Source organism: Streptomyces sp. NPDC058812 (assembly GCF_042744565.1).
Taxonomy (GTDB): domain Bacteria; phylum Actinomycetota; class Actinomycetes; order Streptomycetales; family Streptomycetaceae; genus Streptomyces; species Streptomyces thinghirensis.
Map to the genome: position 1 here is coordinate 1 of NZ_JBHYOB010000017.1, position 57,671 is coordinate 57,671.

At 70.9% G+C, this 57,671-nt stretch carries 39 protein-coding genes, 1 pseudogene and 1 riboswitch (1 of these 41 running past the window's edge); of the genes and pseudogenes, 27 read left to right on the top strand and 13 right to left on the bottom strand.

Features of this window, described 5'->3' with window-relative positions; translation table 11 throughout:
* Together ACFW48_RS28780 and ACFW48_RS28785 are read right to left on the bottom strand one after the other, a co-directional pair.
* A partial coding sequence (locus tag ACFW48_RS28780) for a LacI family DNA-binding transcriptional regulator (protein ID WP_386319442.1) occupies positions 1 to 566 on the bottom strand: 566 nt, incomplete at its 3' end.
* 87 nt (positions 567 to 653) lie between these two features.
* Entirely contained in the window at positions 654 to 1,610 is a 957-nt protein-coding gene (locus ACFW48_RS28785) for an endonuclease/exonuclease/phosphatase family protein (RefSeq protein WP_386319444.1), read from the bottom strand.
* A gap of 299 nt (positions 1,611 to 1,909) precedes the next feature.
* On the opposite strand from ACFW48_RS28785, the gene ACFW48_RS28790 reads away from it, so the two are divergent.
* The 9 genes from ACFW48_RS28790 to ACFW48_RS28830 all read left to right on the top strand — a co-directional run bounded on the left by ACFW48_RS28790 (position 1,910) and on the right by ACFW48_RS28830 (position 12,926).
* Positions 1,910 to 3,625, top strand: a complete 1,716-nt coding sequence (locus tag ACFW48_RS28790; RefSeq protein WP_386319447.1) for a carbohydrate-binding module family 20 domain-containing protein — start codon at positions 1,910 to 1,912, stop codon at positions 3,623 to 3,625.
* Between the two features lie 110 nt (positions 3,626 to 3,735).
* Positions 3,736 to 3,888, top strand: a riboswitch (cobalamin riboswitch).
* A gap of 100 nt (positions 3,889 to 3,988) precedes the next feature.
* Positions 3,989 to 5,092: a FecCD family ABC transporter permease gene (locus tag ACFW48_RS28795; RefSeq protein WP_386319449.1), complete on the top strand. Its 1,104-nt coding sequence runs from the start codon at positions 3,989 to 3,991 to the stop codon at positions 5,090 to 5,092.
* Entirely contained in the window at positions 5,092 to 5,865 is a 774-nt protein-coding gene (locus ACFW48_RS28800) for an ABC transporter ATP-binding protein (RefSeq protein ID WP_386319452.1), read from the top strand. Before ACFW48_RS28795 ends, ACFW48_RS28800 begins: the two co-directional genes overlap by 1 nt.
* A 40-nt stretch (positions 5,866 to 5,905) precedes the next feature.
* The gene (locus ACFW48_RS28805) at positions 5,906 to 6,931 is read left to right on the top strand and encodes an ABC transporter substrate-binding protein (protein ID WP_386319453.1); all 1,026 of its coding nucleotides are present in this window, start codon (positions 5,906 to 5,908) and stop codon (positions 6,929 to 6,931) included.
* A 118-nt stretch (positions 6,932 to 7,049) separates the two neighbouring features.
* Entirely contained in the window at positions 7,050 to 7,835 is a 786-nt protein-coding gene (locus ACFW48_RS28810; RefSeq protein ID WP_386319456.1) for a DJ-1/PfpI family protein, read from the top strand.
* Between the two features lie 331 nt (positions 7,836 to 8,166).
* Positions 8,167 to 11,223: an amidohydrolase family protein gene (locus tag ACFW48_RS28815; RefSeq protein WP_386319780.1), complete on the top strand. Its 3,057-nt coding sequence runs from the start codon at positions 8,167 to 8,169 to the stop codon at positions 11,221 to 11,223.
* Positions 11,224 to 11,354: 131 nt separating this feature from the next.
* The gene (gene panD / locus ACFW48_RS28820) at positions 11,355 to 11,774 is read left to right on the top strand and encodes an aspartate 1-decarboxylase (protein ID WP_386319459.1); all 420 of its coding nucleotides are present in this window, start codon (positions 11,355 to 11,357) and stop codon (positions 11,772 to 11,774) included.
* A 33-nt stretch (positions 11,775 to 11,807) separates the two neighbouring features.
* Positions 11,808 to 12,152 (top strand): GNAT family N-acetyltransferase, encoded by a 345-nt coding sequence (locus tag ACFW48_RS28825; RefSeq protein WP_386319461.1) that lies wholly within the window; start codon positions 11,808 to 11,810, stop codon positions 12,150 to 12,152.
* A gap of 66 nt (positions 12,153 to 12,218) precedes the next feature.
* Complete coding sequence (locus ACFW48_RS28830) at positions 12,219 to 12,926, top strand: aspartate/glutamate racemase family protein (protein WP_386319464.1); 708 nt, start codon at positions 12,219 to 12,221, stop codon at positions 12,924 to 12,926.
* Between the two features lie 551 nt (positions 12,927 to 13,477).
* Here the strand turns inward: ACFW48_RS28830 and gndA are convergent.
* Positions 13,478 to 14,917, bottom strand: coding sequence for an NADP-dependent phosphogluconate dehydrogenase (gndA, locus tag ACFW48_RS28835; RefSeq protein ID WP_386319467.1), 1,440 nt, complete (start codon positions 14,915 to 14,917; stop codon positions 13,478 to 13,480).
* A 338-nt stretch (positions 14,918 to 15,255) separates the two neighbouring features.
* Between gndA and ACFW48_RS28840 the strand changes: the two genes are divergently transcribed.
* Positions 15,256 to 16,515 carry a transglycosylase family protein gene (locus ACFW48_RS28840; RefSeq protein WP_386319469.1) on the top strand — a complete coding sequence of 420 codons (1,260 nt, stop codon included), beginning with the start codon at positions 15,256 to 15,258 and terminating at the stop codon, positions 16,513 to 16,515.
* On the opposite strand, the gene ACFW48_RS28845 is transcribed toward ACFW48_RS28840, so the two are convergent.
* Positions 16,505 to 17,686, bottom strand: coding sequence for a DMT family transporter (locus tag ACFW48_RS28845; protein ID WP_386319472.1), 1,182 nt, complete (start codon positions 17,684 to 17,686; stop codon positions 16,505 to 16,507). The genes ACFW48_RS28840 and ACFW48_RS28845 overlap by 11 nt on opposite strands.
* 228 nt (positions 17,687 to 17,914) lie before the next feature.
* On the opposite strand from ACFW48_RS28845, the gene ACFW48_RS28850 reads away from it, so the two are divergent.
* The 7 genes from ACFW48_RS28850 (at position 17,915) to ACFW48_RS28880 (ending at position 29,563) form a co-directional block, all read left to right on the top strand.
* The gene (locus ACFW48_RS28850; RefSeq protein WP_386319475.1) at positions 17,915 to 18,697 is read left to right on the top strand and encodes a (2Fe-2S)-binding protein; all 783 of its coding nucleotides are present in this window, start codon (positions 17,915 to 17,917) and stop codon (positions 18,695 to 18,697) included.
* Between the two features lie 38 nt (positions 18,698 to 18,735).
* On the top strand, positions 18,736 to 19,935 hold the full coding sequence (gene glgA / locus ACFW48_RS28855; protein ID WP_386319783.1) for a glycogen synthase: 1,200 nt from the start codon (positions 18,736 to 18,738) through the stop codon (positions 19,933 to 19,935).
* A gap of 93 nt (positions 19,936 to 20,028) precedes the next feature.
* On the top strand, positions 20,029 to 21,249 hold the full coding sequence (gene glgC / locus ACFW48_RS28860; protein ID WP_386319477.1) for a glucose-1-phosphate adenylyltransferase: 1,221 nt from the start codon (positions 20,029 to 20,031) through the stop codon (positions 21,247 to 21,249).
* 177 nt (positions 21,250 to 21,426) lie between these two features.
* Positions 21,427 to 24,039, top strand: a complete 2,613-nt coding sequence (locus ACFW48_RS28865) for a PA14 domain-containing protein (RefSeq protein ID WP_386319479.1) — start codon at positions 21,427 to 21,429, stop codon at positions 24,037 to 24,039.
* A gap of 60 nt (positions 24,040 to 24,099) precedes the next feature.
* Positions 24,100 to 26,418 (top strand): GH92 family glycosyl hydrolase, encoded by a 2,319-nt coding sequence (locus ACFW48_RS28870; RefSeq protein WP_386319482.1) that lies wholly within the window; start codon positions 24,100 to 24,102, stop codon positions 26,416 to 26,418.
* Positions 26,419 to 26,573: 155 nt separating this feature from the next.
* Complete coding sequence (locus tag ACFW48_RS28875; protein WP_386319485.1) at positions 26,574 to 27,914, top strand: wax ester/triacylglycerol synthase family O-acyltransferase; 1,341 nt, start codon at positions 26,574 to 26,576, stop codon at positions 27,912 to 27,914.
* A 104-nt stretch (positions 27,915 to 28,018) separates the two neighbouring features.
* Positions 28,019 to 29,563 (top strand): SDR family NAD(P)-dependent oxidoreductase, encoded by a 1,545-nt coding sequence (locus tag ACFW48_RS28880; RefSeq protein WP_386319487.1) that lies wholly within the window; start codon positions 28,019 to 28,021, stop codon positions 29,561 to 29,563.
* Between the two features lie 108 nt (positions 29,564 to 29,671).
* Here ACFW48_RS28880 and ACFW48_RS28885 read toward each other — a convergent pair whose 3' ends face one another.
* The 3 genes from ACFW48_RS28885 to ACFW48_RS28895 all read right to left on the bottom strand — a co-directional run bounded on the left by ACFW48_RS28885 (position 29,672) and on the right by ACFW48_RS28895 (position 39,831).
* A complete protein-coding gene (locus tag ACFW48_RS28885) occupies positions 29,672 to 29,827 on the bottom strand; it encodes a hypothetical protein (RefSeq protein WP_386319490.1) in 156 nt (51 codons plus the stop codon).
* Between the two features lie 285 nt (positions 29,828 to 30,112).
* A complete protein-coding gene (locus ACFW48_RS28890; protein WP_386319493.1) occupies positions 30,113 to 30,700 on the bottom strand; it encodes an SUKH-4 family immunity protein in 588 nt (195 codons plus the stop codon).
* A 29-nt stretch (positions 30,701 to 30,729) separates the two neighbouring features.
* On the bottom strand, positions 30,730 to 39,831 hold the full coding sequence (locus ACFW48_RS28895; protein WP_386319496.1) for a DNRLRE domain-containing protein: 9,102 nt from the start codon (positions 39,829 to 39,831) through the stop codon (positions 30,730 to 30,732).
* A 275-nt stretch (positions 39,832 to 40,106) separates the two neighbouring features.
* Between ACFW48_RS28895 and ACFW48_RS28900 the strand changes: the two genes are divergently transcribed.
* Entirely contained in the window at positions 40,107 to 40,631 is a 525-nt protein-coding gene (locus tag ACFW48_RS28900; protein WP_386319499.1) for a hypothetical protein, read from the top strand.
* Between the two features lie 67 nt (positions 40,632 to 40,698).
* On the opposite strand, the gene ACFW48_RS28905 is transcribed toward ACFW48_RS28900, so the two are convergent.
* The 3 genes from ACFW48_RS28905 to ACFW48_RS28915 all read right to left on the bottom strand — a co-directional run bounded on the left by ACFW48_RS28905 (position 40,699) and on the right by ACFW48_RS28915 (position 41,965).
* On the bottom strand, positions 40,699 to 40,845 hold the full coding sequence (locus tag ACFW48_RS28905) for a hypothetical protein (protein ID WP_386319502.1): 147 nt from the start codon (positions 40,843 to 40,845) through the stop codon (positions 40,699 to 40,701).
* Between the two features lie 273 nt (positions 40,846 to 41,118).
* Complete coding sequence (locus tag ACFW48_RS28910) at positions 41,119 to 41,433, bottom strand: helix-turn-helix domain-containing protein (protein ID WP_386319505.1); 315 nt, start codon at positions 41,431 to 41,433, stop codon at positions 41,119 to 41,121.
* A gap of 88 nt (positions 41,434 to 41,521) precedes the next feature.
* Entirely contained in the window at positions 41,522 to 41,965 is a 444-nt protein-coding gene (locus ACFW48_RS28915) for a hypothetical protein (RefSeq protein WP_386319508.1), read from the bottom strand.
* Positions 41,966 to 42,438: 473 nt separating this feature from the next.
* On the opposite strand from ACFW48_RS28915, the gene ACFW48_RS28920 reads away from it, so the two are divergent.
* Both ACFW48_RS28920 and ACFW48_RS28925 read left to right on the top strand, forming a co-directional pair.
* Positions 42,439 to 42,615 carry a hypothetical protein gene (locus ACFW48_RS28920; RefSeq protein ID WP_121745644.1) on the top strand — a complete coding sequence of 59 codons (177 nt, stop codon included), beginning with the start codon at positions 42,439 to 42,441 and terminating at the stop codon, positions 42,613 to 42,615.
* A gap of 44 nt (positions 42,616 to 42,659) precedes the next feature.
* Positions 42,660 to 43,142, top strand: coding sequence for a GNAT family N-acetyltransferase (locus ACFW48_RS28925; protein ID WP_386319510.1), 483 nt, complete (start codon positions 42,660 to 42,662; stop codon positions 43,140 to 43,142).
* Between the two features lie 8 nt (positions 43,143 to 43,150).
* Here the strand turns inward: ACFW48_RS28925 and ACFW48_RS28930 are convergent.
* Positions 43,151 to 43,971, bottom strand: a pseudogene (locus tag ACFW48_RS28930) (amidase family protein).
* A gap of 181 nt (positions 43,972 to 44,152) precedes the next feature.
* Entirely contained in the window at positions 44,153 to 45,217 is a 1,065-nt protein-coding gene (locus ACFW48_RS28935; RefSeq protein WP_386319513.1) for a LacI family DNA-binding transcriptional regulator, read from the bottom strand.
* A 230-nt stretch (positions 45,218 to 45,447) separates the two neighbouring features.
* Here ACFW48_RS28935 and ACFW48_RS28940 point away from each other — a divergent pair, with 230 nt between their 5' ends.
* Genes ACFW48_RS28940 through ACFW48_RS28965 form a run of 6 tightly spaced genes read left to right on the top strand, consistent with a single transcriptional unit; the run spans position 45,448 to position 54,984 of the window.
* Positions 45,448 to 46,737, top strand: a complete 1,290-nt coding sequence (locus tag ACFW48_RS28940) for an extracellular solute-binding protein (RefSeq protein ID WP_386319516.1) — start codon at positions 45,448 to 45,450, stop codon at positions 46,735 to 46,737.
* A gap of 5 nt (positions 46,738 to 46,742) precedes the next feature.
* A complete protein-coding gene (locus ACFW48_RS28945) occupies positions 46,743 to 47,648 on the top strand; it encodes a carbohydrate ABC transporter permease (RefSeq protein ID WP_386319518.1) in 906 nt (301 codons plus the stop codon).
* Positions 47,649 to 47,653: 5 nt separating this feature from the next.
* On the top strand, positions 47,654 to 48,559 hold the full coding sequence (locus tag ACFW48_RS28950) for a carbohydrate ABC transporter permease (protein ID WP_386319785.1): 906 nt from the start codon (positions 47,654 to 47,656) through the stop codon (positions 48,557 to 48,559).
* 32 nt (positions 48,560 to 48,591) lie between these two features.
* Complete coding sequence (locus ACFW48_RS28955; RefSeq protein ID WP_386319520.1) at positions 48,592 to 49,878, top strand: glycosyl hydrolase; 1,287 nt, start codon at positions 48,592 to 48,594, stop codon at positions 49,876 to 49,878.
* The gene (locus ACFW48_RS28960; RefSeq protein WP_386319523.1) at positions 49,875 to 51,929 is read left to right on the top strand and encodes an endo-beta-N-acetylglucosaminidase; all 2,055 of its coding nucleotides are present in this window, start codon (positions 49,875 to 49,877) and stop codon (positions 51,927 to 51,929) included. The genes ACFW48_RS28955 and ACFW48_RS28960 overlap by 4 nt, the downstream gene beginning before the upstream one ends.
* Positions 51,930 to 51,960: 31 nt before the next feature.
* On the top strand, positions 51,961 to 54,984 hold the full coding sequence (locus tag ACFW48_RS28965; protein ID WP_386319526.1) for an alpha-mannosidase: 3,024 nt from the start codon (positions 51,961 to 51,963) through the stop codon (positions 54,982 to 54,984).
* A 54-nt stretch (positions 54,985 to 55,038) separates the two neighbouring features.
* Here the strand turns inward: ACFW48_RS28965 and ACFW48_RS28970 are convergent, their stop codons facing one another.
* A complete protein-coding gene (locus ACFW48_RS28970) occupies positions 55,039 to 56,454 on the bottom strand; it encodes a lipase maturation factor family protein (RefSeq protein ID WP_386319787.1) in 1,416 nt (471 codons plus the stop codon).
* Between the two features lie 150 nt (positions 56,455 to 56,604).
* On the opposite strand from ACFW48_RS28970, the gene ACFW48_RS28975 reads away from it, so the two are divergent.
* Positions 56,605 to 57,671: the 5' portion of a DUF6777 domain-containing protein gene (locus ACFW48_RS28975; RefSeq protein ID WP_386319529.1), read on the top strand. It continues 55 nt past the right edge of the window; 1,067 of the gene's 1,122 nt are visible here — the first part of the coding sequence; the start codon lies at positions 56,605 to 56,607; the stop codon falls past the right edge of the window.

The following is a 57,671-nucleotide window of genomic DNA, read 5'->3' on the forward strand; positions in this document are numbered from 1 at the left end:
GAGGGGCCGAGCACCAGGCCGATGCGCTCGTGCCCGAGCGAGACCAGGTGACGCCACGACTGCTCCACGGCCACGGCGTCGTCGCAGGCGATGCACGGGAACTGGAGATTCTCGATGGAGGCGTTGATCAGCACCACCGGGATGTTGCGCTCGGCGAGCAGCCGGTAGTGGTCGTGCGGGGCGTCGGCCTGAGCGAACAACCCGCCCGCGAAGACGACCCCCGACACCTGCTGCTGCAACAGCAGCTCGACGTAGTCGGCCTCGGAGACGCCGCCCTTGGTCTGGGTGCACAGCACCGGCGTCAGCCCCTGCTGGGCCAGGGCGCCACCGATGACCTCGGCGAACGCGGGAAAGATCGGGTTCTGCAACTCCGGCAACACCAGCCCCACCAGCCGCGCACGCTCACCCCGCAACTGCGTCGGCCGCTCATATCCCAGGACGTCCAACGCGCTCAGCACGGACTGCCGGGTCGCCTCGGAAACACCCGGCTTGCCATTGAGTACCCGGCTGACCGTGGCCTCGCTGACCCCAACCTTCTTTGCCACCTGAGCAAGTCGTCGCGTCACAGCGAAAGGCTAACGCAAGCTCCGTAAGCGGCTTGCTCTCCAAGGCGTATTGGGGTGTTTGCGCGGACTGCGAAGCATGTGCCTCTTTCAGTCCATCCTGACCCGGGCGACGACCGGAAGGTGATCGCTTCCGGTGGCGGGGAGGGCGCGGATGTGGCCGACGGTCGCGGAGCGGGCCATGACCTGGTCGATCCGGGCCACCGGGAAGGCGGCGGGGAAGCTGAGGGCGACGCCCCGCTCGGCCACGTTCAGGTGTGTCGTCAGCGGATCCAGCGCGCGGTCGTCGACCGTGCCGTTGAGGTCGCCCAGCAGGACGACCCGGCTCAGTCGCTCGGCCGCGACGGCGTCTCCCAGCAGGCCGGCGCTCTCGTCCCGCCAGGACGACGCGAGGCCGCTCGCCCCGACGCGGACCGAGGGCAGGTGCGCGACGTACACGGCGATCTCGCCGTGCGGCGTGTGCACCGAGGACCGCAGGCCGCGGTTCCACTCCTCCGTGATGCCCCGGGGCTTGATGTCGAGCGGCCGGGCACCGGTGAGCGGATGCTTCGACCAGAGTCCGACCGTGCCCTGAACCGTCCGGTACGGGTAGTCCGGGGCGAGGGTCTTCTCGTACACGTCGAGTGCCGGCGGCACCAGCTCCTGGAGTGCGATGAGGTCGGGCCCGGCATCGGTCAGCGCACGGGCCGTGCCCGCGGGGTCGGTGTTCTCGTCGCTGACGTTGTGCTGCACCACGACCAGGTCGGCGGCGTCGGGCTCCGGCGCGGGCAGGAGCAGCCCGCCGAAGAGATACGTCCAGGCCGCCAGCGGCAGGAGCAGCGCCACCAGCGCGACGGCCGAACGGCGCAGCAGCGCGAGCGGGAGCAGCACCACGATCACCAGGCCGAGCCACGGCAGGAACGATTCCAGCAGACTGCCCAGCCCGCCCACCGCGTTGGGGACCACCCCGTGGAGCATCAGCAGGGCGGCCGTCAGCACCGCCGCCCCGGCGAGCACTCGCCCCCGCGCCCAGGCCGACCTGCCGCGCGCTTCCGTTCGTTCGACCATCGTTCCCGTCCACTCGTCCTTGCTCGTCAGGACGCCGCACCAGGTGGATCGGGTTCCGGTGAGGCAAGCGCGAACGTTCCCGTGCTGCAAGAAGAAGCAGAAAGTTGCAGAAATGACGCCACGTCACATCCTGGAGTCGGCCTCGTCCGAAGGCTTGACCAGTACCGAACAGTGCCTTTACGGTCACGACCGCAACACCTTGCAGTCATCTTGCAGCAATGTATTGCAAGAGCGTGCCGACTCCCCAGTCAGCCATCGATCGGCATCCAGGACACCCGCATCCTCACACGGGAGACTCCATGCACGGGAGCACCAGCAGAGCGCGAAGAGGCACCGCCGCGGCACTCGCACTCACCGCCGGCGTGGCCGGCGGCCTCCTCACCACCGCGGTACCGGCGCAGGCTTCCCCGCCCGGCGACAGGGACGTCACCGCGGTGATGTTCGAATGGAAGTTCAGCTCGGTCGCCAAGGCGTGCACCGACACCCTCGGCCCGGCCGGCTACGGCTTCGTCCAGGTCTCCCCGCCGCAGGAGCACATCCAGGGCGGACAGTGGTGGACCTCCTACCAGCCGGTCAGCTACAGGATCGCGGGCCGCCTCGGTGACCGCGGACAGTTCAAGAGCATGGTCGACACGTGTCACGCGGCGGGTGTGAAGGTCGTCGCCGACTCGGTCATCAACCACATGTCGGCCGGGAACGGCACCGGAACCGGCGGCTCGTCGTACACCAAGTACAACTATCCGGGCAGCTACTCGGCGCCCGACTTCGACAACTGCACCGCGCAGATCAACGACTACCGCGACCGCTTCAACGTCCAGGAGTGCGAGCTGGTCGGGCTCGCGGACCTGGACACCGGCGAGGACTACGTCCGGGGCAGGATCGCCGGCTACCTCAACGACCTGCTGTCACTCGGCGTCGACGGCTTCCGGATCGACGCGGCCAAGCACATGGCCGCCGGTGACCTGGCCGACATCAAGTCCCGCCTCAGCGACCCGAACGTGTACTGGAAGCACGAGGCCATCCACGGCGCCGGCGAGGCCGTCTCCCCGACCGAGTACCTCGGCAGCGGGGACGTGCAGGAGTTCCGCTACGGGCGCGACCTCAAGCGCGTCTTCAACAGCGAGAACCTCGCGTACCTGAAGAACTTCGGCGAAGCCTGGGGCCACATGCCCTCGGACAAGTCCAACGTCTTCGTCGCCAACCACGACACCGAACGCAACGGCGAGACCCTCAGCCACAAGGACGGTGCCGACTACACGCTGGCACACGTCTTCATGCTGGCCTGGCCGTACGGCAGCCCCGACGTCCACTCCGGCTACGAGTTCACCGACCGCGACGCGGGCCCGCCGAACGGCGGCCAGGTGAACGCCTGCCACAGCGACGGCTGGAAGTGCCAGCACGCCTGGCGTGAGATCTCCTCCATGGTCGGCTTCCGCAACGCCGCCCGCGGCCAGTCGGTGACCGACTGGTGGGACAACGGCGGCGACCAGATCGCCTTCGGGCGCGGCTCCAAGGCGTACGTCGCCATCAACCACGAGGGCTCCTCGCTGACCCGCACGTTCCAGACGTCGCTGCCCGCCGGTGACTACTGCGACGTCCAGGCCGGCAAGGGTGTCACCGTCGACGGATCCGGCCGGTTCACCGCCACCCTCGGCGCCCACACGGCCGTGGCCCTGCACGTCAACGCCCGGAACTGCGACGGTGGCACCGCTCCCGACCCGGTGACCTCCGGCGTGTCCTTCGCCGTCAACGCCTCCACCGACCTGGGCCAGAACATCTACGTGACCGGCAACAGGCCGGAACTGGGCGACTGGAACCCGGGCAGCGCCCTCAAGCTCGACCCGGCCGCCTATCCGGTGTGGAAACTGGACGTGGAACTCCCCGAGGGCACGTCCTTCGAGTACAAGTACATCCGCAAGGACGAGGCAGGAAACGTGACCTGGGAAAGCGGCGCCAACCGCACCGCGACCGTCACCTCCACCAGGGTCACCCTCAACGACACCTGGCGCGGCTGACCCCGCCTGCGTGCCGTGTGGCCGCCCCCCGCCTCCTTCGCGGGGCGGCCACGCCCGCAGGACCCAGCCCTCCGCGCGATGTTCGAACCGGGCGGCACGCGCCCTGTACCTTCCCCATGGAGAGCAGGCGTGGGCGAGGCGCTAAGCTGCAAGCGCCTCGCGGGGGAAGTCCGGTCGAAGTCCGGCGCTGACCCGCAACGGTAGGCGGAGTCCCGCACAGGGTTCCGCAAGCCCGATTACCCGCGGTGGTGAAGCTCCTGTCAATCGCCGTGGACTGCGAGAGGTGCTGCGCACGGCGCCCAGCGCCCGGGCCCGCTCCTTCGAACACGCAGGTGCACGGCCCGAGGCGAAAGCGATCCGCCTGTGGCCACGCTCCGCGACCGAACACCCGTCGTACCGCACCACCGTACGAGCGGCGGGCCCCCGCGACCTCAGCGTGTGTCGTTGCCCCTGCTCGTGACCGGCCTGTGCGTCGCGCTCCCCGTCTCCCTGGCCTGCGGGGCTGGCATCGGGGCGTCGGGGCTCTCGTGGAGCGAGGCGCTGCACTACCTCTGGGCGGGCCTGACCGGTGGGGCCATAGCACCGGACGAGGTCTCCTCCTACACCATCGTGTGGGAACTCCGCTTCCCCCGCGCCGTGCTCGCCGCGGTCGTCGGCGCCGGTCTGGCATCCGTGGGCGTCGCCGTGCAGGCCATGGTCCGCAACGCGCTCGCGGACCCGTTCGTCCTCGGGATCTCCTCCGGCGCGGCCGTCGGAGCCAACGCCGTGCTCATCTTCGGCGCCTTCGGCGCACTCGGTGTCTGGGCGCTGTCCACGGCGGCGTTCGTCTCCGCGCTCGCCGCCATGACGCTGGTGTACGCGATCGCCCGGACCCCGCGGGGGCTGACGCCGCTCCGGCTGGTGCTGACCGGCACCGCGTTGTACTACGGGTTCTCGGCCGTGACGACGTTCATGGTGTTCGCCGCCGAGCACGGTGAAGCGGCCCGGTCCGCGATGATGTGGCTGCTCGGCAGCCTGGGCGGCGCGAGCTGGTCCTCCGTACCGATCGCCGCGGGAGCGGTGCTCGGCGGCCTCGTCCACCTCGGCTGGTCGGCCCGGCGCCTGAACGCCCTCGCCATGGGCGACGAGACGGCTGCCGCGCTGGGTGTGGACCCCGGGCGGCTGCGCAAGGAACTCTTCCTCACCGCCGCCGCCGTCACCGGGGCCGTGGTCGCGGTCAGCGGTGCGATCGGCTTCGTGGGCCTGATGGTGCCGCACGCCGCCCGGATGCTGGTCGGGGCGGACCACCGCCGGCTGCTGGCCGTGGCGCCGCCGGCCGGCGCCGTGCTGCTGATCTGGGTGGACATCCTGTCACGCGTGGTGCTCGCCCCGGCCGAGCTGCCCCTGGGCGTACTGACCGCCGCGATCGGCGTGCCTTGCTTCGTCCTGCTCATGCGCCGCCGTACCTACACCTTCGGAGGCGTGTGATGCGGGTCGACATCGACACCGTCACAGTGGAGATCTCCGGGGCGCGCGTGGTGGAGGACGTCTCACTGCGGGCGGGCAGTGGGCAGGTCGTGGGACTCGTCGGGCCCAACGGCAGCGGCAAGTCGACCCTGTTGCGATGCGTCTACCGGGCCCTGCGTCCCACGGCCGGCGCGGTACGTCTCGGCGGTGACGACCTGGCGGCCATGAGCACGCGCGAAAGCGCGCGCCGGCTCGCCGCCCTTCCGCAGGAAGCGGTCGCGGAGTTCGACTTCACGGTGGCCGAGGTCGTGGCCATGGGCAGACTGCCGCACCAGGGGGCGGTGGCCCGGGAGACCGACGAGGACCGGCGGACGTGTGCCGCCGCGCTGGAAGGAGTCGGCGCCGGCCATCTGGCCCACCGAGGCTTCCTCACGCTCTCCGGCGGTGAGAAGCAACGGGTCCTGATCGCCCGCGCACTCGCTCAGCGGCCGCAGGTACTGGTGCTGGACGAGCCCACCAACCACCTGGACATCGCCCAGCAGTTGGAGGTTCTGTCCCTGGTACGGGCCAGCGGGCTGACCGTGCTCACGGCACTGCACGACCTCAACCTCGCCGCCCTCCACTGCGATCTCCTCCACGTCATCGACGGCGGGCGGATCGTCGCTTCCGGCGATCCCCACGACGTTCTCACGCCCGTCCTGCTGGCCGACGTCTTCGGTGTTCGGGCGCACCGTGTCCCCCACCCGGAGACAGGCGCGGTTCAGCTGCTCTTCGACCGTCTCCCCTCCCAGTAGTCCGCCTTCCCCGGTCCGTCCTCGAAGGAGTCACGCCTCCATGCCCCATCTCGCACGCCCCGCCGCCCTCGCTCTCGCCCTGGTCTTCGCCGTCACCGGCTGCGGGGCTGACGTCTCGCGGGAGGAGGGGAAGGGAGACGGCGCCACCGCGTCGTCCGGCAGCCACTACCCGGTCACGGTCGAGAACTGCGGCGAGAAGAAGACGTTCGACAGGGCTCCGCGGCGCGTGGTCACCAACGACGTGGGAATCACCGAGATCATGTTCGCCCTCGGCCTCGAGGACCACATGGCCGGATACGTCATGCCCGACGACAAGGGCGACCTCACGACGGTGCCGTGGAAGGACGGCTACCAGAAGGCCAAGTGGCTCTCCAAGGAGCGGATCAACAAGGAACTGGTGCTTGCCGCCCGTGCCGACCTGGTCTTCGCGGGCTGGAACTACGGCTTCAACGAAGGCGAGGGTTTCACGCCTGCCGCGCTGCGACGCGTGGGCATCGACTCGTACCTGCTCAGCGAGTCGTGCCGCAACGGACAGGGCAAGGCCCGCGGCGTGATGGCGCCGCTCGACGCGCTGTACACGGACCTGCGGAACCTGGGCAAGGTGTTCGACGTCGAGGACAGGGCCGAAACCCTCATCACCAAGTTCCGCGAGCAGGTGGCCGGAGCACAGGCGAAGGCTCCGAAGGGCGCCGACCGGCCGCGAGTGTTCCTCTACGACAGCGGCGAGGACAAACCGTTCACGTCCGGCGCCTACGCGGGGCCCCACGACATCATCACCAAGGCCGGCGGCGACCACATCATGAAGGACCTCAAGGACAGCTGGACCACCGTGGGCTGGGAGACGGTCGTCGACCGCGACCCCGAGGTCATCGTGATCAACGACTACGGGGACGTCACCGCGGAACAGAAGCGGAAGTTCCTCAAGTCCTACAAGCCGCTCGCGAACGTGTCCGCCATCAAGAACGACCGGATCGTCGTTCTCGACTACGTCGACCTCGTCGAGAGCCCGCGCAACCCCATGGCCATCAGCTCACTCGCGGCGGACCTGAGCAGCCTCGGCTCCTGAACGGGACGGCTCCCGGAGAATGAGCGTGCGCGTTGTCGGGAACTCAGTGGCGGCGCGTGGCGACTGCTTGTTCGTCGGTGCCCCGCCGGGGGGCACGTCTCGGGACAGGGAGTCGGACATGGCAGGGACAGACCGTGATCGGCGCCGGTTACTGCGGACAGTGGTGGCGGGTGGTCTTGGCGCGGGGCTGGTGACGGCCGGTGGGGCGTCGTCGGCGCGGGCCGAACCCGCGGCGCGGGAGGGCGCGGCGGGGGAGGGGGCGGTGCGGGTCGCCGTACTGCTGTACGACGGCTTGACCGCGCTCGACGCGGTCGGACCGTACGAGGTGCTGTGCCGGGTGCCGGGAGTGACGGTGACGACCGTGGCCGAGAGGGCGGGACGAGTCCGTACCGACACCGGCGAGCTGAGCTTGGTGGCCGAGCGTTCCCTGGAGAGCGTGACGCGCGCGGAGATCCTGCTGGTGCCGGGCGGGGGACAGCGCGGCACCACGGCGACGATGGCCAATCCCGTGGTCCTCGACTGGATACGTCGCATTCACCGTAGGACGGTATGGACCACTTCGGTGTGCACCGGATCGTTGATCCTCGGTGCGGCCGGTCTGCTGGACGGCCTGCCCGCCACCACCTACTGGGCCTCCCGCCCCTATCTGGCGGAGGTGGGCGCGGTCTACACCCCGGGGCGCTTCGTGGAAGCCGGGAAGATCGTGACCGCCGCCGGGGTCTCCGCCGGCATCGACATGGGACTGCACCTTGCCGCGCGACTGGCGGGCGACCAGGTGGGCCAGGCCATGCAACTCGCCGTGGAATACGATCCCGACCCGCCGTTCGACACCGGCAGCCCCGAGAACGCGAGTCCCGAACTGCAGCGGTTGGCGCTGCGCCTGCTCGCGGACGCGGCAACGTAGGTCACCGGCACGGTGTCCACCAGACCGTTGCCGAACGAGGCCGAGCGAACCACGTGGGGCACGCGGTTCGAAGCCGCGTGCCCCGGTGCTGGACTTCCATGCCAACGCCGCAGGGTCCCGTGAACCCCTCGACCGGGCATAGCAACTCATGAAGGAGGCGCCCGGTGGCGGGCGCCTCGTACGGCTGGAGGGGTGTGCTGTGAACGAAACGGATTCTGCGACATCACCGGACGAAGCCGAAGCCGAAGCCGAAGCCGGGGCCGGCCGACGGGCGAAGACGTCACCGGTGTCCCGCCGCGGGTTCCTGGCAGGAGCCGGCGCCGCGGTGGCGATGACGTCGTTGGCCGGGCCGGGAGCCGTCGCGGCCGGCCACCGCACCAGTCGCACAGGCAACCTGCGGCTGGGCGCGGGTACCACGTTCGGGGCACGGGTCTCGCCCGACGGCCGGTGGATCGCCCTCGACCTGCTGGGGGTCCTGTGGGTGATGCCGGCGTCGGGCGGACGCGCGCGGCGGCTGACCAGCGACCTGTTCGACATCGCGCAGCCCGACTGGTCGCCGGACAGCGGCAGGCTGGTCTTTCAGTCCTACCGTGACGGGGTCTTCAACCTCTGGACCGTACGGCCCGACGGCAGCGGGCTGCGCCAGTTGACCGAGGGCCCCTTCGACCACCGGGAACCTCGCTGGTCGCCGGACGGGCGCACGATCGTCTTCTCGGGCGACGCGTCGGGCAGTTACGCGATCCAGACGTACGACATCGGCAGCGGACGGGTCGGCGTACTCGCCGACGGCCCCGGTGACGAGTACGAGCCGTCCTGGTCGCCGGACGGCGACCGGGTGGCCTTCGTGGTGGACAACACCCGAATCGAGGTCGTGGACCGCACCACCGGCCGACGCGGCACCCGTGTCACCGTGCCCGCCGGACAGGTGATCCACCAGCCGGAATGGAAGCCGGACGGTACCGGCCTGGTCCACCACCTGACCTACGACGGGCGCTGCGATCTCATGATCGGTGACACGCCCCTGGTGGATGACCAGGAGACGTTCCCGTTCAGGGTGTCGTGGCTCGATCGTGAGCGCTTCCTCTACACCGCGAACGGCCGGATCCAGGTGCGGTCACTCCACGGCTCAGGCACCCGGACCATCGGCTTTTCCGCCGCCGTCACCACCCGGAGGCCGAGGTACACCAGGCGCCGGACCGACTTCGAGAGCACCGGTCCGCGGCCCGTGCGCGGAATCGGGAGCCCGGTGCTGTCCCCTGACGGAGAGCACGTCGCCTTCCGCGCGCTCAATGACATCTACGTCATGAAGCTCGGCCGTGCGCCGCAGCCGTTGACCCGCGACCACTGGTGGAAGTGCGGCCCCGCCTGGTCGCCCGACGGGAAGCGACTGGCGTACTCGACGGACCGGGGCGGGACGCTCGACATCTGGATCAGGGATCTCGACACGGGCCGGGACCGGCAACTGACCGGACTCGGTACCGGGGCGGCGGTGTCGGCGGCGTGGTCGCCCAGCGGACAGGAGATCGCCTTCCTGGACCAGGACGGCGCGCTGTGGACCGCCGACGTGGCGAGCGGCGACGTGCGCCGCGTCTTCACCGCGACGTTCGAGCCCGGAAGACCCACCTGGTCCCCCGACGGCAGAACGATCGCCCTGGCAGCCGTGAAACCGTACTCGGCCAGGTTCCGTGAAGGGCTGAGCGAGATCCTGCTCGTCAACCGGACCACCGGGCAGGGCAGATACGTCGAGGCCGTGGCCGGCCGCTCGATCCAGACCCGGGGAGACGACGGACCGGTCTGGTCCCCCGACGGCAGGCGCATGGCGTTCGCGGTCGCGAGCGTCCTGTACACCGTAGACGTCGCCGCGGACGGAACGCCGGTCGGTGAACCCCGGCAGATCACCGGCGAAGTGACCGACGCGCCCTCATGGAGCGGCGACTCGAAGCACCTCCTGTACCTGAACAACGGCAGGCTCCGCCTCCTACCGGCGGACGGCGGGCGTCCGCGCACCGTCGCCGTGCCGCTGACGTGGACCGCCGTCCGGCCGCCGGCGCGCACCGTGGTCCACGCGGGCCGGATGTGGGACGGCCGCCGCCAGGAGATCCGGCGCGATGTCGACATCGTCATCGAAGGACACCGGATCAGGGCCGTGGAGCCGCACTCCGACGGCCGGGCGGGCGAACACATCGACGCGCGCGACCGGCTGGTGATGCCCGGACTCATCGACATGCACCACCACCGGGAGATGCAGGGCTACGCCTACGGCGACCGGCAGGGACGGCTCTGGCTCTCCCTGGGCGTGACCACCACGAGGTCTCCGGGGAGCCCCGCCTACCACATGGTCGAGGAGCGCGAGGCCACCCGGTCCGGCGCCCGGATCGCGCCCAGGTACTTCGCGACGGGCGAGGCGGTCGACGGGCCGCGCATCTACTACAACTTCATGCGCCCCACCTTCACCGACGCGCAGCTCAAGCTCGAACTGGAGCGCGCGAGGAGCCTGGAGTACGACCTCATGAAGTGCTACGTCCGCCTGCCGGTCGTGTGGCACAAGCGCGTGGTCGCCTTCGCGCACGGCGTCGGCATCCCCGTCACGTCGCACTACCACTACCCGGCCATGGCGTTCGGCGGTGACGGGATGGAACACACGGGGGCGACGAACCGCTTCGGCTACTCGCGAACCGTGACACCGCTCGGCACGGGCTACTCCGACGTCACCGCGCTCTTCGTGGCGTCGGACATGGCCCGAACACCGACCCTGTTCGGTTCGACCACCCTGTACCGGGAGGACAAGTCCCTGGTCGAGGACCGCCGGGTGCGGACACTGAATCCGCCGTGGCGGATGGCCGCCCTCCGGGAGAGCGCCGACGCGGCGAGCCGGACCGACCAGACCGCGCGGCGTGCGAACCTCCAGGCGCAGGTCCGGCAGGCCCTCGACATCTTCCGCGGCGGAGGCCGGATCGTCCTCGGCACCGACGCCCCGATCGACCACGCGGCAGTCAGCCTGCACATGAACCTGCGTGCCATGGTCACCTACGGGTTCACCCCGTACGAGGCACTGATGACCGCGACGAGCCTGGCGGGCGAGACATTGCACGAAGACGTCGGCCGGATCGCACCCGGCATGTACGCCGACCTCGCCGTCGTCGACGGTGATCCGCTCACCGACATCAAGGACGCCGCCAACGTCGGACAGGTGCTCGTGTCGGGTGTCGCGCACACCGTCGATTCCCTGATGCAGCCGTTCTCCGGCGCCCCGGTGGCCGGCTACCGGAAGCCGGACGGGGGCGGCACCGTGCTGCCTCCCGTGCCCGAGCACCCGGCCAACGGCAAGTTCTGGTGGCACGGGCACCAGTACGTGGAAGAGGCACGGCACGCCTGCTGCAGCGGGTGAGGAGGGCCGCGCGTGCGTCGGGCCGAAGCGATGTTCCTTCGGACCTTCGAGTCCCAGGCGTCCCAGTGTAGAGTGAAGAACGCCCTTGACCTGCACAAAGCAGGCAGGGAGCCGTCTTCCAGGAGTCCAAAATGCTGCGCACTCTGCTCAAGTCCAAGATCCATCGCGCCACCGTCACCCAGGCCGACCTGCACTACGTCGGCTCGGTGACCGTCGACGCCGATCTGCTCGACGCCGCCGATCTGCTGCCCGGTGAGCTCGTGCACATCGTCGACATCACCAACGGTGCGCGGCTGGAGACGTACGTCATCGAGGGTGAGCGGGGTTCCGGCGTGATCGGGATCAACGGGGCCGCGGCGCACCTCGTCCACCCCGGCGACCTGGTGATCCTCATCAGCTACGCCCAGGTCACCGACGCCGAGGCGCGGTCGCTGCGGCCGCGGGTCGTGCATGTGGACGGCGACAACCGTATCGTCGCCCTGGGCGCCGACGCGTCCGAGCCGGCGCCGGGCTCCGACCAGGAGCGCAGCCCGCAGGCCGTGTCGGGCTGACGTATCGAACCCGCGCGGACGAGGAGCGTGGCCGTGAGCGACATCGAGATCCGTGAAGACCGGGCGGCGGGCCGTCTGGAGGCGGTCGCGGGCGGCGAGGTGGTCGGACGTATCGAGTACTTCGTCCTGGACGCCCCCGAGCGCGCCCTCGTCCCCGTGCACACCGTCGTCGAGCCGGCCCACGAGGGCCAGGGCGTCGCGGGCTCGCTCGCGCGTGAGCTGTACGCCGTCGCGCGGGGCGAGGGCGTCGCCGTCGCCCCGCTGTGTCCGTACGTCGTGAAGTGGGCCGAGCGCCACCCGGACGAGGCGCCCGCGGCCGATCCCGAGCTGCTGCGCGCGGCGAAGGAGTGGCTCGTGGCGCATCCCGGGCGGTTCTGAACCGAGGATTTCCGAAGATCACGAGGGCCTGCGGCGAACACGAGGGCCTACGACGAAGGGGCGTCCGTGCTGGCGCTGTTGCACACCTCGCCCGTGCACGTCCCCGTCTTCGACGCCCTGCGTGACGAGGCGCACCCCGGGCTGGAGCTGCGCCATCACGTTGACGCCGAGCTGCTGGAACGGGCGCGCCGCGAGGGGCCGGAGGCCGTGGCGGACGCCGTGCGGGCCGTGCTGCGGCAGGCCGTCGCCGAGGGGGCGCGGGCCGTTCTGTGCACCTGCTCGACCATCGGCGGTGTCGCCGAGGCGGCCGCCGACGGGGCCGGGGTGCCGGTGCTGCGGGTCGACCGGCCGATGGCCGCCGCCGCGGTGGCCGCGGGTCCGCGCGTCGTCGTCCTCGCCGCCCTGGAAAGCACGTTCGCGCCGACCGCGGCACTGATCGGGGAGGAGGCCCGGCGCTCCGGCCGCCCCGTGGAGGTGCGGACCCTCCTGGTCGACGGTGCCTGGCCGCGGTTCGAGGGCGGCGACACCGAGGGCTACCTGCGACTGGTGGCGGAAGCGGCCGACGTTGTCTCGGATGCCGACGCGATCGTCCTGGCCCAGGCGTCCATGGCGCCGGCCCGGGAACTGACGAAGGCCACTGTCCCGGTGCTGGCCAGCCCCGCGCCGGGACTGGCCGCCGGGGCGGCGGCGGCGCGTCTCGGACAGCACTCGCCGCCGCCCCCGTCACCCGGCACGGTGGGCCACCCGGGTCCGGCCGTTCACGCGGGGGAGTGAGTGGGGAGGCGGCCGTCGGGTAGGCGGGGGACAAGTCCAGAGCCGATGTCGACCGACTGGCCGGAGGACAGCGCCATGACGAACCCGTATCCGGATCCCGTCCCGCCCGGGCCCACCCCGGGACCCACTCCCGGCCCGGACCCGGAGCCACAGCCGCACCCCGACCCGGTGCCGTCCCCGGACCCCGCCCCGGCGCCCCCGCAGCCCGGCCCCGGCCCCGAGCCGACACCCCCGCCACCGCCCCCGGGCCCCGGCCCCGAGCCGACACCTCAGCCTCCGGGCCCAGGCCCGCAGCCGACGCCACCGCCCCCGGGCCCGCCCGAGCCCTCTCCGTCGCCGATCCCGCCGGGACCGGAGCCGGTGCCCAACCCGGAGCCGGGCCCACCGCTCACCTGAGCCACCGGCAACGCCCGCAGACACGGAGGGCGCTGCGGTCGGTGGGTGGCGGGCGGTGAAGGCGGCGGTGGCGGCGGAGGTGCCGGGTGGCGACCGCACCGGCGGTCGCCCGCCGCCCCCGCCCCCTCCCACTACGCGCTACGCACTACGTACGACTACGCGGTGACCTCCGACCGGTCCCCGCCCCACAGCGTGTGGAACGCACCGTCCCGGTCGGTCCGCCGGTACGTGTGCGCCCCGAAGAAGTCCCGCTGCCCCTGCGTCAGCGCGGCCGGCAGTCGTTCCGCGCGCAGGGCGTCGTAGTAGGCGAGGGCCGCGGCGAAGCCGGGCGTCGGCACGCCCTGCCGGGTCGCGGCGACCAGGACCTCGCGCCAGTCGTCCTGCGCGTCGGCGATCTCCTGCGCGAACGTCTCGTCCGACAGCAGGCTCGGCAGATCCGCCCGGGCGTCGTAGGCGGCGCGAATGCGGTCCAGGAAGGCCGCGCGGATGATGCAGCCGCCGCGCCAGATCGCGGAGACCGCGCCCAGGTCGATGTCCCAGCCGTACTCCTCGCTGCCCGCCGCGATCTCGTGGAAGCCCTGCGTGTACGACACGATCTTCGACGCGTACAGCGCCTGCTCCACCCGGTCGGCGAAGGCAGCCGCCTCCGCCTCGCCCAGCGGCGACGCCTCGGGGCCGGCCAGGTCGCGCGACGCGTCCCGCAGCCCCGCGTGCCCGGACAGGGAACGGGCGAAGACGGCCTCCGCGATGCCGGACACCGGCACGCCCAGGTCCAGCGCGATCTGCACCGTCCAGCGGCCCGTGCCCTTCTGCTCCGCCTGGTCGACCACCACGTCGACGAACGGCTTGCCCGTCGCCGCGTCCACGTGCGACAGCACCTCGGCGGTGATCTCGATGAGGTACGAGTCCAGGCGACCGGTGTTCCAGGTGCGGAAGATGTCGGCGATCTGCGCGGGGGAGTACCCGGCGACATCGCGCAGCAGCTGGTACGCCTCGCCGATCAGCTGCATGTCGGCGTACTCGATGCCGTTGTGGACCATCTTCACGAAGTGCCCGGCGCCGTCGGGGCCGACGTGCGTCACGCAGGGCGCCCCGTCCGCCGCCTTCGCGGAGATCTTCTCCAGCATCGGGCCGAGCGAGTCGTACGACTCCTTCGAGCCGCCCGGCATGATGCTCGGGCCGTTCAGTGCTCCCTCCTCGCCGCCCGAGATGCCGGTGCCGACGAAGTGGATGCCCCGCTCGCGCAGTTCGCGTTCCCGGCGCCTGCTGTCCGCGAAGTGGGCGTTGCCCCCGTCGATGATCATGTCGCCGGGCTCCAGCAGCGGGGCGAACTCCTGGATCACCGCATCGGTCGGGTCACCGGCCTTCACCATGATCACCAGGCGCCGGGGCCGCTCCAGCGCCGCCACGAACTCCTTGGCGGTCTCGGTCGCGACGAAGTCGCCCTCGCTCCCGAACTCCTCCACCAGCGCGTGCGTGCGGGACGCGGTCCGGTTGTGCACCGCGACCGTGTAGCCGTTGCGGGCGAAGTTGCGGGCGAGGTTGCGGCCCATGACCGCGAGACCCGTGACGCCGATCTGCGCTGTAGTGCTCATTGGGTTGGCTCCTAGTGATGTCTGTCTGCGGTGCCCAGTGTCCGTCGTGCCGTCGTGCCGTCGTGCCGTCGTGCCGTGGTGCTGTCGTGCCCGCCAGTATTGCCGGTCCGTCCGCTCGACCATCCTGACGTGCCGGTACTCGGGTCGCACTTTCTGGTCCGGCGGACTCCAGTACGGACGGGATGGGCCCGCTGCCTCAGCGGGCGGACGTCGCATCCGGCCAACGGCAGCCCGTTCTCGGCCACTTGGCGTGACCAACCGGCCGATTGCCGTCTTGTCATGGCCTGTTAGCGGCGCTTACTTTTGCCACTCCTGACGCAATGTCGAGGGGGACCTCCATGGCCGTACGCGGCCGGCACCGCCGGTATCAGCCGAACAGGATCAACCGCGCCTCACTGACCGTGACCGCGGGTGGCGCGGGACTGGCGCTCCCGCTCATCGGTACCGGCACTGCGCAGGCGGCCGACGTGGAGACCTGGGACAAGGTCGCCGCCTGCGAGTCCACCAACGACTGGGACATCAACACCGGCAACGGCTACTACGGCGGGTTGCAGTTCACCCAGTCCACCTGGGAGGCGTTCGGCGGCACCGAGTACGCCCCGCGTGCGGATCTGGCCACCAAGGACCAGCAGATCGCCATCGCCGAGAAGGTGCTCGACGGGCAGGGCCCCGGCGCCTGGCCGGTGTGCTCGCAGCGCGCGGGACTGGCCCGGGACGGCGACGCCCCGGACATCCGCCCGGCCGGGGCCGCGGGGACCGGGAAGAGTCCGGAACGGACCGCCAAGAAGTCCACTGAGAGGTCCGCCGGGAAGTCCGACTCGGTGAAGGACGTCCAGCCCCAGACCACCCCGCAGTCCCGGGCCGGCAAGGCCAGGATGTACACGGTGGTCACCGGCGACACCCTGTCCGGCATCGCCGACACCCAGCAGGTCCGGGGCGGCTGGCGGGGGCTGTACGACGCCAACCGCGACGCGATCGGAACGGACCCCGACCTGATCCTGCCGGGCCAGCGCCTGGCAGTGCGCGGCGAGGCGACGGCGACCAAGCCGCAGCAGGAGCAGAAGCAGAAGCAGAAGCAGCCGAAGAAGTCGGCCCCGGACGGTGGCAAGGAGAAGCAGGGCGGGCAGGGCAAGAAGGAGAAGGCGGACCGGCCGGGCAAGGCGGCTAGCAAGGCCGACAAGGCCACCACCCGCCAAGGCGTCGTCGCGCCCGTCGACGCCTCCACCGGCACGCCGTACCACCAGGCGGGCTCTTCCTGGTCGAAGGGCTATCACACCGGCGTCGACTTCCCCGTCCCCACCGGCACCTCGGTCAAGTCGGTCGCGGAGGGCCGGGTCGTCAGCGCGGGCTGGGGTGGCTCCTACGGGTACGAGGTGGTCGTACGGCACAGCGACGGCCGGTACTCCCAGTACGCGCACCTCTCGGCGATCTCGGTGAAGGACGGTCAGCCGGTGGGCGCCGGCCAGCGCATCGGCCGGTCGGGCTCCACCGGCAACAGCACGGGCCCGCATCTGCACTTCGAGGTGCGGACGGGGCCCGGCTTCGGTTCCGACGTCGACCCGGTGGCGTATCTGCGGGCCGGCGGCGTCAGGATCTGATCCGCACCCGTTTCCGGCTGAGACCGGGCGGCGGGACGAACGGACCGCCGTAGAAGGGGCCGTAGGAGAGCGGCGTGTCGTCGCTCTCCGCCGGTTCCCGGTCCCTGTACCCGTCCTCGTACCTCTCCTCGGCGGGGACGGTGTCGGGGGCCGCCGGTGACACCGGGGAGGGCAGGAAGACCTTGTCGGGCAGCGGGACGACCCGCGTCTCGCATCCGTCCCGGGCCTCCGGGGCCTCCGGGGTCTCCGGGGTCTCCGGAATCGGCGTGCCCTCGACCGGCACCGCCGCGGACCCGGCGGACTCGGTCGCCGCCGGAACGGCCACGACCTCCTCGGCTGACTCCCGCGCGATCCGCTCCGTCGTCAGCAGGATCAGTCCGCCCGCGGCCACCACACCGCAGCTCAGGGCCAGCACGGTGCCCGTCGTCCCGTAGCGGAAGGTTTCGCCGAACATCGTGATGCCGACCACCGCGGCCACCACCGGGTTCACGACCGTCAGCGTGGCCAGCGGGGCCGCGAGACCGGCGCCCCGGTAGGAGGCCTGCGACAGCAGCATGCCCGCCGTGGCGAGCACACCGATCACGGTGAGGGACGGCAGGTCGGCCGCCGACATCCCGCCGGCCCAGTCGACCGCCACCGTCTTGGTGAAGACCGAGGACATACCGAAGGCTATGCCGGACGCGGTCGCCAGCAGGATGCTGCGGACCGCCGGGTGCCGGTGCGCGGCGCGGCCGGCGATCATCAGCGCCACGACCACACCGCCGGTGACGACGGCCGCCCCGACCCGCTGCCCCGTGTCCAGCGACTGCGCGTCGGACGCGCCGACCAGGGACAGCAGGCCCGCGAGACCGACCGTCGCCATCAGCGCGCCCCGCCATGCCGTCGCGCCGGCCTTGCGGCCCACGAACAGCGCCGCCATGGGCAGGGCGAACACGATGGTGAGCGCACCCAGCGGCTGCACCAGGCTCAGCGGGCCGAGGGCGAGTGCCACGACGTGCAGCAGGCCGCCGAGGCCGTTGAGACCGACCGCCGCCCACCAGCCGGGCCGGCGCAGTGGAGCGTACTGAGCACCCGGAGAGGACGCCGCCACCCGCTCCTGCACGATCGCTCCGCCCGCGTACGCGACGGCGGAGACGAGCGACAGCAGCACGGACAACGCGAGGGCGCTCATCGGCTGCTCCTCTGCGTGGGGCGGGGGCCCTGGGCCCGGCGCGGCGAACGGTCGTCATCCATGGACAACACGATGCCGTCTCAGGGTCTTCCCGTCGTCGTCCCTGAGCACTCATTGGGTCCTACTGCCGATGGAGTATGACGGCGGTGCCGTCCTCCCCAGGGTGGGCGACTCGAGGACCGGACCCCTGACTCAGGCCCCTTAAGGGCCTTGATACTACTGCTCTCCGTGGACCTCGACCCCGGCCTCGACGCACTCCGTCCGCTCGGCGGCTTCTTCGTCCTGCGCGCCTGCCGGCCGTCGCCGCCCCGGCCGCTCCCCACCCTCGCACACGCCTACGCACCGGTATACGGAGGTGCGACGCCGGACGTTCACGTACCGGCTCGGGAGGACCCGCTCGCCTTCCGCGTCCGGAAGGTCGCCGCCGCACTCCGCGCCCCCGAGATCCGCGTCGCCGCATCCGTGGCCCACCAGGGGCTGGCCGCCCGCCTGTGGTCGGTGACGCTCGGATGCGCCGTCCTCTACGGCGGCGTCCCCGACCTCGCTCCGCGGCTGCTGCGCTGGGACCCCGGCGCCACCGCCCCCGACGACCTGTGGCTCCCCGGGGTGGAGCCTCTGGCCGGCGACGCCGGCACGATCGCGGAGGTCGTGCTCGACGGCCACCTGGTACCACTGACGGCGGCCCTGCACGCGCGGTACCGCGTCGCGACCGGTCTGCTGTGGGGCAACGCGGCCTCCGCGCTGGCGGGCGCCGCCCGGGAACTGGACCGCTGGTCCCGGCGCCACGGCCGGGCCGACGACGCCGCCCACGCCCGCTCGCTCACCGCCGCCCTGATGGCCCACCCCCTGCTGGCCGGGACCGGCACCCTCACCGGTAACGGCTTCCGGCGGCGCAGTTGCTGTCTGTACTACCGGGTGCCCGGCGCGGGTGTCTGCGGCGACTGCTGCTTCTCCCACCCTCCTCGTTCCCCACAGCCCCGGCGCTCTTCCCCAGGCGCCCCGTCTGGGTGACCATGAGGGGACCAGCCGCCGAGCACGGGAGGTTCCGGGTGCGTGTGGGACTGCTGACCCGGGAGTACCCGCCGGACGTGTACGGCGGCGCGGGCGTCCACGTCGAGTTCCTCGCCCGGGAACTCGCCCGCCTCGTCGACCTGGACGTGCACTGCTGGGGCGAGGGCCGCGCCGACGGCGTGCTGCGCCACCGGCCCTGGCCCGCGCTCGACGGCGCCAACGACGCGCTGCGCACCTTCTCCGTGGACCTCGCCATGGCCGCCGCCCTCGAAGGGCGCGAACTGGTCCACTCCCACACCTGGTACGCGGGTCTCGGCGGCCACCTCGCCAAGCTGCTGCACGGCGTCCCGCACGTGGTGACCGCCCACTCCCTGGAGCCCCTGCGCCCCTGGAAGGCCGAGCAACTCGGTGGCGGTTACGCCCTGTCCGGCTGGGCCGAGCGCACCGCGGTCGAGGCCGCCGACGCGGTGATAGCCGTGTCCGGCGCCATGCGCGAGGACATCCTCGGCTGCTACCCGGCGCTGGACCCCTCCAGGGTCCACGTCGTGCACAACGGCATCGACACCACCCTCTACCGGCCCGACCCCGGCACCGACGCGCTGGACCGGATCGGCCTGGACCGCTCCCGCCCGTACGTCCTGTTCGTCGGCCGCATCACCCGCCAGAAGGGCGTGCCCCACCTGCTGCGCGCCGTACGGGACATCGACCCCGCCGCGCAGGTCGTGCTGTGCGCCGGCGCCCCGGACACCTCCGAGATCGACCAGGAGTTCCGCGACCTCTTCGCCGAGCTGAGCCGCGCCCGCGAGGGCGTGCACTGGATCCCGCGCATGCTGCCGCGCCCGGAAGTGATCCAGTTGCTGACCCACGCCGCGGTCTTCGTCTGCCCCTCGGTGTACGAGCCCCTCGGCATCGTCAACCTGGAGGCGATGGCCTGCGGTACGCCCGTGGTCGCCTCCCGGGTCGGCGGCATCCCCGAGGTCGTGGCGCACGGCGCGACGGGGGTACTCGTCCCCAAGGGCGACAACGGGGGCGACAACGGTGACGGCACCGGTGACGGCCGGCGGGACGACGACTTCGAGGCGGGGCTCGCCCAGGCACTGGACTCCGTCCTCGGCGATCCGGAGACCGCCCGGCGGATGGGCGAGGCGGGCCGGAAGCGCGCGGTGGAGGAGTTCGGCTGGGACGCGGTCGCCCGCCGCACCGTCCGGCTCTACGAGGAGATCCTCAAGCAGGCGTAGTACGAGGAGCCCCTCGAGCAGACTTGGGCCAAGCAGACTTAGGCCGCCCCGCCCCGGGACGGCCGAGGGTGAGCGAGGGTGAGGGGAGCGGCCATGCGTCGTGGAGGTCCTTCGGTGCTCGGGATCGTGCTGGCGGGCGGAGAGGGCAAACGCCTGATGCCCCTGACCGCGGACCGCGCCAAACCCGCGGTCACCTTCGGCGGCACGTACCGGCTGGTCGACTTCGTGCTGTCCAACCTGGTCAACGGCGACATCCTGCGGATCTGCGTCCTCACCCAGTACAAGTCGCACTCCCTGGACCGCCACATCACCACCACCTGGCGGATGTCCAGCCTGCTCGGCAACTACGTCACCCCCGTCCCCGCCCAGCAGCGCCTGGGCCCGCGCTGGTACCTGGGCAGCGCCGACGCGATCCTCCAGTCCCTGAACCTCGTGCACGACGAACGGCCCGAGTACGTCGCGGTCTTCGGCGCCGACCACGTGTACCGGATGGACCCGCGCCAGATGCTCACCCAGCACATCGAGTCCGGCGCGGGCGTGACCGTGGCGGGGATACGGGTCCCGCGCGCCGAGTCGCCGTCCTTCGGTGTGATCACCCCGGGCTCCGACGGCCAGGCCGTCACCGGCTTCCTGGAGAAGCCCGCCGACCCGCCCGGACTGGCCGACGACCCCGAGTGCGTCTTCGCCTCGATGGGCAACTACGTCTTCACCACCAAGGCCCTTATCGAGGCCCTGCACCGCGACGCCGAGGACGAGAACTCCGTGCACGACATGGGCGGCTCGATCCTGCCCCGGCTCACCGACCGGGGCGAGGCCGCGCTGTACGACTTCAGCGCCAACCACGTGCCGGGGGAGACCACCCGGGACCAGGGCTACTGGCGGGACGTCGGCACCCTCGACGCCTACTACGACGCCCACATGGACCTGATCGCCGAGCGGCCCGCGTTCAACCTCTACAACCGGGACTGGCCGATCTACACCCACTCCACCCAGCTCTCGCCCGCCCGTTTCAACGCCGGGGGCATAGCCAGCGAGTCGATCATCAGCGCGGGCTGCCTGATCCGCGGGCAGGTCACCCGGTCGGTGCTCTCGCCGGGCGTGGTGGTCGACCCGGGAGCGGTGGTGCAGGGCTCGGTGCTGCACGACAACGTGCACATCGGCCGGGGCGCGGTCGTGCGCGGGGCGGTGCTGGACAAGAACGTCGACGTGCCGCCGGGCGCGACGATCGGCGTCAACCCGGAGCGGGACGCCGAGCTGTACAGCGTCTCCAAGGGCGGCGTGATCGCCCTGGGCAAGGGGCAGCGGGTGCCGTGACGGGCGGGTGACGGCCCCGGGGCGAGGGATGCGCCCGGGGCCGTTGTCATGTCCCTGGACGCCAAGCGGAATCCGTGTTGTCATGCCTCTGCAGCTCTGCTGTACATCGATGTATGACATCGATGTCCTGAGCCATCAGGCACCACCCGTTTCCACCCGTTCTCGAGGAGAGGGTCAGTGCGCACCAAACGACTCAGAGACCGACTGGCATTACTGCTCGCCGCCGCGCTCGGCGTCGCCACACTCGCCGCCGTGCCGAACGCGAGCGCGGCCGACGAAGACGCCGCGGAGATCCACGGTCTGAAGGGCGAGTACTACACCCAGTCCGCCCCCGGCGCCTTCGACTTCCACGAACTCAAGGCCACCGGCTTCGATCCGCAGGTCGACTTCAACACCCTGGAGCCGCGGCTGAACTTCGCCACCGGACAGTCGGACGACGTCAGCGTCCGCTGGACCGGCAAGCTGGTGCCGGAGAAGACCGGCGCCCACACCTTCTCGATCACTGGCGACAACGGCTTCCGCCTCTGGATCGGCGGAGAACTGGCCATCGACCACTGGGTCGACGACTGGGACCGCGAACAGACCTCCCAGCCGTTGGAACTGACGGCTGGTCAGGCCTACGACGTCAAGCTCGAGTACTTCGAGCACTACGGAGGCTCCAACCTCCACCTGCGCTGGACCGAGCCCGGCGGCAGCAAGGAGCCGGTGCCGCAGTCGGCGTTCCGCCTGCCCGACGGCTTCGACTACGACGGCGCGACGGCGACCACCGTCCAGGCCACCGGCCGCACCCTCAAGCTCGACTTCCCGAGCCCTCTCGCCGCGGCCCCCGCCGGCCTCACCGACCACCTCGAAGCGGTGATCGGCGGCGCCAAGTGGCCCCTGGGCGAGGCCAAGGTCGACCCCGCCGACCCCACCGCCCTCCTCGTCGCCCTCGACCAGCCCGTCGTCGGCAACAAGAACGGCGACGCACCCGGCACCGCCGACGTCCGTTACGACGGGGACGGCGGCCTCGCCGACACCGAAGGCAACGTTGTCAAGTCCTTCTGGAGCAGCGGCGGCAACGAGTCCACATACGAGCTGCGCACCGACTGGGCCGAAGAGGTCGGCCCGGACAACGCCCACCCGGAGTACCCGCGCCCGCAGTTGACGCGGGACGCCTGGCGCAACCTCAACGGCCGCTGGCAGTTCGCCGCCGCCGAGGCGGGCGAGCAGCCGCCGGTCGGCAAGAACCTCAAGGAGCGCATCCTCGTCCCGTACCCGGTGGAGTCCCAGCTCTCCGGCATCCAGCGGCACGAGGACCGCATGTGGTACCGCCGGACCTTCACCGTGCCCCGCGACTGGCACATCGGCTCGGGCCGGCGGCTGAAGCTCAACTTCGGCGCCGTCGACTGGCAGTCCGAGGTGTACGTCAACGGCACCAAGGTCGCCGACCACAAGGGCGGGTACGACAAGTTCAGCGCCGACGTCACCGACGCGCTGAAGCCGGGCCGCACCCAGGAGCTGATCGTCGGGGTCTACGACCCGACCGACGCGCGGGGCGGCGAGAACCCACCGGTCGGCAAGCAGAGCCTGGACCCGAGCGGCATCTGGTACACGCCCAGCTCCGGCATCTGGCAGACGGTCTGGATGGAGCCGGTCGCCCGGGACCACGTCGACTCGCTGAAGCTGACCCCGAACGTCCGGGCGGGCACGCTGACCGTCGAGCCGAAGGGCGTGCGCGACGGCGTACGGATCAGGGCGACTGCCTACGAGGGCCACCGCAGGGTCGCCACGGTGAGCGGCCGCACCGGCGAACCGCTGACCCTGAAGATCCACGACCCGCGCCTGTGGTCGCCCGACGACCCCTTCCTCTACGACCTGAAGGTCACCGTCGGGCACGACCGCGTCGAGAGCTACTTCGGGATGCGCTCGATCGCCGTCGAGAAGGTGAACGGCGTTCCGCGCACCGTCCTCAACGGCGAACCGGTCTTCATGATGGCCACCCTCGACCAGGGCTTCTGGCCGGACGGCCTGCACACCGCGCCCACCGACGAGGCCCTCGCGCACGACCTGAAGCTGCACAAGCAGCTCGGCTTCAACTCCGTGCGCAAACACATCAAGGTCGAGCCGGACCGCTGGTTCTACTGGGCCGACAAGCTGGGCCTGATGGTGTGGCAGGACATGCCCTCCATGACCCCGGGGGTGAATCCGAACGCCGCGTCCCGGGCCGAGTTCGAGCGCGAGATGAAGGAGATGATCGACGAACACGTCAGCCACCCGTCGATCATCATGTGGGTCACCTTCAACGAGGGCTGGGGCCAGTACGACATCAAGCGCGTCGCCGAGCAGGCCAAGGCCTGGGACCCGACCCGCCTCGTCAACAACCAGTCGGGCCTGAACCTCGGGGCCGACGGCGGCGCCGGCGACATCATGGACGAGCACGGCTACCCGAGTCCCGCCCTGCCGCCCTCCCCGGACGGCGAACGCGCCCTGGTCACCGGCGAGTACGGCGGCCTCGGTCTCGCGGTGCCCGGACACGCCTGGTCGGTGCAGCAGTCGTACGTCGACGTCGACCCGCAGACGTACACCGACGACTACCTCACCAAGCTCGACGAGGTGCGTGCCCTGGTCTGCCGGGGCAGCAACGGCGCGGTCTACACCCAGATCTCGGACGTCGAGGGCGAGCTGAACGGCCTGACGACCTACGACCGCAAGGTCCTCAAGCCGGACGTCGAGCGGGTGAAGGCCGCCCACGAGGCCCTGATCCACGACGCGTCCCAGCCCACCCCCGCGGGATGCCCGACCGCCTGACACCGGGCGAGCGGCACAGCACACCACGGAGAACCGCAGCCCTTCCGGAGGTCACCGCACATGAGAGGCACCCGGCGTCTGCGCCTGTGCGTGGCCGGGGTGGTGGCAGCGTCCGCGCTGTTCACCGCCCCGGCGGCGCAGGCCGCACAGCCGACCGACCAGCACCTCACCGACCTGGTGAACCCGTTCATCGGGACGGAGAACGAGGGCAACACCTACCCTGGCGCGGCCGTGCCCTTCGGCATGGTGCAGTTCTCGCCGGACACCGGGCACAACACCGGCTACGACCACTCCGACACCCGCGTCCGCGGCTTCTCCCTGGTCCATCTCTCCGGCGTCGGCTGCGGCCTCGGCGGCGACCTGCCGGTGCTGCCGACCACCGGCGACGTCACGGAGACCGACTACGCGAAGTACGCCGCCTCCTTCGGCCACGACGACGAGGAGGCGAGCCCCGGCTACTACCGGGTCGGTCTCGACTCCGGCATCGACGCGGAACTGACCGCCACCGAGCGCACCGGAGTGCAGCGCTACACCTTCCCGGCCACCGGCAAGGCCAACGTCCTGCTCAACGCGGGTCAGTCGCTGCACCGGAACGTCTCGGCCGAGGTCGAGGTGCTGGACAGCCGCACCGTGCGCACCACCATCACCGGCCGCGGCTTCTGCCAGGACACCGAGCCCTACACCGTCCACACGATCACCCGCTTCGACCGGCCCTTCGCCTCGCACGGCACCTGGGACGGCGGCACGGTGACCGCGGGCGCGAAGACGGGCGGCGGCGGCGCCTACGTCCGCTTCGACACGTCGAAGGACCGCACCGTCGAGGCGACCACCGCCCTGTCCTACGTGGACGCGCGCGGCGCCGCGCTCAACCTCCGCGCGGAGGGCGGCCGTTCCTTCGACGCCGTGCGCCACGAGGCGCGGCGCACATGGGAGAACCGGCTCGACGACGTCCGCGTCCGGGGCGGCGACGACACCCTGCGCCGCACCTTCTACTCGTCCCTGTACCGGTCCTTCCTCGCGCCCAACATCGGCAGCGACGTCGACGGCCGCTACACGGGCTGGGACCGCAGGATCCACCGGGCCAAGGGCTTCACGTACTACCAGAACTGGTCCCTGTGGGACACCTACCGGACCCAGTCCCAGCTGCTCTCCCTGCTCGCGCCCCGTGAGGCGCGGGACATGGCGATCTCCGTCATCAAGATCGACGAGGAGAGCGGCTGGCTGCCCAAGTGGGGCTACGGCACGGTCGAGACCAACATCATGACCGGCGACCCGGTCACCCCCTTCCTCACCAACGCCTACCAGCAGGGCCTGCTGCACGGCTGGGAGGAGCGGGCCTACCGGGCACTGAAGAAGAACGCCGACGGCGTCCCGCCCGCCGACTCGCCGGCCGTCGGCCGGGAGGCCAACCGCGAGTACCTCGCCGACGGCTTCGCCCCGTACGTCGAGGGCCGCCCGCACGCCAAGCCCGGTGACTCCGACTACGACCACGGGGCCTCCGCCACCCTGGAGTACGCCCTGTCCGACGCCATGCTCTCCCGCATGGCGCGCGACCTCGGCCACGACGCCGACGCCGATCGGTACGCCGAGCGGGCCCAGAGCTACCGGAACGTCTTCGACCACTCGACCGGCTTCTTCCGTGCCCGCGACGCCTCCGGCGCCTTCACGGGTCCGGCCGATCCGGCGCAGAGCGAGGGCTTCCACGAGGGCACGTCGTGGCAGTACCAGTGGCTGGTGCCGCAGGACCTGCCCGGCATGATCGACCTCATCGGCGGCACGCGGGCCGCGAACGACCGGCTCGACTCCTTCTTCGCCTACGACCAGCTGCTCGGGGACCCGGCGAAGACGGCCCGCGAGGTGTGGGTCAACGGGCCGTACGACTACTACAACGCCGACAAGTACAACCCGCAGAACGAACCCGACCTCATCGCCCCGTACACCTACCTGTCGACCGGGCAGCCCTGGAAGACGACCGACGTCGTGCACGCGGCGCTCACCCTGTTCACGGACACGCCGACCGGCATGACCGGCAACGACGACCTCGAGACCATGTCCGCCTGGAACGTGCTGTCCTCGATCGGGATCTTCCCGATCCAGCCCGGCCACGACACCTGGGGCCTGTCCACCCCGGTCTTCGACCGCGTCGACCTCACCCTGGACCGCCGGTACCACCCGCGTGGCGCCCTGACCATCACGGCGCCCGGCACCTCGGACACCGACCGCTACGTCCAGTCCGCCCGCACGGACGGCACGGCGTACGACCGGACCCACCTGACGACCGACGCCCTGCGCTCCATCCGGTCGCTCCGGTTCACGGTCGGCCCGCACCCGTCCGGGTGGGGGACGTCACCGCAGGCGGCGCCACCTCCGCTGACCTGAGCACAGACGCCCCATGAGTCCCTGGAGTCCTGCCCCTGCCGCCGGGGGCGGGACTTTAATCTGCTGTTAACTGTGCGTAGCTTGATCGTACTTGACCGTAATCGGCGGAGGACGATTGACTGCTTGTCCACCCGTCGTCCTTGCGAGGCAAGCCCTTGACTTCCGATCCGCTCGCTCCTCTCGACCTGGCGTTCTGGAACATCGAGTCCGCCGAGCACCCCATGCACCTCGGCGCACTCGGGGTCTTCACGGCCCACTCGCCCACCGCGGGCGCCCACGCGGCGGACCTGCTCGCCGCCCGCGCCCCCGCGGTGCCCGGACTGCGGATGCGGATCCGGGACACCTGGCAGCCGCCGCTCGCCCTGCGCCGGCCGTTCTCGTTCGGCGGCGCGACCCGTGAGCCCGACCCCGCCTTCGACCCGCTCGACCACGTCCGGCTGCACGCCCCGACGGCGGACTTCCACGCCCGGGCGGGCCGCCTCATGGGCCGCCCGCTGGTGCGCGGCAGGCCGCCGTGGGAGGCCCATGTGCTGCCGGGCGCGGACGGCGGCTCCTTCGCCGTGCTGTTCAAGTTCCACCACGCCCTCGCCGACGGCCTGCGGGCCCTGGCCCTCGCCGCGGGGATCCTCGACCCGATGGACCTCCCCGCACCCCGGCGCCGGCCCGAGGGGCCCCCGCGAGGGCTTCTCCCGGACGTGCGCGAACTGCCGGGGAAGCTGCGCGGGGCCCTGTCCGACGCGGGCCGCGCCCTCGACATCGGTGCCGCCGCGGCCCTGTCCACCCTCGACGTGCGTTCCTCGGCCGCGCTCACCGCCGAATCCTCCGGCACCCGCCGCACCGCGGGCGTGGCCGTCGACCTCGACGACGTGCACCGCGTGCGCAAGACCGTCGGCGGCACCGTCAACGACGTGCTGATCGCGGTCGTCGCCGGCGCCCTGCGCCGGTGGCTGGACGAGCGCGGCGACGGCAGCGAGGGTGTCGCCCCCCGCGCCCTGATCCCCGTCTCCAAGCGCCGTCCGCGCACCGCCCACCCGCAGGGCAACCGGCTCTCCGGTTACCTGATACGGCTTCCGGTCGGCGACCCCGACCCGCTGTCCCGTCTCGGCACGGTCCGCGCCGCCATGGACCGCAACAAGGACGCGGGGCCCGGCCGGGGCGCCGGTGCCGTCGCGCTGCTCGCCGACCACGTGCCCGCGCTCGGCCACCGGCTCGGCGGGCCGCTGGTCGGGCAGGCCGCCCGGCTCTGGTTCGACATCCTGGTCACCAGCGTGCCCCTGCCCAGCCTCGGCCTGCGGCTCGGCGGCCACCCGCTCACCGAGGTCTACCCGCTGGCGCCGCTGGCCCGCGGCCACTCCCTGGCGGTGGCCGTCTCGACGTACCGCGGACAGGTCCACTACGGCCTGGTCGCCGACGCGAAGGCGGTGCCGGACCTCGACCGGTTCGCCCTGGCCCTGGCGGAGGAGGTGGAGACATTGCTCACCGCCTGCGGTCCCTGAGACGAACGGGTTTGGCGCCGTGCCCCGGCGCTGAATAAAATCCGCTGTTCGAAAGCGGACGCGTCTCGGAGCGCCGCGACGGTGACCAGGGAACGGCAGCGGCGATGACGGTGACACAGGACGGTTCGGCGACCACGGACGAGGTGGTGCACGAGTCCGGAGACGAGGCGGCGGCGTACCCGTCCGGTGACGAGGCGGCGTACGGCCCCGGTATCGACCCGGAGCGGCTCGCCGTCTGCCTGAGCGTGCTGGAGGAACTCGACGGGATCGACCTCGACCACCCGGACGCGATCCGGGTCCGCCGGGCCACCTCGCACATCTACCGCATGGTCAAGCAGCGCCGCCGCCAGGAGCGCCGGGCCGCCAAGACCGCCCACGACAAGGCGGTGACCGAGGCCACCGCCACCGGTTCCGCCGAGCGCATCGACGACGAGACCGAAGGCATCCTGCCCTCCTCCCGCACCGAGGAGGGCAGCATCGCGGGAATACTCCAGCGCCCCCGCTCCTGCTACATCTGCAAGCAGCGGTACGTCGAGGTCGACTACTTCTACCACCAGCTCTGCCAGAGCTGCGCCGCCGAGAACCGGGCCCGCCGCGACGCCCGCGCCGACCTCACCGGCAAGCGGGCGCTGCTCACCGGCGGCCGCGCCAAGATCGGCATGTACATCGCGCTCAGGCTGCTGCGGGACGGCGCGCACACCACGATCACGACCCGCTTCCCCAAGGACGCCATCCGCCGCTTCAAGGCCATGGACGACTCCGCGGACTGGATCCACCGCCTGGAGGTCGTCGGCATCGACCTGCGCGACCCCGCCCAGGCCGTGGCCCTGGCCGACCAGGTCACCGAGCGGGGCCCGCTCGACATCCTGATCAACAACGCCACCCAGACCGTGCGCCGCCTGCCCTCCGCGTACGCCGCGCTCGTCGAGGGCGAGAGCGCCCCGTTGCCCGCCGGTGAACTGCCGCCCCACCACGTCATCGGCGCCTTCAACTCCGGCGCGGTGGACGGCCTGGCCGCGCTGCCCGTCGGTGCCACGGGGCTCGACGCGCAGAAGGTGGCCGACCTCGCGCTGGTCGCCGGCAACGCCAGTGTGGTCCGGCACCGCGAGGGCACCGCCATCGACGCGGGCGGCCTGGTCCCCGACGTCGTCGACACCAACACCTGGGTCCAGACCATCGAACAGATCTCCCCGGTGGAACTGCTCGAGACCCAGCTGTGCAACTACACGTCGCCGTTCATCCTCATCAGCGCGCTGCGGCCGGCGATGGCCGAGGCCGCGCGCAAGGCGCCCGCGGGGCGCGCCTACGTCGTCAACGTCTCGGCGATGGAGGGCGTGTTCGCCCGCGGCTACAAGGGCGCGGGCCACCCCAACACCAACGCGGCCAAGGCCGCGATGAACATGGTGACGCGGACCAGTGCCCAGGAGATGTTCGACACCGACGGCATCCTGATGACCTCGGTCGACACCGGCTGGATCACCGACGAGCGGCCCCACTACGACAAGCTGCGGCTGGCCGAGGCCGGATTCCACGCCCCGCTCGACCTGGTCGACGGCGCCGCCCGCGTCTACGACCCGATCGTGCGCGGCGAGGCGGGCGAGGACCTGTACGGCGTCTTCCTCAAGGACTACGCACCCGGCAAGTGGTGACCGGCCCCGCCGGGCGGACGGCGGCAGGACGCGTCGAGTGTCAACGGTGGTAATTACTGACTTCGGCTCGGCAGGGTGATTTTCCGCGAAGGTCGGGCTGCGCGTGGGTCACGGGGTGTATCTCATGGTCTTGTTGGCGGCCGTCGTAGGCTGCGACGCGGTGCCGTTGTCGGATGCTCCGCGCACCCGCACGTCACCCTCCGCCGACAGCGTGGTGCCGACCGCGTCCATCGCCCCGGACGAGCCGGCGGCGGGCGCCTGCACGGACCAACTCCTCATCGAGAAGGTGACGGTGAAACTGGAACGACCGCTCGGCGACCGGGGTCCTGCTCGACGCCTTTACGGGGCGGCCGGTGCCGTTCGGGGCACCGTTCGAGAGGCCCCGGGCTGGAGCTGAACCGATTCCCGATGCCAAGGCGCGGCCGGATCGCCTACCGCGTGCCGGTCCCGGGCAGCCCGCGCCCGGCTCACGCCGTACGGAAAAGGGGGCCCTGCCCGGACAGTCCCGGGCAGGGCCCCCTCATCACTCACCGACGCCGGTCGGACGGATCAGATGGCGTCGAGTTCCACCTCCTCGTAGACCCGGTCCCACCAGGTGTCCATGACGAACGCCGGCGGATCGAGTGCCTTGAGGCGGTCCCTGATCTCCAGACCGAAGGCGACTCGGGCTGCCTCCGCCGGATCCTCGTCGGACTCCGGATCGTCGTCTTCGAGGTCGTCGAAGTCGTCGACGTGTTCACACCGGTGATCCCACGCGGCGAGCGCGTCCAGGAACGCGATCAGCGAGGAGTTCACGAACCGGGGCTCCGGCAGCGAAGGATCGAGCAGCAGCACCCGCCCCTCCTCGTCCAGCGCGTACTCCGGCACGTGGAACCCGGGTGTCACCTGGGCATCGTGCTGGCCCAGGCGCCAGTACCGCTTGCCGGTCTTGTCGAGGACGTCCGTGAAGGGCGCCCCACGCGTGCTCGGGTAGAACATCGCGGCTTCCCGCGGCAGCCCGAACTCCTCGGCGACGGCCAGCGCTTGACGCACGGGCTCCGGCCAGTCGGCCGCTGCCGCGAGGGCACCGGCGTCGAGTTCGAGCACACCCTCCTCCTGCCACGAGGAGGTGTTCAGCCACTGAGGTGTGTACCCCACCAGACGATCCCTTCGAGACGGTTGCCCGCTCACATCTGCCCCCGCCGGATCTTCGTCAACATGCGCTTGAGCTCGTTGATTCCGGCGCTGCGACCGGCCTTCGGGCCGGTCCCCTGACCGTGCGGGTAGTCGATGCTCCAAGATACCTTGTTGCCTCCGAAGGTGGACCTGAGCCAGTTGTCGCACCCGTTGTAGTCGCAGGGCGCGAGTTCGGTGTAGACCCGGCTCACGTTCTCCGGCTGGATGCCCGGGTGCTTCTTCTGGAGCTCCGCCCACGCGCGCTGCTCGGCATGGCCGGCGCCGTTCGACTTCTTGCCGCCCTTGCTGATGGCGGCGATGGTGTCGACCTTGTCGCCGATCTTGTACTCGATCACGGCGACGTTGCGGCCGCCCTTGGTGTACTTGTTGTTCTTGCGGTACTCGATCGCCTTCTTGCTGAGGTCGTCCTCGCCGTACTTGACCTTGGTGCCGCACTGGTTGTGGACGAGAAGGTCGATCGAGCCGGCCGACACGAAGTACGAGTGGACGCCTTCGACCGTGAGGTTGTAGACGCGCTCCGTACGGTGCGCCGTGTCGACCGCGGTGACCTGGACCCATGTGCCTGCGGAAGTCTGCAGCCACATACCGGACTTGAGGTCCGAGGCCGGCACCCACTTGCCGAAGTCCGGCAGCCAGAACAGGTGCGCGTCCGTGGACGTGACCTTGCCCGGCTTCGCCTTGCCGTTCTTCCCGTCGGGGTCGACGGTCAGGGTGACCAGGTGCTTGTCGCCCTTGTTGTCACGGGTGTCCGTGACGAAGCGGACGCCGGTCTCACCGGTCTCCACGTCGGTCGCGAGCACCCGGTCACCGAGCTCCAGGTCCTCGATGTCACGCGTCGACCCGTCCGCCATCACGACCTCGGTACCGGCGACGAAGCTCTGCGGCTTCGCCGACGGGACCGGGCAGCTGCCCGGGCTGTTGTCCGCGTTGTCGGCCTTGTTCGCCGTCTTGCCCGCGTCGCCGGCGGTGTCCGCCGCCTCCGCGCCCTTCTTGACGTCGTTCGCGGAGTCGGCGGCGTCGATCCCCTTCTTCGCGTACTTGCCCGCCTTGACCGCGCTCGCGGCGTAGCCGGCCAGCGGGATGGCCGAGGCCATCGACAGTGCGGCGTCGGCGTAGTTGCCCTCGGCCGCGTACCAGATGCCGTTGGCGACGTCGGCGACCTCGCCAACCACCGGGACCATGCCGACCACGTCGAGCGCGGCGTGTCCGATGTCGGACAGCGACATGCCGAACAGGTGCCCGTCGAGCTCGACGAAGCTGATCGGGTTGCCGCCCGCGAAGGCGTAGCGGTTGCCGGTGAACGGGTCGGTGGCCAGGGCCATGTCGCTCAGGGCGCCGCCGTACGAGTCCCGGGTGAGGAAGCGGTTGAGCCCCGGGTCGTAGTTGCGGAAGCCCATGTCGTACGTGCCCGAAGCGCCGTCCCAGCGCGAGGAGTTGAAGCGGAAGGAGTTGTAGTCGTCCTTCTGCTCGCCCCCGGCGGCCGGCTTGTCCTCACCGGTCATCTGGGACTCGTCGTTGGAACCGTAGGCCGTGTAGCCGTACGTGGAGCGGGTCTTGCCGTCCTCCTTCGTGATCGCCTCGACGTCGCCGCGCGGGCTCGTGACGTACTGCGAGACCTCCTTGGCGCCGTCGTCCTTGTGCTTGATCTGCGTGGCGCGCTGACCGCCGGCCAGGTACTGGTAGTCCTTGTCCGTCTTGCCGTCGGCCGTCTCCCTCAGGAGGGTGTTGTCGAGGCCGAGATAGGTGAACGCCGTCGTCTTGCCGTGCTCGCCGGAGGTGGTCTGGGAGACCGTCCGGTCGAACGGGTCGAAGACGAAGCTGGTGGTCACCGCGGACGCGCCGACGCCCGAGCGGGTCTTCACCGTCCGGTCGAAGCCGTCGTAGTAGTGCTTCTCGACGGTGTTGCCGGCGGTGCTGACGGTGTCGAGCCGTCCGAGCGGGTCGTAGTTGTAGGTGGACGTGACCCCGCCGGACGAGGCGGAGAGCAGCCGGTTGCGGTCGTAGCGCTGTGTGGTGGTCTGGCCGCCGACGGTCTGCTCGACGATGTTGCTGTTGCGGTCGTACGCGTAGGTCTCCGTGGCCGGCTTGTCGCCGGTCTTGTCGACCTTGGTGAGGCGGTCCTGCGGGTCGTAGCCGAAGGTGTACGTGTTGTTGATGTAGGCCGCGTTGTCGTCGGCGTTCATCAGCTTCAGCACGTCCTTGGAGCGGTGCCCGTTGAGGGAGTACTCCAGGTCGTGCTGCGCCACCACGGCACCGCTCGACGTCTTCTCGAGCGACTGCTCGACCGAGCCGTCGAGGTAGTACCGCAGGTCGAGGGTGTTGCCGTTGGGCTTGGTCTGCTTGAGCAGCTGACCGCGCCCGGTGTAGGTCATCGTGGTGATCTGCTGATTGCCCGCGGTGGCGGAATCGGCGTTGGTCACCTTCTTGACCAGGTCGCGCTCGTCGTACTCGATCTTCGACCAGGTGAGGTCGTGCGTCGACGTGAGCGGGTTGCCGTTCTCGTCGTAGGTCAGCGCGGTGGTGTTCTTCACCGCGGTGCCCGCGAGCTCCTCGACCTTGGTGATCTGGTCGAGACCGTCGTACGCGATCTTGTACGTGTCGATCTTCGCGCCCGGCGAGAGGTCCTTGACCTCGACCTTGTTGCCGTTGGCGTTGTACTTGTAGGTGAAGGACTTCTTCTCGTTGTCCGTGTCGCCGGCCGTGGAGCGGACCAGCTTCACGGAGTCCGCGAGGACCGTGCCGTTGGCCGCGTCGGTGACGGTGACCTTCTGCGGGCCGTCCTCGACGAACGCGTAACTGCCGAGCGAGATCCATTCACCGGCGCGCTGTGTCTGGTCGACGGTCTTGGTGACGCTGCCACCGTCGTGGTCGACCTTGAACTGCGTGTTGGTGGCCGCGCCGGTCATCTTCGGATGCCGGACGAAGACCTCGTAGCTGCCGTTCTGCGGGATGTTCAGCTGCCAGGAGAACGATGCGCTTCCGTCACCCGCCGGGTGCGAGAAGGTGTCGTATCCGGACTGCTGCTCGGCCTGGGTGCGGGCCCAGGTCCCCTGCTGAGCGGTGTTGTTGAAGTCCGAGCTGTCCACCAGGACGACGTGCTGTCCGACCGGGACGCCGTCGTCCGAGCGGGACTTCTCGTTGCCCGACGGGTAGAAGTCCCAGAGCATGGTGCGCTTCTGGGAACCGCCCGCGGACGTCAGCACGTTCTTGGTCTGCTGACCCAGCTCGTTGTAGTCGTAGGACGTGGAGATGTCCCACGGGTCCGTGCTGGACTCCGTCCACCCGTTGTCGAAGTACGTGTACGAGGTGACGTTGCGGACCGACTGCCCCTGCGAGGGCGGAGCGGAGACCGAGGAGAGGTTTCCGATCTCGTCGTAGGAGTAGAACGTCGAGTCGGGTGTCGCATAGCGCGCGTCGTCCTTGTCGAACGGCGAGCGCTCCTCCTTGACCCGGTTCAGCTCGTCGTAGACGGTCTCCGCGGTGAAGTCGGTGGCGTCGTCCGAGGTGGCGACACCGCGCGGCGTGATCGTCTTCGTCTTGTTGCCGACCTGGTCGTACTCGTACCGGGTCGTGCGGTGGCTGATGGTGCCGGAACCGTCCTTCTTGAACGGCACCTTGGACTCGACCAGGGCGCCGCGCTCGTCGTACGTGGCGAGCGACTCGTTGCCCTCCGCGTCCGTCTGCGAGATCTGCAGACCGTCCTTGTCGTAACGGACGGACGTCGCCCACTCCAGCGCGTCGGTCGTGCGGGTCACGCGGTGGTTGAGGTCGTAGGCGTAGCGGGTGGTGTAGTCGTCGGGGTCGGCGGTCGCGTTCTTGCGCGCGTCGACGACCTCTACCATGTTGCCGACGTTGTCGTACTCGACCGTGGCCTTGTTGCCCTCGGCGTCCGCCATCTCGACGGCCTGGTAGATCGAGTCGTACGTGGTCGTCGTGGTGTGGTCGCCGACGGTCGCGGTCAGGTTGCCCTGCGGCGCCGTCTCGGTGAGGACGTTGCCGACCTTGTCGTACGTGGTGGTCGTGCGCCGCGGCGGGTCGCCCGCCTCGTCACTCGGCACGACGGCCTCGACGACCTGGTCGGCCTTGTCGTAGACGGAGCTCGTGACCGAACCGTTGGGCGCGATGACCTTGGTCAGGTTGTCGTTGGCGTCGTATTCCGGCGCCTTCGTGACCACGAACCGGCCCTGGGACTGCTTGACCGGTTCCTTCTTCTCGAGCGGCCGGCCGAAGGCGTCGTAGGTCTGGGTGACCTCGGCGCCCTTGGCGTTGGTGGCCTTGGTGACCTTGCCTCGGGCGTCGTACACGTAGTACGAGGGGTGGTCCTGGGCGTCGAGGATCGTCTCCGGGTAACCGACCGGGGCGTACGCCTTGTACTCGGTGTCGTGCCCGTTGGCGTCGATCTCCTTGATGACCTGGCCGTACGCGTCGTACTCGGTGCGCGCGGTGTAGTCGCCGACGGCCGCCGAGGCCACACCCTTCGGGTCGGTGACCGAGGTCAGGTTGCCCTTGGTGTCGTAGCCGAAGCGGTGGGTGCGGCCCTCGGCCGACTTCTTCTCGAAGAGGTCGGCGATATGGCCGTCCAGACCGTACGCGTAGGTGAAGGTCCGGGCGGCGGTGCCGTTCTTGTTGGCCTCGGCGTCCTTCTCCGACAGCGGATAGCCGGTCTTGTGGTCGTACTCCCAGGTGGTGACGGCGCCATTGGCCTCTTCGAGGCGCGTGACGTTGTTGTCCGTGTCCCAGCCGAGCTTCGTCGTCTCCGACTTGGCGTTGGTGATGACGTTGGGCCGGCCGTATCCGTCGATCTGCTGGACCGTGGCGTTGCCCTCGGCGTCCGTCACCTTCGTGTGGATGAAGGAGCCGGAGGTGCCGTCCGGATCGGTGTACGCGTACCCGGTCGTTCCGCCGAGGCGGTCCGTCAGCGTCTGCGTGTTCCAGTGGAACTTCGGGTCGTCACCCTCGCTCGGGTAGTAGTAGTCGAGCGAGGTGCTGTTGCCGCGCGGGTCGGTGACCTTGACCAGCTTGGCGTTCTTGTTGCCCTGCTCCATGTCGTACGTGAAGCCGAACACCTTCGGCTGGGACGAGCCCGCGCCGTCGGTGAGCTTGGTGAGCAGGCCCTGGTCGGAGTACTCGAAGGCGACCTTGCGCCCGGAGATGTCCGTCATCGACTTGACGTGATCGATGATCTTGGGGCTGTTGGTGTCGGCCTTCGTGTAGTACTCGACCGAGAGCGACTGCCGCCGCGCCGGGTCCTCGATGTACGTGAGGAACTTGACGGGCTTGTTGTTCGACTTGCGCTCGGCGTACGTATACGTCTGCGTGTTGCCGTTCTTGTCGACGATCGACGTCAGATAGCCGTCGCAGTCGAAGAAGAACTGGGTACGGTCGGGCCTGGTCAGCGACCAGGCACGCGGGTCACCGTCCGAGCTCGGCTTGCAGTCCACGCCCGCGCCCTGCCGCAGCAGGTAGTGCACGCCCGCGGGCGCACGCCAACTGCCGTCGTCCTGCTTGCGGAAGACGTGCGCGGTGCCGTCGCCGTCGGGGAGGGTGACCTCCGTCGGGTTCGGGTTCGGGTGGAAGTCCATCGCCGCGCCGAGCCTGAGCGGCATCGCGAGCTGCGCCGACCAGCCGTGGCCGAGCACCGTGTCGGAGGTGTCCTGCGAGTTGTACGCGAACCGGGCGAAGGTGGCGATGCCGCGGCCCGGGTTGGAGAACGCGTTGTACTGCCAGACCGTGTTGCCCGCGTACAGGTTCGTCATCAGCGACGAGCCCGCGCCGGTGTTCTTGCCCGCGTACGAGTAGAACTTCTCCAGACCCAGCTGGTTGGAGGTCGGGTCCTCGGTGCGCACGTTCTGGGCGAGCGGCGGGATGCTCTCGGTCGCTGACAGCCACGTGTTGTTCGCGGTGTTCTTCAGGTCCCACTTCAGGACGTACTCGAGGCGCTTGTTGCCCGAGTCCGAGTTGATCGGTGCCTTCAGCTTGGCCGGGACGGTGATCGAGTCGCCGGGAAGAACCTCGGTGGCGAGCTGGGTCGCCAGCTGGTTGCCGCCGGTGGTGGCGTCCGTGCCGTCGGGCAGCGACCAGGTGTACGACAGGGAGTGCTGCCCCGCCGGCCAGGTGCTTGTCGTGGTGTTGGTGAGGGTGACGTCGACCGTGTACTCGTCGCCGGGGATCATCCGCGCCGGGGTGTACGGCGAGAAGTACGTGTTCTCCGTCGACTTGGACAGGTAGGTCACCACCAGCTGCGGCCGCAACTGGGGCTCCTCGGCCTCCGAGGACAGGAACATGGTGCGTTCCTGCGGCCCGGCGGCCGACTCGTCCTTGAGGCGGACGGCGACTCCGTGGTTGCTCGCCGGGTCCGCGACCCACTTCTGGGCCAGGGAGGTCAGCGACCAGCTCTGGCGCGCCGGGTCGTTGGTGACGGTGGAGACCGTGTCGGAGACGGCGGCGTCCATGTCACCGCCCGCCGCGCTCCAGTCGGTGGTGGCGTTCGCCTTGGTCCAGCTGGCGGCGGCCTCGTCGAAGTCGCGGGTCAGGCCGCGTGCTTCGTAGATCGCGCCGTTCGTCCCGGTGGTGGTCGTGAACCCCCACAGGTCGAGCTGCGCGTCGAGTACCCGCGCGCCCGCCGGGATGGCTTCGGTGCCGGGGAAGTCGAGCAGGGCCCGAGTGGTCCCGTAGGTACCGGAGTTGTTGCCGACCGAGAGCCACGACCGCTGCTGACCGGACTCGGAGATCGTGTCGTGTCCGGTGGCGGGCTGCGCGGAGGACAGCGTGGTGTCGCTCTGGCCGCTCTGCAGGATCACCGTGGTCCGGCCGGCCTTGGGGAGCCGTACGAGCTGGGTGGTGGACGGCAGCACGCGGCCGTCCCTCAGCTTGACCGCGACCATGTAGTAGTAGGCGTTGCCGAACGGGTCGGCGGAGTCCGCCGGTGTCGGTGTGGCCGTGGTGTCCGTGAAGGTCCGCAGGTCCTTGGCGACCGGCGAGACCATCGTCTGCCAGGACGGCGTGAAGCGCTGGAAGACGCTGCGGTGGACCTGGTACTCGACGATGTCGTCGCCGGTGTCGACGGCCGACGGGTCGGCGTACTCGGGCCAGGTCAGCTCGGCGCCCGTGGAGTGCACGGTGCGCGGCGGGTTCACGTCCACGCCTTGCGTGCCGTACGTGAGCACGAGCTTGGGGTAGTTGGCGATCTCGCCCTTGTACGCGTACTCGGCGGCCTCGTAGCGCGGGCCGCCCTTGGGCGCGGTGGCGGACTCATCGCCGGCCTTCACCACGAAGCCGTTGTTGGTGTACGTGCCGTCCAGCCACTGCTGGACGGTCTTGGTGACCGCGAAGCTGTGCCAGGTGTTGGTCACGTCCGGCCGCTTGGTGACCACACCGCCCTTGGTGAAGCGGACGGCGTCCGCAAGCACCGTGGTCGACGTGGAGGCGGGACCGTCACCGAGGACGACCTTGCCGGCCGTGCCCGCCTTGAACGGGTGCGAGCCGAGCGTCTTCCACTCGCCTTCGCTGCCCGCCTGCTGGTTGACGGTGTATGCCTTGCTGCCGCCGCTGTAGTTCACCGTGTACGGGGCGTTGGCGGCGCGGTCGAAGGCCGGGACGTAGTGCACGTCGACCTGGTAATTGCCGTCCTCGGGGAGGTTCGGCTGCCAGGAGTACGTGTCGCCCGCGGTGGCGTCCTTGTTGTACCGGTAGTCCTGACCCTTGGCGTACTGCGTGTACGCGGTGTTGGTCGAGGCGGGCCAGGCGCCCTGCGCGGCCGTGGTCCCCGCGTCCCCGTCGTCGACGAGGACGGAGGTGCCGGACAGTTCGCCGGTCAGGTCCTTGGCGTTGTTCCAGGTCGCACCAGACTCGGTCCACGGGCCGGTGGCGCGGTGCGCCTCCAGGGCCACTTCCTCGGCGCCGGTGGTGTGCGTCTGGTCGTAGTAGAGCTTGAGCTCGGCGTTGTCGACCTTGGTCCCCGCCGGGATCCCGGCCAGGCCGAAGCGCAGCAGGGCGCGGCTCGATCCGGTGGTGGTGTTGCCGACCGAAAGCCGCCAGCTGCCGTCGTAGTTGTCGGCCGGACCGTCCGAGGAGATCATGACGTCCTCGGACTGCGACGGGGTCGGCGCGATGGTGATGGTCGGATCGACCGTCACCGGGTACTGGCGCGCGTCGGCCGACAGCCACTTGGCGTCGGGCCGCAGGCTCACCTCGTACGAGCCGTCCTTGCCGGTCAGCTTCTGCTGTACGGCGTCGGAGGACTTCGTCCCGTACGGGGAGGAGGCGTCCTTCTTCGAGTCGGTCATGAACGGCGCGGGGATGACCAGTTCGGGCCGGCCGGGTCCGGCGCTCTCGCTGTAGAGCGCGATGCTGCCGTTGTCCTGCGCCTTGGCCTTGAGGCCGTGGGTGTCGAGCGTGAACTCGTAGACCGGAGCGGTGGCGGGCGGCTCGCGCAGGACGATGCCCTCCTTCACGCTGCCGTTGCCGACGGTGTACTGGAGGTCGGCGCCTTCACCGAAGGCGTTTTTGTACGTGACGGTGTTGCCGTCGGTGACCGGGGTCAGTTTCTTGGCGGCCGGGTCCTTGAGCCCCAGGGACACCCAGTGGCCCTCGTCGAGCTCGAAGCGCACCAGCTCACCGGGGCGTGAACTGAAGTACGTATGGGCCAGGTTGGTGGTGTTGGCCTTGTCGAAGCCCTTGCGGCCGGTGTCGGTGACCTCGCTGTCGATCGGCTTCCAGGCGCGCTCCTTGCCCTGACCCGTGGGGTATGCGTCGGGCACGGAGGAGACCTCGGACTGGATCCGTCCGTCGGACAGCTGCCAATAGCGGGCGTGCGGTGTACGCCGCTCCTTGAGCTCCTTGACGCGCTTGGGCTCGGCCGCGGCCTTGCCCTTGGGGAGGCGCTCGTTGGCGGCGACGTCGGTGTCGGGGAGGCTTGGCGGGTCCACCGGCTCCGCTTCGTCGTCGCCGACGCCGAGGAAGTTCTTGACGCCGGAGGCGAGCCGCTCGGTGTCCGGCGGCTGCGCGAACGCGGGTGTCGTGGGCGCGAGGGCGGAAGCAACCGCCAGCACCACTGTCGTGGCCAGGAGCCGTCTGGCTCTCGGTCTGTGCATCGGTTTCCCTTCGCGAAGGAACCAAGTACCAACTGCCGGTCGACAGTTGGCGGCGAGACCTTCTACACCAACGCGTGATGCACATGTCAAATGAACGGCGATAAGGCGCAGGTCGCGTCAAAGTCCGTAAAAATAGGGCGGGTTGGGGACGAAATCCAGCCACCGCCGCAGAATGCCCCATTTGGCCGTCAGCTTGACATGCACCGGTCCAGGCCCCTTGGATCTGGCGTCGTCGCACAGGCACAGGGCCGTGCCGCCCCAGATGGAGAGACGCCATGACCAGGGGAACCGAGGAACAGGTGGAGCCGCAGGGCGAGTCGGCGCACGGCGAGGCCGGCGGTCCGGCGGACTCCGCCGGACCGCCGAAGAGCGGCAGGCTGCGGTGCCTCACGGACCGGCCCGTTCCGGTGGCGGCCGCGGCCGCCTTCGCCCTGTGCGCCGGGCTTGTCGCCTACGGCGTACTGCGGGGCGAGGAGAGTGATCCGCCGCGCAAGGTGCCGACCGCCGCCGTGACGTACGAGGTGACCGGTGAGGGCCGCGTCGACATCACCTACCAGGGCGCGAGCGAGAAGGGCACGGCGGAGACCGTCACGCGGGCGCGGCTGCCCTGGCGCATGGAGACCAAAGTTCCGCTCGGTCGCACGCCGGTCGTCTCCGTCGTCATCGGCTCGGAGGGCGGCAACGCCAAGTGCGCCCTCGCGATCAAGGGCCGCCATGTGCAGAGCGCGACGGCGGACGGGGCGTACGGACGGACGGGGTGCACGGGCGTACTTCCCTCGCCGTCACCCAGCGGGGACTGACCGGCTCACCCGGCGCCCCGGAACGGACCTGCCGGCCCGCGGGGTCCGGCGCGGGCCGGCCGGATGCTCACCGCGGCCGCAGCTCGAAGACGTCGTCCGCGGCACTGGTGTCCCCGGGCACGAAGTCCGCGGCCGCGGAGCTGAACACGACGCCGCCGTCCCTCGTGAACGAGGCGTATCCGATGTCCCCGTCCTCGGAACCCTGCGTACTCACGGGGATCAACAGGCTCGACGGAGCACCTCCGCCCACTTCCCGCACGCGGATGCCGCCGTCGCGCCAGGTCCGGTACGCGACGTATCGGCCGTCGGGGCTGATCGCGGCCGGGGCTCCGGGGGTAGAAGTCGGCCTCGCCGCCGTGTTCGCTGTGCACGCGCGTCGAGGTACTGCCGCGCAGGTCGCGCACGAAGACGTGCCAGCTCGTGTCCTCGTCGCCGGGCACGATGTGGTCGTCGGCCGACTCGAAGGCCACATACTGACTTCGCCTCGTTAGGGTGAGGTTGGTGGCTCGAGGAACCCCGCCAGCTTCTCCAGACATCGTGGCGACAGCCGACACCGCGACCCGCTCGCACCCCGCGAGACGAGGGCATCAGGCCCACCATCCCGCCACGACCGGTGCCACTGGTAAACGGATTTCCGGCTCACCCGCAACCGCTCGGCCACCTCTGGCGGACGGACCCTCCGCTCGAACAACTCGCGATGCTGGCGCCCCCCGGCCGTCAGCCCGCCCCCATCCGCATAGCTCACACACCATGAGAGACACCCCCGTGACCCACGCGCAGCCCGCCCTTCGCGGAAAATCACCCTGACGAGCCGAAGTCAGTAGCTGGTCCGCCGGCGGTGCGCCGCCCCACCCCGGGGCGAGCGCCGGGTGCCCGGTGCGCCGGACGCCTCAGTCGACGGCGCCGAGCCGCGAGTTCCGCGCCGCCGTCAGCTCCAGCACCGTGCGCCAGTCCTCGAGGACCCCGGCGTCGAAGACGGCGGTGCGGGCCTCCTCGTCCGCCTGGCGCAGGCTGACCAGGTCGTCGTCGTGGGCCCAGGCGTCCGGGTGGGCGTGCCGGCGCAGCAGGCGGGCGACGCGCGCGCCGAGCAGCGGCCGCACCGCGTCGGCGGTCCGGCCGGCCGGATTGCCGGGCCACAGCAGCCGGCCCACGGGCGACACCAGACCGGCGACCTGAAGCTCCTTGTCGGCGGGGCGGCGCCGGCGCAGCAGCGCGGCGGTCCGCAGCGCGTGCCCGTGCAGGTCCACGGGCCCGCTGCCGTGCTCGGCGGCGGACCGTTCGCCCCGGCAGGCGTACAGCAGGTCCATCAGCTCCTCGACGCTGCGCAGTTCCATGCCTCGGTCCTCCCACGAGACAGCCGTTGCCGACCGGCAGCAGACCATGGCGAGCTTGCGCCGCAGCCAACGGCAACTTAACTGCGCGACCCGTCGCCGCCGGCAATCGAAGGTACGGTCGGCGATGTGGGCCGAATGGGTGAGTTGCACACGGTGCAGAGATGGGCGAACCAGGGCAGACTTGGCTCAACTGTGCGCGGAACGAAGGGCAATGGTTCCCCCATGTTTTGAGCCCCATAGAGCGCACCCCCGCTCATTTGGTTAATCTGGAGCGGACGGACGGCAGCACGGGGCACTACCCACACCCAAGGTCCGTCATGGGACAAGCCGGTCCACAACGGCCTGCTCTCGCACGAGTGACCGGCGCCACCGCGTCCGAACTGCATTCGACTCACACCCGAGCGGGCGCCGGGCGCCGGACAGGAGACCGGCCGACAGGCCCCGAGGGTGACCCGACACATAAGGAGTGCGCGGTGACACCGGAGACGACGACGAATCCAGAACAACGCCCCAAGGAACGCACCGAGCGTGCGGGCCGCCGACCCGGAGAGATCGGCAGCCTCGACGTGTGGGCCCGGTCCGCCCCCATCCGTCTCGCGGGCTACGAGGACGACCTCGCCGAGCCCCACATCCTGCCCAGCGTGGACTGACCCGCCGAAGCCGCCGCGAGCATGGGCGTGCGAGACTCACGCCCATGCTGATCAGGGAAGCGACGGCCGAGGACTGGCCGCAGATCTGGCCCTTCTGGCACCGCATCGTCGCCGCCGGCGAGACCTACGCCTGGGACCCGGACACGTCCGAGGAGGACGCCCGGGCCCTGTGGATGAACCCCGCCAAACGCGTCTACGTCACCGAGGACGACACGGGCACCGTCGTCGCCTCCGCCTACGTCACCCCCAACTACGGCGGCCCCGCCGCCCGTATCGCCAACGCCGGCTTCATGGTCGATCCCGACCGGGCCGGCCGCGGCACCGGCCGGGCCCTCGCCGAACACGTCCTGGCCGCCGCCAGGGCCGACGGATACCGCGGCATGGTCTTCAACGCCGTCGTCGAGACCAACCCGGCCGTGAGGCTCTGGACCTCCCTCGGCTTCACGATCCTGGGCACGGTGCCGGACGCCTTCGAGCATCCGCGGCACGGGCGGGTCGGCCTGCACATCATGTACCGGGCGCTGTAGAAGGCCGTTCAGTCCACAGGCGCCGTCCGCCGCCGGGGGCGCAGCGCCTCGATCGGCCCCGCCGGCTCCAGCAGGGCCGTCTCCGCCCCCGGGCGCCCCACCAGCTGTACGGCGCAGGGGGCGCCCGAGGGCAGGGCGCCGACCGGCACCGTCATCGCGGGCCGGCCGGTCAGGTCCCACGGCGGTGTGAAGGGCGAGTACGCCGAGTTGGCCAGGATGTCGCGCAGCCGGCCCCGCTCGTGCCAGGGCCCGGCATCGGGGGAGCGGCGGGCCGGCGCGGGGGTGAGCAGGACGTCGTGCTCGGCGAAGGGCCGTCGTTGCCGAGCACGATCGGCACCATCCCGGCGGCGACCGCGGCAGCGCTCCCGCCCGACGAACCGCCCGCCGAGCGAGCCGGGTCCCACGGGTCGCGGGCGGCGCCGTGCACGCCCTCGCCGGTGCCGAACACGCACAGCTCGGGCACGTTCGTCAGCACCACCACCACCGCGCCGGCCGCCCGCAGCCGGGCCACGGTCACGTGGTCGTCCGCGGCGGGCGTGTCGGGCGTCGCGGCGGAGCCGTTGCGCGTGGACTCGCCACGCACCGCGAGATCGTCCTTGACCGCCACCGGCACGCCGGCCAGCGGCAGTTCACCCGGATCACCCCGGGCGCCGACCTCCTCTGCCTCGGCGAGCGCCGCCTCGGCGCGCACCGCGCGGAAGGCGCCGACGCGGCCGTCGAGCCGCTCGATCCGGGCCAGGTGCGCCGCCACCACCTCGCGGGGCGTGGCCCGCTTCTCCCGTACGGCGGCGGCGATCTCGGCGGCGGTGCGGCCGGCCCAGTCGGTCACGGAGGGCTCCTAGGGTGGCGTCGGGACGTGATTACTGGCGAGTACGCAGGAAGCGCTCTGCCCGTCCGGCGCCCCCGCGTCGAGAGCCCGGGCCCGCCGACCGCCCCGTACAGGCCGATCGTCCCGTTCCAGCCGACCGCCCCGTTCAGGCCGATCGTCCCGTTCCAGCCGACCGCCCCGTTCAGGCCGATCGTCCCGTTCCAGCCGACCGCGCCGGCCCCGTGCTGTCCCGTTCGATCAGCCGCGGCACCGGCACCCGCACCGTCCGCGCGGGGCCACCGTCCAGCAGCGCGGTCAGTTCCGTCGCCGCCGTGCGGCCGAACTCCACGCTGTCCCGGGACAGCGCGGACAGCCACGGCTTGACCATGCGGCACAGTGCCGAGTCCTCCCAGGCCACCACGGACACGTCCCCCGGTACCGAGAAACCGAGTTCTGCCGCGGCGGCGACCCCGGCGACTGCCATCACGTCGTTGTCGTAGATCAGGGCCGTCGGCGGAACGGGGGCCTCCAGGACCCGGCGGGTGACGGCGGCGCCCTCCGCGTCGGAGTAGTCGGTGGGCACCGACTGCACCTCGGCCAGGCCCCGGCGTTCGGCCTCGGCGCGCAGGGCCCGGATGCGGCGCTCGGTATGGGCGAGGCCCGGCAGCCCGGCGATGTGCACGATCCGCCGGTGGCCGAGCGCGTGCAGCCCGTCCACCAGCGCGGCCATCGCGCCCGCGTCGTCCGCCCACACCGAAGACAGCCCGGGATGGCGTTCGTCGGGCGCCCCGCCGATCACCACGGCGGGCAGGCCGAGTTCGTCGAGCAGGTCCGGGCGCGGGTCGTCGGTGCGCGGGTCGACCACCAGGACGCCGTCCACACGATGCTCGGCCCACCAGCGCCGGTAGACCGCGCACTCGTCGTCGACGTCCTGCGCCACCTGGAACAGCAGACCGAGATGACGTCGCGCCAGCACCTCCTGGATGCCGGAGACCAGTTGCAGGAAGAAGGAGTCCACGCCGAGGGTGTGCGCGGGCCGCGCCAGCACGAAGCCGACCGTCGCCGCGCCCTCCCCGGACAGCGCGCGGGCCGCGGTACTGGGCCGCCAGCCGAGCTGCTCGGCCACCCGGCGCACCCGGTCCCGGGTGATCTCGGAGACCCCCGGCCGGTCGTTCAGCGCGAAGGAGACCGCGCTCTCGGATACCCCGGCCCGCCGCGCGATGTCCTTCATCGTCGGCCGGCGCGCGGCAGGCCGCTTGGCCGGCATGCACGCCCCTTTCCTCAGTGCGTCAGTTGAAGCCCGAGCTAATGCGCTTGAGTGGAAGGATCCTAAAGCGCATTAGTAGATCATGGCAAGTCGCTGCTTACATCCGCTGTGACCTGGACTAATGCTGTTCGGTCTGCTTTAGTTCCACTGAATCTATTGACTTTGCGGGAAATCGCCATGCATGGTCGCTGGCATCCAGCCGCCGACGTCCTCCAGGGAGACGTGTCACCGTGCCCACATCGCGCAGAAGCTTCGCTGTCGCAGCCGTAGCCGCCCTCGTCCTGCCGCTCAGCGCCTGCGGGTCGGGAGGGGACGGCGGCTCGTCCGACGCCTCCGGCAAGGTCGAGGGCGACATCACCTTCCAGACCTGGAACCTGCGGGCCAACTTCAAGCCGTACTTCGAGGACCTGATCGCGGACTTCGAGAAGAAGTACCCCGGCACCCACGTCAAGTGGATCGACCAGCCCGCCGAGGGCTACGCCGACAAGATCAGCGCCGATGCCGCCGGCGGCACCCTGGCCGATGTCGTCAACGTCTCCCCGGACCTCGCCGCCCCGCTCGCCCAGGCCGGGCTCGCCCTCGATCTGGACAAGGCCGCCGGGCAGTACAAGGAGGACTACCTGGAGGCCGCCTGGGCCAGCCAGCAGGTACCGGGCATGGAGGGGACCTACGCCTTCCCCTGGTACCTCAACACCGGCCCGCTCTTCTACAACAAGTCCCTGTTCGAGAAGGCCGGTCTCGACGCCGACAAGCCACCGACGACCTACGACGAACTCTTCGACACCGCGCTGAAGCTCGCCCGGAAGACCGACGGCGAGGTGGCCACGCTCGCCAACGTGCCCACCATCGAGGACTTCGGCCGCTACGGCGTCCCGCTCATGAACGACGAGGGCACGGCCTTCGCCTTCAACGACACCAAGGGCGTCGAACTCCTCACCCGCTACAAGGAGCTGTACGACGCCGGCGGCCTGGACTCGCAGGCTCTCACGGCCACGCCCGAGTCGTCCGGGAAGAAGTTCCTGACCGGCGCGGTCGCCATGAACCCCGGCAGCGCACTCGATCTCGCCAACTTCAAGAAGCAGGCCCCGAGCCTGTACGAGAACATCGGCATCACCGACCAGATCACCAGCACCGGCCACGTCAACATGTACGTGATGGGCCTGCTGGTGAACTCCCGCAGTGAGCGCAAGCCCGCCGCGGTCGCCTTCGCCCGCTTCGTCACCGACGCCGCCCACCAGATGTCGTTCGCCAAGCAGGTCGCCGTCTTCCCCAGCAGCGCCGGCTCGCTGGAGGACCCGTATTTCACCAAGCAGGACGGGACCGACGAGACCCGGGTCCGGGTGGCCGCCGCCAAGTCGCTGAAGACCGCGGTCAACTACACGCCGGTGCTGTTCAGCGAGCAGATGAAGACCGAGCTGCGCAACGAGGTCGCCAAGGCGCTCCAGGGCAAGCAGAGTCCCGAGGAAGCTCTTGACAACGCTGTCAAGGCCTGTGACCGGCTCCTGAAGCAGCAGGGCTGAGGGTGATGGCGAGTTCCACCGTGTCCTCCGGCACGCGCCGTGTGCGCCGCCAACTGCCGACCAGCCCCTGGCTGTTCGCCGCCCCCGGACTGCTGATCGCCGGCGCGTTCATCCTCTACCCGTTCGTCTCGACGCTGGTCAACTCCTTCACCGACCGTCGCACCCTGGTGCCGGGTGAGTTCGTGGGCCTCGCCAACTTCCGCGAGCTGCTCCACGACGACATGTTCTGGATCGGCCTGCGCAACAGCACCCTGTACGTCCTCGGGGTCGTACCCGCACTCGTCCTGCTGCCGTTGCTCCTCGCGCTGCTGGTGCAGAAGAGCATCCCCGGCATCACCTTCTTCCGGTCCGCCTTCTACACCCCCGTCGTCGCCTCGATCGTCGTCGTCGGGCTGATCTGGGTGTGGATGCTGGACGAGCGCGGCCTGGTCAACTCGGTACTGGAGACCATCGGCGTCGGCCGGATCGGCTTCCTCAGCGACCAGTGGCTGATCCTGCTCAGCGCCATGGCCGTCACGGTCTGGAAGGGCCTCGGCTACTACATGATCATCTACTTGGCGGCGCTGGCCAACGTGCCCCGCGAACTGCACGAGGCCGCAGCCGTCGACGGTGCGGGAGCCCTGCGCCGTTTCGTCACCGTCACCATGCCCGCCGTGCGCTCCACCATGGTGCTGGTCGCGGCCCTCGCCTCGGTCGCCGCGTTCAAGGTGTTCTCCGAGGTGTACCTGATGGCCGGCCCGGACGGTGGCCCGGCGGGCGAGGACACGACCCTCGTCATGCTCGTCCAGCGCACCGGCACCGGCCTGACCGGACGCGTCGGCTACGCCTCGGCCATCTCCGTCGTCGTCTTCGTCGTCACCCTCGTCCTGATGCTGCTCGTACTGCGCGCCGACCGGAAGGAGGAGTCGTGAGCGTCATGGACAAGGTCCGGACCACCCCGGAGCGGCCCGCCCCGGCCCCGGCCCGGGAGCCCCGGATCACCGACGAGCACGGCCGGCGGGTACGCGTCTGGGAACTAGCCCTGCGCTACCTGCTCCTGCTCGGCGTACTCGCCCTGACCGTCGGCCCGTTCGTGTGGCAGCTGTCGACCTCGCTGAAGGGCCCGACGGAGGACATCTTCAGCTCCCCGCCGAAGTTCCTGCCCTCCGAACCCACCCTGCACAACTACGAGCGGGTCGCCGAGACCATCCCCGTCTGGGAGTACGCGCTCAACTCGCTGAAGGTCGCCGTCGCCAACGTCGTGACCAACTGCGTCGGCGCCGCGCTGGCGGGCTACGCCCTGGCCCGGCTGCGCTACCGCGGCCGCCGCGTCGCCACCCTGGTCTTCATCCTGACCATGCTCGTCCCGGTGGAGGGCATCATCATCGCCCAGTTCACCACCATGCGGGAGCTCGGCCTCAACAACACCCTGGTCGGCGTCCTGCTGCCCGGCTGCATCAGCGCCCTCAACGTCCTGCTGATGCGCAACGCCTTCCTCAACCTCCCCTACGAGATCGAGGAGGCGGCCTACGTCGACGGCGCCAACGTCTGGCAGCGGTTCCTGCGCATCGCCCTGCCCGCCGTGAAGGGCACCCTGGCGGTCGTCGCGATCTTCGCCTTCATGGGCGCCTGGGACGACTTCCTGTGGCCGCTGATCGTGCTGAGCGACCCGTCCAACTTCACGCTCACCATCGGCCTCAACTACCTGCACGGCACCTTCGCCAACGACGAACGCCTCGTCGCCGCGGGCACGATCATCGCCGTGGCGCCGCTCATCATCCTCTTCGCCTGCCTCCAGCGGTACTTCTTCCGCGGGGTCGGCGAGGGCGCCGTCAAGGGCTGACCCACCGACTTCCCCCCTCACAAGGACACCGCATGCCTTCTGCCGTGCGCTTCGGCGTCAACTACACGCCCAGCGAAGGGTGGTTCCATTCCTGGCTCGACTTCGACCCGGACTCCGTACGCGCCGACCTCGACTCCATAGCCGCCCTGGGCGTGGACCACATCCGGGTCTTCCCGCTGTGGCCCTACTTCCAGCCCAACCGCACCCTGATCCGCGACCGCGCGGTCGGGCACCTGGTGGAGCTGGTCGACGCGGCCGGCGAACGCGGTCTCGACGTCAACGTGGACGGCCTCCAGGGCCACCTGAGCAGCTTCGACTACCTGCCGGCCTGGACCCGCACCTGGCACCGCCGCAACCTGTTCACCGACCCCGAGGTCGTCGACGGCCAGGCCACCTACCTGCGCACCCTCGCCGCCGCCCTCGCCGGCCGGCCGAACTTCCTCGGCATGACCCTCGGCAACGAGGTCAACCAGTTCTCCGCCGGACCCCACCCCGACCCGGACCGGGCGACCGCCGACCAGATCGACGCCTGGCTGGAGCGGATGCTCGCCGCCTGCGAGGAGGGCGCCCCGGGCCGGATGCACCTGCACGCCGAGTACGACGCCACCTGGTACCAGGACGACCAGCCCTTCACCCCGGCCCAGGCCGCCCGGCGGGGCGCCGTGACGGCCGTGCACTCCTGGGTCTTCAACGGCACCGCCCAGCGCCACGGCCGCACCTCCGTGCCCAGCGAGCACCACGCCGCCTACCTGATCGAGCTGAGCAAGGCGTGGGCCGACGACCCGCGCCGCCCGGTCTGGCTCCAGGAGGTGGGCGCCCCCGCACCTCTCGTCCCCGCCGAGCACGCCGCCGCCTTCACCGAGGCCACCATCGCGAACGCCCTGGACTGCCCCGACCTGTGGGGCGTCACCTGGTGGTGCTCCCACGACGTGTCCCGGGCGCTGGCCGACTTCCCGGAACTGGAGTACGGGCTCGGGCTGCTGACCAACGACCGCCGTCCCAAGGACACCGCACAGGTCCTGGCCCGCGAGGCGCGTGCGGGAGTCCATTCCGCCCCGGCCCCGCGTACCACCGCCCTGGCCGTCCCGGCCGACCCGGCGGCGCGCTCGGCCTGCGCCCCCGGCGGCGCGGTCTTCGACGCCTTCTTCCGGCTGGTCGCCGACGGCGCCCGCCCGGCCACCGTCCTCGACACACGTGCCGCCGACACCGCGCACCTCGCGGCACGAGGCATCACCGAGGTCGTCACCCCCGACCAGGTACTCCCCACCCCGCACGAGCCCGTCGGATCACCGGTTCGCCAAGGAGGCACCCGCTCGTGACCCCCACCCGACGCACCGTCCTGCTCGCCGGAGCCGCGGCCGCCCTGTGGCCCGCACTGCCCGCGCACGCCGCCCCGAAGGGCCTCGGCAGGGCCGGCGCGGCGCTCCAGCCGTACGCCTCCTACTGGTTCCCCGACTCGCTGCCCTCCGGCACGCCCGGCGAGGGGATCACCTGGCGCAGTCTCAAGGAGTGGCGCGCGGCCGCCGATCCCGACCTCGCCTTCAACAGCGCCTCCGTACCGCTCGCCGGCCGCTTCACCCCGACGCCCGCCAACACCACGGCCCGCGCCGGGCAGGCCCGCGTCCAGTCACTGGTCTCCTTCGGGCCCACCGCGAGCAACCCCTCGCAGGGCTCCGCCACCGCCGACTACTACGCCCTCACGCACTGGGCCTACGTCGACGAACTCGTCTTCTGGGGCGGCTCCTCGGGCGAGGGGCTGATCCTCGCCCCGAACGCGCCGGTCGTCGACGCGGCGCACCGGCACGGCGTACCCGTCCTGGGCAACGTCTTCCTGCCGCCCGCCGCCTACGGCGGACAACTGAGCTGGACCCGCGACCTCGTACAGAAGGACGCCGCCGGGCGCTTCCCGCTCGCCGCGCAACTGGTCGCCGTCGCCGAGGCGTACGGCTTCGACGGCTGGTTCGTCAACGCCGAGACCGGCGGAGGCGACGCCGTGCTCGGCGCGGACACGCGGGGCTTCCTGCGAGAGCTGAAGTCCCTCGCCGGGGCCGAGGGGCAGCGCGTGACCTGGTACGACTCGATGACCGTGGACGGGGCGGTGAGCTGGCAGGGGGCGCTCAACGACCGGAACCAGGCGTTCTTCGAGGCCGCCGACGACATGTTCGTGGACTTCCGCTGGACGGCCGACCGCCTGGCCTCCTCCGGAGAGCGGGCCGAGCGGCTGGGCCGCAGCCGCTACGAGCTGTGGGCCGGCGTGGACGTGGAGAGCAACGGCTGGAACACCTCGGAGAACTGGGACGCGATCGTGCCGCGCGATGCCGCGCACGTCACGTCGATCGGTCTGTACCGGCCCGAATGGACCCGCAACCACCTCCCCGAGGGCCGCCGGACGCCGGGGGACTTCCACGCCGCCGACGACCGGTTCTGGACGGGTGCCTCGCTCGACCCGTCCCGCCCGGACGGCGGGGACGCCGCGGACGGCTGGCGGGCGCCCGCCGTGTCGGTCGCCGACCGGTCGACGGTGACGTCGCCGCCGTTCGCGACCGCGTTCAACACCGGGCACGGACTGCGGTGGTACGAGGAGGGCACCGTCACCTCCGAGACGCCCTGGAACCACCTCGGCCTCCAGGACCGGCTGCCGTCCCGGCGCTGGGTGGTGCGCACGGAGGGCCGGCGCCCGGCGGTCTCCTTCGACTTCGCGGACGCCTGGCGGGGCGGCAGCAGCGTCCTGGTCGACGGTGGACTCGACGAACCAGCGGTCCTCGACCTGTACGCGACACGGCTGCCGCTGGGCGCCGACACGGTCGTCGAGCTCACGCACCGCACGGACGCGGGCGCCGTGGGCGTCGAACTCGCCGTCGCCACCGCCGAGGCCGGTGAACCGGGCGCGGCACCGCCGTACCACTGGCTTCCGGTAACGGCCGCGCGGACTGTGAAGTCGGTCAACGGCTGGCAGACGGCCACCGTGCCCCTCACCGGCCTCGCCGGCCCGTCCAGCACCCTGCACGCGATCGGCGTGCGGCTCACGGCGTCCGAAGGCCCCGTGCGGTGGCGAGTCGGCGGTCTCGCCGTCCGCACCGGCGCCGCGACGGCGCCCGCCGCCCCCACTGCCGCGCGCGTCACTGCCGCCAACGGAGGCGACCTGCGGTTCGCCTGGAACCACCCCCACGGCGACGACGTACGCCACTACACCCTCCACCGCGTGCTGCCCGACGGCACCCGCCGTTTCCTCGGCGGCACCTGCCAGCGGGCCTGGTTCGCCGGCGGCCTGCGCCCCCAGCAGGGCGAGCGCGCCGCACGATTCGAAGTGCGCGCCGTGGGGGAGCTGTACACCACGTCGGCCCCCGCCACCGTGACCCACCCCTGGTAACCACCCGCCCCACCAACCCCGGAGCACCCGCATGCATGACGACCGCAACCTGGTCGAAGCCCGCCTCAAGCGCGTCCTCGACGAGCGCGTCCGCCCCGCCGTGTACCCCGAGTCCGTGCCGCTGGACGTCGCGGTGTGGAACGCCCCCGGCGAGCCCGTGCCGGTCGCCGAGGGGCTCGCGTCCGACCCCGTTCCCGTCGAGGTGGGCGCCCGCTGGGGCGCTCCCTGGGGCACCAGCTGGTTCCGCGTCACCGGCACCGTGCCGAAGGAGTGGGCCGGGAAGACCGTAGAGGCGATCCTCGACCTCGGCTTCGACGAGAACATGCCCGGTTTCCAGTGCGAGGGCCTGGTCTACCGCCCCGACGGCACCCCGGTGAAGGGCCTCAACCCGCGCAACCAGTGGGTGCGGATCGGCGCCCCCGTGGAGGGCGGCGAGGAGGTCCGCCTGCACATCGAGGCCGCCTCCAACCCGGTCATCCTCGACTACCACCCCTTCGTGCCCACGCGGCTCGGCGACAAGGACACGGCGGGCAGTGAGCCGCAGTACACGCTCACCCGCATGGATCTCGCGGTCCTCGACGAGACCGTCTGGCACCTCGTGCTCGACCTGGAGGTCCTCGGCGAGCTGATGGCCGAGCTGCCGGTGGAGTCGCCGCGCCGCTGGGAGATCCTGCGCGCCGTCGACAAGGCGCTGGACGCCATCGACCTCCAGGACGTGAACGGCACGGCGGAGCAGGCCCGTACCCGCCTCACCGGCGTCCTGTCCGCCCCCGCCGTCCCCTCCGCGCACCGGATCAGCGCCGTCGGCCACGCGCACATCGACTCGGCGTGGCTGTGGCCGCTGCGGGAGACCGTGCGCAAGGTGGCCCGCACGACCTCCAACATGACCGCCCTCCTGGAGGACGAGCCCGACTTCGTCTTCGCCATGTCGCAGGCCCAGCAGTGGGCGTGGGTCCGCGACCACCGGCCCGAGGTGTGGGCCCGGGTGAAGAAGGCCGTGACGGACGGCCGGTTCGTGCCGGCCGGCGGCATGTGGGTGGAGTCGGACACCAACATGCCCGGCTCGGAGGCGATGGCCCGCCAGTTCGTGCACGGCAAGCGGTTCTTCCTCGACGAGTTCGGCGTCGAGAACGACGAGGCGTGGCTGCCGGACACCTTCGGGTTCGCGGCCGGCCTGCCGCAGATCATCAAGGCGGCCGGCACCAAGTACCTGCTGACGCAGAAGATCTCCTGGTCACAGACGAACAAGTTCCCGCACCACACCTTCCGCTGGGAGGGCATCGACGGCACCCGGATCTTCACGCACTTCCCGCCGGTCGATACCTACAACTGCTCCATGAAGGGCAGCGAGATCGCGCACGCCGCCCGCAACTTCAAGGACAAGGGAGTCGCCCGGCACTCCCTCGCCCCGACCGGCTGGGGCGACGGGGGTGGCGGCACCACCCGCGAGATGGTCGCCAAGGCGGCCCGGCTGCGCGACCTCGAAGGCTCGGCGACGGTCGAGTGGGAGACCCCGCAGGCCTTCTTCGAGAAGGCCGAGGCCGAGAACCCCGAGCCGCCCGTCTGGGTCGGCGAGCTGTACCTCGAACTCCACCGCGCCACCCTCACCAGCCAGGCCAGGACCAAGCAGGGCAACCGCCGCAGCGAACACCTGCTGCGGGAGGCCGAGCTGTGGGCGGCCACGGCGGCCGTGCGCGCCGGGCTCCCCTACCCGTACGAGGACCTGGACCGCATCTGGAAGACGGTCCTGCTGCACCAGTTCCACGACATCCTGCCCGGCTCGTCCATCGCCTGGGTGCACCGTGAGGCACGCGCGACCTACGACCGCGTCGCCGACGAGCTGAACGGGATCATCGACGCCGCGCAGCGCGCCCTGGCGGGCGAGGGCGACACCCCGCTGGTCTTCAACGCCGCCCCGCACGCCCGGGCCGGAGTCCCGGCGGGCGCCGCCGCGGCCCCCGCCACCGAGGGCCGCACCGGCCTCACCGCCCGCCCCGGCGGCGGCCACGTCCTGGACAACGGCCTGCTGCGCGTCGAGATCGACGAACGCGGACTGGTCGTGTCGGCGTACGACATCACAGCCGACCGCGAGACGATCGCCCCGGGCGGGGCGGGCAACCTGCTCCAGCTCCACCCCGACTTCCCGAACATGTGGGACGCCTGGGACGTCGACGAGTTCTACCGCAACACGGTCACCGACCTCACCGACGCGGACGAGGTCGCCCCCGGCGACGACGGCGCCTCGGTGCGGATCGTCCGCTCCTTCGGCTCCTCCCGCGTCACCCAGGTGCTGACCCTGGCGCCGGGAGAGCGGCGGCTGGAGGTGGACACCGAGGTCGACTGGCACGAGACGGAGAAGTTCCTCAAGCTCGCCTTCCCGCTGGACGTGCACGCCGAACGGTACGCGTCGGAGACCCAGTTCGGGCACTTCCACCGGCCCACGCACACCAACACCAGCTGGGAGGCGGCCAAGTTCGAGGCCTGCAACCACCGCTTCGTCCACCTGGAGGAGCCCGGCTGGGGCGTGGCCGTCGTCAACGACTCGACGTACGGCCACGACGTCACCCGTACGGTCCGTACCGACGGCGACGCCGGTACGACCACCACACTCCGGGTGTCCCTGCTGCGCGCCCCGCGCTTCCCCGACCCCGAGACCGACCAGGGCGTGCACCGCTTCCGGCACGCGCTGGTGCCGGGCGCGGGCATCGGCGACGCCGTGCGCGAGGGCTGGCGGATCAACCAGCCCGAGCGGCGGGTCACGGGCGCCGGGGAGGTCGCGCCGCTGGTGTCGGCAGACCGGGACGCGGTCGTGGTCACCGCCGTCAAGCTGGCCGACGACGGCAGCGGCGACGTGGTGGTCCGCTTCCACGAGGCCCACGGCGGCCGGGCGCGGGCCACCCTGACGGCCGGATTCCCGATCGCCGGGGTGGCGGTCACCGACCTGCTGGAGCGGCCGTTGGCCGAGGAGGAGTACGCGGTCGAGGCCGACGGCGACCGGATCGCCGTACGGCTGCGCCCGTTCCAGCTGATGACCCTGCGGCTCAAGCGCGCGTAGCTCGCGGAACGGGCCCGGCTCGCCCCGCGGGCCGGGCCCGTCCGCCCGGCACGGTCACTGGACCGTGCCCACCAGTCGCGTCGGCGGCAGATACTCCCGCACATACGTACGCTCCCAGCAGGCGCCCGTCTCCCGCAGCTCGCGCCACGTCGTGTACCGGTAGCGGAACAGCCGGGCACGGACGAAGCGCGGCGGCGCGTCGGGCGGGAACGGGGAGCGGCGCAGCAGCTTCAGCGTGGTCCGGTCGTTCTCCAGCAGCCGTTCCACCAGGGTGCCGAACCACGACCCGGCGTACGACGGCGACAGCGCGGCGAACCACATCAGCCAGTCCAGCCGCAGATGGTAGGGCGCGAACTGGCGCGGCCAGCGCCGCGGATCACCGGGCTTGCCCTTGAACTCGTACTCCCGCCAGTCCCCGTCCTCGCGGGCCACCTCGTCGGCGGTGCCCTCGATCACCACCTCGTAGCGGACCCGGCTGACGGTCCCGAAGGCGCCGTAGGTGTTGACCAGGTGGAGCGAGTCGAAGGAGCGGTTCATCACCTGGCGGCGGGAGAGCATGTTGCGGACCGGCCGGTGGCTCAGGAACACCAGCAGCGCCGCCACCGCGAGGACCACGACCTCGTACCAGAGCGGTGCGACGGACACGGACGGCGGATCGGCCGGGAACCGGACCGCCGACAGGGCCAGCACGATGGTGATCCAGTTCAGCCAGGAGAAGTTTCCCGACAGCACCAGCCACAGCTGGGTCACGATCATCAGCGCGGCGGCGGCCGTCGCGACGGGCTGCGGCGTGAACAGCAGGAAGGGCACCACGAGCTGCGTGACGTGGTTCGCGGCCACCTCGACGCGGTGCAGGGGGCGGGGGAGGTGGTGGAAGAACCAGCTCAGCGGGCCCGGCATCGGCTGGGTCTCGTGGTGGTGGTCCAGGCAGGTCAGTTTCCGCCAGCACTCGTCGCCGCGCATCTTGATCAGTCCCGCCCCGAACTCGACCCGGAACAGCAGCCAGCGCAGCAGGAACAGCACGACGATCGGCGGCGCCACCTCGTCGTTGCCGAGGAACACGGCGACGAACCCGGTCTCCAGCAGCAGCGACTCCCAGCCGAACGAGTACCAGGTCTGCCCGACATTGACGATCGAGAGGTACAGCACCCACGGCACCAGCCACAGCAGCATCGCCCCCCACAGCGGCAGCAACGAGTCCAGCCCCGCCACCAGCGCCGCCGACACCGCGCAGCCCGCCCACGCCACGACCGCGAAGAGACGGTCCGAGTAGCGCAGCTGGAACAGGCTCGGCGCCCGTTTGAACGGCACCCGCTCGACGAACCGGGGCACGGGCGTCAGACCGCGCTCGCCCATCAGCGCACGGAACTGCAGGGCCGCCGTCAGGAACGCGACCAGGTACATGACGGCCAGGGCCCGCTGGAAGACCAGCCGGCTCAGCCAGTAGTCGGGTGCGGTGAACCACTCCACGGCGCTCCTAGCGTGCGTCACTCTCCGTACGACGTCGCTCCGGTTGCGTGACGTGAGCGAGCGAAGCAGACAATAGTGGCCGGTTGTCTGAATTGTTGTTGATTGCTCTTCCCGTGAATCTTCTTCTCCCCCGATCGACAGGAGCACGCGGTGCGGACACCTCTCGGCCCCTCCGTGGGCGCCTGCCTGCTCTCGGCGGCGCTTCTGGCCGGCGCCACCGGCTGCGGCGTCGCCGGTGCCGACGGCGACCCGGCCGCCGCCACGGGCGGAGTGCTCCACCTCCAACCGGTCGCCGCCCAGGGTCCCGACCCGTTCACGGAGTCCACGGCCGTCTCGACGGCTACCCCGCCCCCGGCCACCCGAACGCCGGGGCCCGCGTCGGCCGCCGGCAGGCCCGTCGCGCTCGACGGGCTGCGCCCCCTCTCGGGCGGTACGCCCGGCCTCTACGGCGGCATCCGGAACGTCGGCAGCTGCGACGTCACCCGGCAGATCGGCCATCTGGCCGCGCGCCCGGATCGGACCCACGCCTTCGCCGGGGTCGCCGGGGTCTCGGCGGCGGCGGTCCCCGACTACCTGAGAGGACTCACCCCGGTCGTGCTGCGCGCCGACACCCGGGTCACCAACCACGGCTACCGGGGCAGCCGGGCCACCGGATACCAGGCGGTCCTCCAGGCCGGCACGGCCGTCCTCGTCGACGACCGGGGTGTGCCGCGCGTCCGCTGTGCCTGCGGCAACCCGCTGAAGGCACCGGCCGCGGCCGGCGGCGACCCGGTCACCCGCGGCTTGCCCTGGCCCGGCTACCGGCCCTCCGAGGTGATCACCGTGACCCCGGCGTCCCGGGCGATCACCGGCCTCACCCTTGTCAGTACCGTGGGCGACACCTGGATCGAGCGGCGACCCGGCCACGACACGCGCCACGACCGGCCCGTCCCCACACCCGCCTGGGTCACCGGCACGACGACTCCGGCCCCGACTCCGCCACCGTCCTCACCGCCCGCCACCCCGGCGACCGACGCGCCCCGCACCCCGCCGAGCCCGGAAGCGGCGCACGAGGAGGTGTACGAGGAGACCTACGAAGGGACGCGCCAGGAGACCTACGAAGAGACGTACGAAGAGACATATGAGGGCACGTACGAAGGGACGTACGAAGGGACGGACGAAGAGGCCTACCCGGACGGCACACCCACCGAAGACGCGACCGAGTTCGACCCGGACAG

Excerpts from the sequence above, each read along its gene's own strand:
- ACFW48_RS28950 (WP_386319785.1), top strand. The coding sequence starts at position 47,654 with ATGGACAAGGTCCGGACCACCCCGGAGCGGCCCGCCCCGGCCCCGGCC.
- ACFW48_RS28895 (WP_386319496.1), bottom strand. The coding sequence starts at position 39,831 with ATGCACAGACCGAGAGCCAGACGGCTCCTGGCCACGACAGTGGTGCTG.
- ACFW48_RS28915 (WP_386319508.1), bottom strand. The coding sequence starts at position 41,965 with ATGGAACTGCGCAGCGTCGAGGAGCTGATGGACCTGCTGTACGCCTGC.
- ACFW48_RS28805 (WP_386319453.1), top strand. The coding sequence starts at position 5,906 with ATGCCCCATCTCGCACGCCCCGCCGCCCTCGCTCTCGCCCTGGTCTTC.
- ACFW48_RS28815 (WP_386319780.1), top strand. The coding sequence starts at position 8,167 with ATGACGTCGTTGGCCGGGCCGGGAGCCGTCGCGGCCGGCCACCGCACC.
- ACFW48_RS28840 (WP_386319469.1), top strand. The coding sequence starts at position 15,256 with ATGGCCGTACGCGGCCGGCACCGCCGGTATCAGCCGAACAGGATCAAC.
- ACFW48_RS28945 (WP_386319518.1), top strand. The coding sequence starts at position 46,743 with ATGGCGAGTTCCACCGTGTCCTCCGGCACGCGCCGTGTGCGCCGCCAA.
- ACFW48_RS28800 (WP_386319452.1), top strand. The coding sequence starts at position 5,092 with ATGCGGGTCGACATCGACACCGTCACAGTGGAGATCTCCGGGGCGCGC.
- panD (WP_386319459.1), top strand. The coding sequence starts at position 11,355 with ATGCTGCGCACTCTGCTCAAGTCCAAGATCCATCGCGCCACCGTCACC.
- ACFW48_RS28900 (WP_386319499.1), top strand. The coding sequence starts at position 40,107 with ATGACCAGGGGAACCGAGGAACAGGTGGAGCCGCAGGGCGAGTCGGCG.
- ACFW48_RS28845 (WP_386319472.1), bottom strand. The coding sequence starts at position 17,686 with ATGAGCGCCCTCGCGTTGTCCGTGCTGCTGTCGCTCGTCTCCGCCGTC.
- ACFW48_RS28785 (WP_386319444.1), bottom strand. The coding sequence starts at position 1,610 with ATGGTCGAACGAACGGAAGCGCGCGGCAGGTCGGCCTGGGCGCGGGGG.
- ACFW48_RS28870 (WP_386319482.1), top strand. The coding sequence starts at position 24,100 with ATGAGAGGCACCCGGCGTCTGCGCCTGTGCGTGGCCGGGGTGGTGGCA.
- ACFW48_RS28965 (WP_386319526.1), top strand. The coding sequence starts at position 51,961 with ATGCATGACGACCGCAACCTGGTCGAAGCCCGCCTCAAGCGCGTCCTC.
- ACFW48_RS28935 (WP_386319513.1), bottom strand. The coding sequence starts at position 45,217 with ATGCCGGCCAAGCGGCCTGCCGCGCGCCGGCCGACGATGAAGGACATC.
- ACFW48_RS28810 (WP_386319456.1), top strand. The coding sequence starts at position 7,050 with ATGGCAGGGACAGACCGTGATCGGCGCCGGTTACTGCGGACAGTGGTG.
- gndA (WP_386319467.1), bottom strand. The coding sequence starts at position 14,917 with ATGAGCACTACAGCGCAGATCGGCGTCACGGGTCTCGCGGTCATGGGC.
- ACFW48_RS28925 (WP_386319510.1), top strand. The coding sequence starts at position 42,660 with ATGCTGATCAGGGAAGCGACGGCCGAGGACTGGCCGCAGATCTGGCCC.
- glgC (WP_386319477.1), top strand. The coding sequence starts at position 20,029 with ATGCGTCGTGGAGGTCCTTCGGTGCTCGGGATCGTGCTGGCGGGCGGA.
- ACFW48_RS28880 (WP_386319487.1), top strand. The coding sequence starts at position 28,019 with ATGACGGTGACACAGGACGGTTCGGCGACCACGGACGAGGTGGTGCAC.
- ACFW48_RS28790 (WP_386319447.1), top strand. The coding sequence starts at position 1,910 with ATGCACGGGAGCACCAGCAGAGCGCGAAGAGGCACCGCCGCGGCACTC.
- ACFW48_RS28955 (WP_386319520.1), top strand. The coding sequence starts at position 48,592 with ATGCCTTCTGCCGTGCGCTTCGGCGTCAACTACACGCCCAGCGAAGGG.